The organism is Victivallis sp. Marseille-Q1083, assembly GCF_903645315.1.
Lineage (GTDB): Bacteria > Verrucomicrobiota > Lentisphaeria > Victivallales > Victivallaceae > UMGS1518.
Genome location: NZ_CAHJXL010000002.1, coordinates 634,387 through 692,057 on the forward strand (window position 1 = coordinate 634,387; position 57,671 = coordinate 692,057).

A 57,671-nucleotide genomic window follows, 5' to 3' on the forward strand; every position below is an offset into this window, starting at 1 on the left:
CAGCCCGAAGGACAGCGCCAGCAAACTGGGGCGGATTTTCCATTGATGCATGAATGATCACTCCAAATTTTTTTTTCGTTAAACTGATACGGCGAATTCTTCGAATTTCTCCCGCAGCGCCGCATTGATGCTGAAAGTCAGATGCAGAAAGCCGTCGTCGTCATATTTGGCCTCCATGACATTGCCTTTGGCATAGGCCAGCGCGGAAAGGTCGTGGCGGCTGGGCGGCAGCTTGACGTTGAGCAAACGGGTTTGACGGTTGCTGTAATCGATCAGGCGGCGGCGCAACTCATCGAAACCGGCGCCGGTTTTCGTCGAGACGAAAACGCCGGACGGGAAGAGTCCTCTGGCCCGGGCCAGCCGCAATGTATCCGGTTGCAAGTCGAGTTTGTTGAAGACGACCAGAATGTCCTTCCGGTCGGCGCCCAGCTCCTTCAGCACCTGCATGGTGGTTTCCCAGTGTTCTTCCAACTGCGGACTGGAAACATCCAGCACCAGAACCAGAAAATCGGCATAAACCGCCTCTTCCAGCGTGGATTTGAACGCTTCGACCAGCGAGTGCGGCAGTTTGCGGATGAAGCCGACCGTGTCGGTCAACAGCAGCAACTGGTTATTGTCGAGCGTCAATTTGCGGGTGGTCGGATCCAGCGTGGCGAAAAGTTTGTCCTCGGTTAGGACCTGCGCCTGAGTCAAGCGGTTGAGCAGCGATGATTTACCGGCATTGGTATAGCCGACGATGGCGGCATGCGGAACCGCGTTGCGCCTCCGGCTTTTGCGCTGGGTGACCCGTTGCTTGCCGATGGTCAACAGTTCTTTTTTCAAAAAGGCAATCCGGTTCTGAATCAGACGCCGGTCGGCTTCGATTTGCTTCTCCCCTTCGCCGCGGGTTCCTTTGGCGCCGCCGCGCTGGCGGGAAAGGTGCGTCCAGGCCCGGGTCAGGCGCGGCAAATAATACTGCAGCCTGGCCAGCTCCACCTGGAGTACCGCTTCGCGGGTGGAAGCTCGTTCGGCGAAAATATCCAGAATGATCTCCTGCCGGTCGATCACACAGCCTTTGATCAACCGTTCCCAGTTGCGCTGCTGGGACGGGGTCAATTCGACGTCGAAGATCAATGAATCGGCTTCCAGCTCCTGAAAACGCCGGCAGATTTCCTCCGCCTTGCCATTGCCGATAAAATATTGCGCCATCGGCGCCGCGTGCAATTTGACGACAATCCGCTCAATGACTTCCACCCCGAGCGTCCGGGCCAGCTCCTGCAATTCATCGAGATGCTCGTGAACGATGCCGGGCTCCTCGCCGGGAGCCTGCACGCCGACGATGATCGCGTATTCGATTTTTTTGCGGGCCTCTTTTTCGTTATCAATCATAGAATGGCTACTTTCCGAATATTCTGTCATCCATGCTTAATTTAAAGCAAAGTTACTGTTCCGCAAGGCAGGAAGCCGGCAAAAGTCGGACAACTTTGCTTTTTTTGAACATCTCGGCTTGGCAAGCGGCCGAAAACGGGCTATAGTTCGACGCTTTCCTATCCGCGCGAGTGGCGAAATTGGCAGACGCGCCAGACTTAGGATCTGGTCTCGAAAGAGGTGTGGGTTCGACTCCCATCTTGCGCACCACCTGATAATTAGATTGTGTTCCCACTATCCGGGCCATCGCTGGTGTTTCCAGCGGAGAGTGAGAATGAAACCGCCGCACGGTCAGAGGCGGTGACCATATGAAGTTTTGTGGTGAGACCTCCTCATGAGTAGCCGATTCCTTGCTTGCCACTTTTTTTAAAGCTCCGGTTCCATTTGGATGCACTTTGATGCTTGTCTGTCAAGCATACCGCTTCCATTTTTATACGGATAACATTTTCTTGTTGAAGCGCTTCAACAAGATGTTGCCAAACACCATACTTCATCGCAAACCGGATTTATCCGAAAATCGGATTTACCGGCCTACCGGAAGGAAAGGTGGCGAAAAAATCTCTCAAGCTATTAATCGTGACTGGTTTATATAAGACACCCTGAAATTCCGCTGCAGACGCGCCAATCACCTGCGCGTCAGCGGTTACGGCGATGACCGGCAACTTGGCCAGTTCCGGAGACTGGTGAATTTCTTTGGCCAACTTCGCGCCATCAATTTCCGGCATCCAGAGGTCGGTCAGAACCAGTTTGAAATCCGAGTTTTTCCGTAAAATGGCCAACGCTTCCTTTCCGGACAAAGCGCAGACGCTTTCAATGTCGAGCTTCCGGAGCATGGCGGAAAGCACTTTCAGATTCATCGGCACATCATCCACCAACAGAACGCGTGGCTTTTGCACTTCCGCCGGAGATGGTGCGGCCGGTTCCACTTCCCCGGCGAGGATTTTGCGCCAGCTCTCCTGGTAGTCCGGATAGTCCTCCGGTGAAATCCACTGATCTTCCGGGAGTGGTTTGCCGGCGGCGTCCTTTCCCCAGATTTCCCCATTGTATTCGATCCGGCTGAGAACGATCCGCTCCTTGTCGCAACTGCAGCAGAAGTAAACGATTTTGATGGTCGTGGAAGCATTTTCCAGCAACTCTTTCTGACGATAAATCCAGTCGCGAGTCGCATTTTCACAAGTCATATCGCGAATGATCATCACCGCTCCGGTGATATCGCCTTGCCGATCGCGGATCGGCGCCGCGCTGTTGGCGATATACCGGCGCGTGCCGTCAGCCGCGATCAGGCCGGTGTGGTTGGCCGGTTGAACCGGTTCGCCGCTCTCGATGGCCTGGACCAGTGGAGAAACGACCGGCGCATCATCCGGGTATCGAATCAACCTGAGCCGATCGGCGAGCTTCCGGCCTACCATGTCGGTGGAGGAATAGCCGGTCAGGTTGGCGGCCACCGGATTGACCAGGGTGACATTTTCGGCGGCATCGGTTACGATTACGCCGTCGCCGATGGAGTTCAAGGTCAACTCAAAGCGTTCGGCGATGGCTTCCGCCTTCGACCTGGCGGTGTACAGTTCGTCGATATCGGTTGATATGCACAATACGGCGTCCCGGCGGAAAATCCGTTTCGGCAGTTTGACAAACTGCGCCCGCCGTCGTTTGCCAGCCAGGGTGTATTCGCAGTTCTGCGGCTTTTCGGTTTGGAATGTGATGTCGAGCGCCTTTTGAAATTCTGTTACGGCGTCCGGAATGATCAGGAGATCCGAATAATGTTGTGGCTTTTCGCGATTTTGGAGGTCCGGCGCCTGCCAGTAGAGCAGATTACCCTGCCGATCCAGCACCATTGTCCGGGTGGGCGTGTAGCGGAAGATCGTTCGCGCGAGATAATTCCGCCGATTCCGCATCCACAGGATAAACAGCAATACCGTCAGGAACGCGGCCAACTGGGCGCCTCCCACGCAGAAAACTTCCAGGTGATGCTCCGGCAGCGGAAACCAGTGAGGTGCAGCGTTCGGCATTGCCACCGCAACGGGGAAACCGCCGGAGAGCCACGGAAAGAAGGTGAGGATTTTATTTTGACGGAAACAACCGCCAAACAGCGGAACCCGGATAATTTGCATGAAAGCTTCCTTGACTGGAGTTGATAAAAAATGAAATACGGTTCCTAGCCGGCATGGAGACAGGCCGGAAAAAGAAAAGACGTGGACGGAGAATGGCTTTTGGGTGAAAAATAAGAAAAAATCAATAAAAAATGCAGGTCCCGGCAGAAAATGGCACATGTGCGGAGAGGTTGCTGTCTGTGGAATTCTGTGAGCGTTATGTTGCTTACGCAACGATTTCCCATAAACAGATTCCTTTTTTGTCAACAACAATCCGACCTTTTACTATAATCCTTTCGCTGCTGGAATGGCAAATCGTTTGATCTTTTTTCGTTATTCCAGCCGCCTTGGGTTGATTTTGTTCAATGGACTGCTAATATAGCTCTTTATTCGTTATATAATTTCGAGGAAATTCGTGAATATCAGAGAATTTGCAGCTTTGTGCAACGTAGCGCCTTCTACGGCTTCCCGTATTTTGAGGCATCCCTTAGCAACCTCTCAGGCAAGACGGGAGGTTTATGACCGGGTCCATGCCAAAGCCCGCGAGGTAGGTTTTCACGTGAACTGCCACGCCAAAGCGTTATTTTCCGCTAAATCGAATATGATCGCCTGCGTCGCCGGCGGACAGGCTAATATGCTTTGCGGGCACATCGCCGAAGGAATTACTCCGGTGTTGGTTCGACACGGAAAGTTTTTTCCCTCTATCCCTGCGGCGGAGATTGGAAACTGGAGGCCAAAGCCTTCGAGTCGATGTTGTACAACAAGGCGGATGCGATCATTCATATTCCCGCCCCGCAATATGCCGATCCTTACAGTTATGAACATATTTTGGAGGTACTCCGGCAATATCCGAAGTTGCCGCCGATCCTTTCCGTTTACGGCGGAACGAATTATGCAGGATTCCATCAGATCCGGTTCCGGGAGTGGGAAACCGGCAGGAAAGCCGCACTGCGGCATTTGGAATGCGGATGCCGTAAGTTTGGCTTGATTACCACCCGCCCGGCCAATATCTTTGCTCTGGAATTGGCGAGGGGGTACCGGGAAACTCTGCTGGAGAACGGCATTGCCCCGCAAAATCTGGTTGAAGTGGGGCTGGGAAGCCCGATTCTGCCGGATGCCTATGCGCCTTTGCGCGATGTGGAGGGACTCTGGTGCAGTTATTATGTCATCTTCATTCTGACCAGCAAATTCCTGCTGCAGGTCTGCGATTTGAGCAGAATGCACGTCGGTACCGTTTTTTCCGATGAATCGACGCAGAGCTATCTGAATCTACTGCCCTGTACCGCGACGAGCGATTCGCCGCGTTCGTTTTCCGGCTGGTTCGGCAGTTGTGTCGTGCATAAGTTCAATTTGCACGATCTTGGTGTCCGCGCCGCCGAAACCGCGGTCAGGTTGTCCGATGCTCCCGACACGCCGCCGGGAATCGACTATATCGATTTCAAAACTGAAACGTACCATTACGGGGATTGAGTGCCGCCGCAGTTCTGATTGTGATTGTCACTCGCTTCTTCCCCTGTCATTTGATCGTCAGAGTGACGGATTAAATTAGTTTTCATTATTCTGAAAAATAATAAATTCAGACTAACGCATAAAAAAAGAAACTGGAAATAATATCAAAAACTACGGAAGAAAAGTAAATTCAGGAGACAAATTATAAATTTTCGTCTTGCTTTTTCAGGATGGGGGAGTTATATTCACGGTTCAGACAGTATTTGCTGAGGTTGGATACTGTATGTTGATTGCTTAAATTTCAAGGATGGTCTGTGAGGAATCGTTGCATATGCAGCAAGAACAAAAAAACACCGATTCCTCCCTCAGAAAAACCTCATGGCACATGTACCGAAACTTTCTCTTCTGATATTCACCCAGCCGGATGTCAGGGGATCGACCTTTCATTTTTTTACATAAAATCCGGATATTTTCTGCCCGGAAATCTTGAACTTTTCATATTTTTCTCACTGGCGATGAAATTCCTGGTCGGATTTTCTTCGTTTTTTTATTTTTCCCGTATACATGGTAGAAATATAGAGAACACTTCTTCGGTCCGGCGACTTGGGCCGGTGGAGTGTTCTCTATTTTTTCTCAAAATATAACAACTTTATTTCAGTCACAAGGAGCGTAAGATGAAAATTTGCAGGACGCTGGTCGGTGTGGGGGCTGCCGGGATGGTGCTTCTGGCCGGCTGCAAATCTTTCGATGAGTATCAGGATGATCGTATCGCCTACGCGGTCAAACACTTCGAACGGGCCCAGTACAGCAACATCGATTCGGAGAAGGTGTTGACTTTGAACAAGTGCGTCGCCCTTGCGGTCCAAAATAACCTCGACCTGAAGGTGTTCGGGCTCGAAGAAAATGTGGCGAAAGAAATGCGGACCAGCGAGATGCTCGGGATGCTGCCGGAGCTCAACGTCTCCAACAACCTCACCGGCCGCACCAACACGCCGGCCTCAAGCAGCCAGCAACTGCACGGCGAAGGCTCCGGCACGTACAGTTATTCGCAGAGCCAGGCCCGCAACGTCAACTATCTCAATGTGGATCTGGCGCTCAGTGTGCTGGATTTCGGGCTGGCGTTTTTCAACACCCAGCAGGCGAATGACCGGATGCTGCTGCGGCAGCAGATTCCCCGCCGCGCCGAACAGAATCTGGTGCTCGATACCGTGCGTGTCTATTTTCAGGTTGCCGCCGCCCAGCGGGCGATCGACATAACCACTAGGCTGCTTGAGGATTGCAAAGATCGCTACGAACTGATCGAGCAGATGGGTGAATCGGGGCAGATCTCGCCGTTCCGCGCCTTTGACGAGGTACGTCAATTCATCGATATGGAAAAACGGCTTACGAATTACATCCGCAGTTACGACAATTCCTGCGTCGAGCTGCGTTCGTTGCTCGGGCTCTATCCGAACACCCGGATCAAGGTCGATGATTCAATTCTCGACCAGGTGCCGGAATTCACTTTACCGGAAATGGAATTGATGGAGCAGATCGCGCTGATGAAGCGGCCGGAGCTGTATGAAATCGACATGCAGAAGCATATCAACGTTCTTGAATGCCGCAAGACCATTGCGATGATGTTCCCGAATGTGCGGATGTTCGTGGATTTCACCAATTCGGACAACAGTTTTCTGTATCATTCCGCCTGGTGGGAACTCGGTATCCGCGCCGCTTATAATCTGTTGAGGCTGCCGCAGCAGATTTCCCGTTACCAGGCTTACAGTGCGCAGGTCGACGCGGAAGAGGCGAGGAGCTATGCGCAGGCGATAGGAGTGATCGCGCAGGTGCGTATCGCCCACGCGGATCTGGTTTCGGTCAAGGAGCGTTACAACATCGACGTGCGGGTCAATGCGGCCTATCGGAAGAATCTGGCGAAGGCCGAGGCCAGCGATGAAATTTCCGGCGAACTCTCGCAGTTGGAACTTGCGCACATGCGTCTGGCCACCACCGAAACCGAGATCGAAAAATATCTGTCGCTCGGCAACTATTACGTCTCTTATTTCCGGTTGTTGAATACGCTCGGAATAGAGGATCTGCATGCGGCGACGGTGGAAGGGCTGAAAAATCAGTTGGACGAAGAACGTATCCGCGCCGAAGCCGAGTTGGAAGAGGCCAGGGCGGAATATGAGTCCGAACAGGCCAATGTGGAAGCCGATTCCGAACAGGCGGAAATAACCGAAGCGGAAGAGCAGCTCGACGTTGCGGTTTCTCCTCCGACTGAGCCTGCCAGATAACGAGGTGTTTCATGAAAAGTGAATTTGATCTGTTTCGGTTGGAAGACCGGGTATTGTTCGAAGCGGCGGCGGCGGTGGAAATCGTCGAAGCGGCGGAAGCAGCGCACGACGATCCGAACGCCAATGTGAACCAGGGTGAAAAACAGGCGCAGGACGACCGGGACGCGTTGAAGAACGCGCCGCCGGAGAATCCGGCGGATCAGGCGCTTCACCATGACGCCGGCGACGCGCCGGACGATCCGGCGCACAACGCCGATGTGGATGCGCTGGTCGATAAAATCATCAACGGCGACCTGCCGGTGATCGACGATGCGGCGCTCGATCACGGCGTTGACCACGGCGTCGGCCCGGTTATCGACCATGGTGTCGGCCCGGCGCTCGACGATCTGCTGCATCCCGCCCCGGTCGATGGCGACCATCTGGTGCTGAACGACCACGGCGAATCCGTCTCGACCGGCAAGGAACTGGTGGTCATCAACTCTTCGGTCATGGACGCCGATGCGATTCTCGGCGAACTTGCGCCGAACCAGGAGGTGCTGCACCTCGATTCCGGCTCCGACGCGATGGACCAGATTCTCGACTATCTGAACTCCTCCGATACGCATTACGACGCGATTCACATCGTTTCGCACGGCAATGACGGCTACTTCGTGCTGAATGGCGAGGTGGTTGACGGCGATCACTTCGATGCCGCCGAATGGGCCGCGGTCGGCGAACACCTGACCGACCACGGCGATATTATGATTTACGGCTGCGACCTGGCGAAGAGTGACGCCGGGCAGCACCTCGTCGACATGATCGCCGACGCCACCGGCGCGGACGTGGCGGCGAGCACCGACGCCACCGGACTGGGCGGCGACTGGGACCTCGAATTCCATCATGGCGTGATTGAAACCGCCAGCATTAGCGTATCCGGTTACGAATACCAACTGCACAACATTCAGGTGACCAGCGGCCTGAACGACGGCGTCGGCTCCCTGCGCGACGCGATCGGTCAATCCCATTCCGGCGATGAAATCACCTTTGCCGACTCCGTTGGCAAGGTTACCCTGACTTCGGACATCTCGATCGACAAAGACCTGACCATCAGCGGGGACCGATTGAGTTACACCGTATTGGAGGGCAACGGCACCGACGATATTTTACGGATCGACGGTTGCACCACTACGGTGACGCTGGAGAATTTGGCGTTTCACAACGGCGGCGACGGCGCGATTTGGAATAACGCAACGCTGAACATCACGCATTGCCTCTTCAGCGGCGATTCCGGCGACACCGGCGGCGCGATTCACAATCAGGTTGTGGTGAACATCAAAGATTCCGTTTTTACCGACAACTCCGCCACCTCTGGCGGCGCCATCGGCAATTCCGGAATATTGAATATCACAGGGACCACCTTCAGCGGCAATTCCGCCTCGGAATGCGGCGGCGCGATTTACAATACGGCGGGGAACAATGGCGGAACCGTCAGCAATTTCGGGACTCTCATACTGGTGAATTCCACGGTTTACGGCAACCGGGCGGAGGGTAACGGCGGCGGTATCTATTCCGGCTCCAATAGCGGAAAGGTGGCCGTGGTGAACTCCACGCTGGCGGGAAATTCGGCCCAGAAAGCGGACAGCGGAGGCGGCATCTATATGGATCCGGGTTATAATAATGCCAATCTCGAAGTGATCAACAGCATCGTCGTCGGCAATTATACCGGGGACGATCCCACCGCCGCGAACGATATCGGGGGGGAAGCCGCCAAGTTCTCCCGCTCTTTCCTCGTATACGGCGTCATTACCATGACGTCCAGCATCTCGGACGGCGAAAGCAATATCGCGTCCGACGTCGATAAAACCTTTCATGCCAAATGGGACAAGGACAACACCTCCGGAAAGTGGGAGCTGGTCGACCGGAATGACGAAATGCCGATCTTCCAGGACGGAATGGTAAAAATTTATGCCGACAGCGTTGGCGCGATCGAGGGCACGCTGGTCGGCTGGAAGAAAAATTCGGGCCCGGCGGATTTCAACAAACTCTGGGAAGGCAATTTTTACTACCGCTCGAGTTGGAGCATCGACTCCGGTAGCTGGGTCTCTATGGACGGCGGCGGCAACATCGACTTCATTACGACGGTGGGAGCGGTCAATTTCGGGCTCGGCGACAACGCCGTGGCGCTGATGTTCGCTGCCGGGCAGAACGGTATCTCCCGGACTGACGTTTCCAGCTACAACATCGGCGCTTACGCCTTGCAGGCCCATAAGCCCGATATCGTGGTGAACACCAACCTGGACTCCGCCTCCGATCATACCAATCCGTTCGACGACGTGACCACCCTGCGGGACGCGATTCAATACGCCGGGCGCGCCTCGTGGTTTGTTCTCGATAAAGACAACCAGATAACGGAAGTGTTTATGCCGGGCAATGAGGTCAGGTTCGACAAGGCTTTCTTCACGACTGATCCAAACCACAAGAAAACCATCGTTCTGGACCGCAAAATCCAGATTCTCCGGGAAGACCACATCCGGATCGCCGGAGTGGATCAGGACGGCAACGACCTGGTCGACGCGAACGGTGAGTCGTACATCGTCATCGACGGCGGCGGCATAAACCGGATCTTCGAGATCGGCAACGGGAACCGCGCGACGGATGTGGCCATGTACAATCTGATCCTGCAGAACGGCCATGCCAATGGCGTCGGCATGACCAAGGGCGGAGCAGTCTTCAACTGGTTCAACAGCAAGGTGGACATCGACCGGGTAATCTCCCGGGACAACGAAGCCCAGACTGGCGGCGCGATTTACAATGCCGGAACGCTGAGCGTTACGAATTCCATCTTCAGCGGCAATAGCGGCGACAACGGTGGCGCGATTTACAATGCCGGAACGCTGACTGCGGAAAACATCAACTTCAATACCAACCTGGCAGCCCGTGACGGCGGCGCGATTTACAATACGTCGGCAGGTACGTTGACTATCAATAGCGCCACCTTTTCCAAAAACACAGTCATGGGAAGCGGCGGCGCGATTTTTAACGACGCCGGCCGGGTGACCGTGGCGAATTCGACATTTTACGATCAGAAGAGCGCCGGCGACGGCGGCGCGATTTACAACAACAAAGGCCGGCTTACGGTGGTGGGTTCCACCTTTTACCACAATACCGCCGGCATAGGCGTCCGGAGCGAAGGCGGCGCGATTTTCAGTAACGGCGCCGCCAGCAGGCTGGTGCTGGTCAATTCCATCCTCGTCGGCAACATCGCCGACGTGGCCGCCGCCAACGACCTGTCGACGCAGAATGCCGAACTCGACCTCTACTATTCCTTTTACGGGCAGCTGTCGGGAAATATCGGCAAGGGCGTCGCTTCCTGGGGGAAGATCAAAGTGAAGGATGTGTTCGGCGATTCTCCTAGTCCGGCCGAGAAAGAAATCAACGGCGTGAAGCAGATTTATTTCGAGCTGAAAGACGGGGTGGATGCCGTCACGATGGGTACGAAAGTACAGGTGGACGGCGGCGGTTTTCTGCAGTATTACTACATGGATGGCCCGTTCAAATGGGAAACCCTCGGCGCGATGCGCTGACCACGGCGCAGCTCCAGCACGACCAGATCGGCAGATCGCGGCAGCTCCATGATTCGTCCGAAGAGTACAGCGTCGGCGCGATTTCCATGATCCGGGAAGACGCGTCGCTCACCGTCGATACCGTCCTGGATGTGTTGGACCCCTACGACGGCGTAATCAGCCTCCGCGAAGCGCTGGCTTATGCCGCGGCGGGAATCACGGAGACGGACGGCACTTTCACGGTCACTTTCGCAAATTCGCTCGGTTCGAACATCGTCATCACGCTCGACCCCGCGCTCAAAGCCCTGACCGTCGATTCGGCGTTGTTTACGAAAGATGCCCCGCTGACCATTGACGGTGAAGGGCGGGTCACCCTTGATGGCGGTCATACGGACAGTTCCGGCGGTAGCCAGCTCCTGAATATCGCCGCCGGCAATTTTGTTTTCCTCAACAATATGACCTTTCGGAACGGTTATGCCGGCGGTGACGGCGGCGCCATCACCAATACCGGGACGCTGAATATTAAAAATGTCAACTTCAACCATAACACGGCAGTTGGCAACGGCGGCGCGATTTACAGTGAGGCGAGAAGCAGTCTGACCATAAATACCGCCACTTTCCGCGAGAACAGTGGGGGCTCCGGCGGCGCGATTTACAATGCCGGGACGCTGACTGTGGCGAATTCGACATTTTTCGGGAATGAGGCTGTTGTCAATGGTGGGGCGATTTACAGCGGCAATGCCTCGCTGCTGGTGGTGGGAACCACCATTTACGATAATACCGCCAACAAGGGCGGAGGGGTTTACAGCCCCGGCATCGTAATAGCGGTGAATTCCATTTTCGTCGGCAACCGCGACAGCGTTAAGGGCGATTTCTATGTGGGTCAGGCTGACCTTTACTATTCCTTTTATGGCGGGCTGTCAGGGAAAACCGGTACGGCCACCGGTTCCCGGGGAAATATCAAAGCGTCGGATGTTTTCGGCGACTCTCCAACTCCGGCCGGGAAAGTAATCAACGGCGTAACGCAGAACTATTTCGAGTTGAAGGATGAGGCGGTGATCGGCATGGCGGGTACGAAAGTACAGGTGGACGGCAACGGTTTTCTGCAGTATTACGACATGACGGATCCGGGCAACCGCCGGTGGTACACCATCGGCGCGGTCGCGCTGACCACGGTGCAGCTTCAGGGCGACCAGATTGGGCGGTACCGTTTGACGGCGGATTCGTTTTTCAAGTACAGCCCCGGCGCGGTCCAGCAGCAGCTGTCGCTCACCGTCACCACCGATCTGGATGTGGTGAACCCCAATGACGGCCTGATCAGCTTGCGCGAAGCGCTGGCCCATGCCGCGATGGGATTCACGGCGGCGGACGGCAGTTACACGATCACTTTCGCGGATTCGCTCGGCTCGGAGATCACCATTACGCTCGACGGCACGCTCGGAGCATTGAGCATCGATTCGCCGCAGTTTAAGACGGCTCCCTTGACCATTGAGGGCGGCGGGCGGGTCGCTCTCGACGGTGGCGGAGCTACCCATATTCTGGAAATCGCCGCCGACAATCGCGTTTCCCTCAACGGCATGACCTTTCAAAACGGTCGTAGCGGCGGCGATGGCGGCGCGATTTATAACGCCGGTACTCTGAGCGTGACCGGCGCCGCGTTCACCGGGAATATGGCGGACGGCGGTGGCGGCGGGGCGGTTTACAACACCGGGTCGCTGGTGATCGCGAACGCCTCCTTTACCGGAAATTTGGCCGGCGTCGGCGGGGCGATTTACAGCAACGGGCTGCTGACGGTGGTGAATTCCACCTTTTACGGAAATGGGGCGAACGACGACGGCGGCGCGATCTACTTCAACGGCGACACGAAGTTCGAGCTGACGGTGGCCGGTTCCACCCTGACCGGGAACATCGCTAATGGCGGCGGCGGCGGAATCTTCGTCCGGAGCGGGGCGATAACCCTGGTCAATGACATCATTGTCGACAATCTTTCCCCGGCTGACGGGAAAGATATCCATAGCAATGGCGACATCACCGCCATCGGTTTAGTTTACGGCACCGCGGTCGGTTCCTTCGTGACCGAATGGCACTCTTATTCCAATGTTCAGGCCAGCCAGATTTTCACCACCAAAACACCTTCGATCCGGGTGGTCGACGGGATCACCCAGAGCTATTTCGAGGTCAAGAATACGCCGGATGTCAAGGTCACCAGCGCGGGAACGAAATTGCAGGTGGACGAAAACAGCGGCAATTTGCAGTATTACGATATCGAAAATTCGAGCTGGGTGAACCTCGGCGCGGTCACGCTGACCACGGAGCTGGTGCAGCACGACCAGATCGGCCGGGCGCGGATGATGTACGATTCCTCCTCGGAGTATGGCATCGGCGCGATCTCCATGCACCGGGAAACGCCGTCGCTCACGGTCAACACCGATCTGGACCTCGTGGACCCCTACGACGGCCGGATCAGCCTGCGCGAAGCGCTGGCCTACGCCGCGGCGGGGACCCGGGCGTTCGACGGCAGTTATACGGTTGACTTCGCGAATTTGTTCAGCGGAACCATCATTATGCTCGATCCCGCGCTCGGAGCATTGACGGTGAAAGCCGGGAGCTTTGCGGCGGATGACCCGCTGATCATCAACGGCAACGGCGAAGTCACCATCGTTGGCAGCGGGTTGACGCAGCTCTTCGTCATCGGGCGGGACAATGAGGTCCGGATGAACGTCTTTACTTTGTCGGAGGGGTTCGCCGAGGACGGCGGCGCGATCTACAACGCGGGCAGCCTGACGATGAACCGTGTGACGTTCAACTCCAATTCCGCTGATAACGGTGGCGCGATTTACAATGCCGGGACGCTGACGATCACCAATTCCACCTTCAGCAATAACGCGGCCGGCATCGCCGGCGGCGCGGTTTACAATGCCGGGACGCTGACGGTGGAAAACGCCGATTTCAACGCCAATACGACCCAACAGAACGGCGGGGGGATTTTCAACGCGGCGGAATGCTCGCTGACGGTAAACGGCGCCACCTTCCGACATAATATCGCTGAAAATTTCGGCGGCGCGATCTACAACGCCGGAACTCTGACGGTGGCGAATGCGACATTGTTCGAGAATTCAGCCGACCGCGACGGAGGCGCGATTTACAATACCGGAACGTTGACCGTTGTCGGAGCGACCTTTTTCAAAAATGAGGCCGGCGGCAACGGCGGCGCAGTTTACAGCATCGGGAAGCTGCGGCTGGCGAATTCGATCCTGGCCGGCAACACCGGCGGCGAGGATTTATACGCGGACGGCGTGGCCGAAGGCTACTACTCCTTCATCGGGAGCATGCAGGGAGCCTTCACTAGGAATGTGGCAAATCACTTCAACGTGACGCCGGAGGAAATTTTCGGCGACCGGCCGGCGGTTTCCACCACTAAAATCAACGGGGTAACGCAGAGCTATTTCGAGCTGAAAGACAGTGCGCCGGCCGTTACGGCGGGCACGAAACTGCGGGTGGTCGGCGGAAATCTACAGTATTATGACATGACCGCGATTTACCGCTGGGCGGACATCGGCGCGGTCGCGCTGTCCACGGCTCAACTCCAGTATGATCAGATCGGTCGGGCGCGGCTGACGCGGGATTTGCTCGCGGCGTACAGCATCGGGGCGATTTCCATGCTCAAGGAAAATCCGTCGCTCATCGTCACCACCGATCAGGATGTGGTGAATCCTTACGATGACGTGATCAGCCTGCGCGAAGCGCTGGCCTTTGCCGCGGCGGGAATCCGCGCGGCGGATCATACCTACACGATCACCTTCGCGGATTCGCTGGCGGGCAGCGCCATTGAGATCGACGGCAAGCTCGCAAGCCTGACCGTCGCAGCGGGGGCGTTCACGATTTTGAACCCGCTGACCATCGACGGCGGGGGCAGAATCACCATTGACGGCGGCCGATCCAGTACGCGCGTTTGCCCCCTGGAAATCGGCGCCGACAATTATGTATTCCTCAACGGCCTGATTTTTGAGGACGGGGGGAATGCGAAAGGGCTCGGCGGCGCGATTATCAACGCGGGGAATCTGACCGTGACCAACACCACGTTTACCGGGAATGGGATCAGCGGCCAACGTGGCGGTGGAGCGATTTACAATACCGGAAATCTGGTGATCGACAATGCCGCCTTCATCGGCAATCAATCTTCCGAAGGCGGCGGTGGGGCGATTTACAACACGGGCAGCCTGGTGGTCAACAACGCAACGTTTTCCAGGAATCTGGCCGATACCAACCGTGGCAACTCCGGCGGCGGCGCTATCTGGAACAGCAATGGCCAGGTGGTGGTGGCGAACACCACGTTTACCGGAAACCGGACCAACGGAAAGGGCGGGGCGATTTATGCTGAAAACGGCACCCTGGTCGTCCTGAACTCCACCATTACCCAGAATAACGGCAAGAAGGACGGCAGCGGGATTTACTGCGACTCCGCCGAACTGGCGATCGCCAATTCGATCATTCTCGGCAATACCGGTTCCACGAACATAAAGGTCGACGGAAATAACGGCTTCTCCGCCGTTTATCTGGTTACCAGTGAAACTCCCCAGAAAACGCCCGATTACAGTGATCACAATTTCTTCGATTGCCAGGATGATCCGTTCACGGATGGGAATCCTCGGAAGAGGACGGTCAACGGCGTGGAGCAGCTTTATTTCGAGGTGAAAGACGTTTCGGTTGTGGAGACTACCACGGATGGTACGAAGCTGCGGTCGTACTACGGCAAGAACGGTTGCGACATCGAGTATTACAGCAAGGATTCGAGTAACTGGCAGACCTTGATCAACTATTTGAAGTCGGTGCCGACTGATGAACAGTTCTCGTATGACCAGATCGGCCGGGACCGCCTGATGTATGACCGGAGTCAGACCTACAGCATCGGGGCCGTCAACATGCTCCGGGAACAGCCGTCGCTCACCGTCACCACCGACCTGGATTTGGTGGATCCCTGCGACGGCCGGATCAGCCTCCGCGAGGCCGCGCTTTATTACGCGCACTCCGGCGACACCGTCACCTTCGCCGGCAAAATCGCCGCCGTTCTGGATCATGATCTCGAGCTCAAGTTCGATCTGAACCTCAATTTCGGCGATACCGGAGCCTCGGTCTCCAGCGGTAGGGACGGGATTGCCCTGAAATCCGAATTCGCGCTTATCGTGCAGGGAGCCGCCGCGTTTAACCATCTCCTTTTGAGCGGCAAAGGCGACCTCTCCTTCACCGGTTCTACCGACGGTTCGGCAACGGTCGATCGGACCGGCGGCGGCGTGATCTACAGTTCTGCGGATTCGCAGGTCGTCTATGGCGGAACGTATTTCGATTTGTTGCTCACCGGCACTGGCGCCGATGGCGCCGAGGTGAAAGAGTTCGGCGGCGATATCGCGGTTGCGAACAGTTTTGACGCAAGCGGGACGGCCAACGGCCAATACCTGCAAATCAACGGCAACCATTACCAATTGACGCTCCCGAAAATCGGAATCGTGATCCGCTACACCGATATTCACGACCTGACGGCGGCGGAAAGCCTGGTGCTCGACGACACCAATACCATTGCCGGAACAACGAATATCGCGGTTTATCTGAACACGCTTTTCGACTCCGGGAAGAGTATAACCTACGGCCAGACGCTGAGCGATGCCGGTTCCTTTCAGCTTTCCGCTTATGCGCGCGGTATTTTACTTGGCGGCGACTGGAGTTTCCTCAATGGGACTACTCGGCCGCAGGTGAAGGATTCCGATGTGACCTCTTATGAAATCATATTGGGAGGATACTACTCGAAAGCGACTTTGACGATCACGCCGAAGCAGATCACGGTCAGCGGCATCGCGGCCGACAATCGCGTCTACGACGGCACCACCGATGCGACGCTCGATTACACCAACGCGGTGCTGACCGGCAAGCTGGCCGGCGATACCCTGAGCGTCAGCACAACCGGCACTTTCGCCGATAAGAATGTTGGAGTTAATAAGGTTGTTACCTTAGGTACGCTCACCCTTGGCGGCACTGATGCCAGGAACTATGTGCTCGCCGGCGCTGGCCAGCAGACCACGACGATCGCGACGATTACGGCGCGTGCAATTACGGTCAGCGGCATCGCGGCAGACGACCGTACTTACGACGGCACCACCGCCGCCACACTCGATTACACCAACGCGGTGCTGACCGGTAAGCTGGCCGGCGATACCCTGAGCGCCAGCACGACCGGCATTTTCGCCGATAAGAATGTTGGGGTCGACAAGGTAGTCACCTTAGGTACGCTCACTCTGAATGGCACCGATGCCAGGAACTACGTTCTCGCCGGCACTGGTCAGCAGACCACGACGACCGCGACGATTACGGCGCGTGCGATTACGGTCAGCGGCATCGCAGCAGACGACCGCGTCTACGACGGAACCACCGCTGCCACACTCGACTACACGAATGCGATGCTGACCGGCAAAGTCGCCGGCGATACCCTGAGCGTCAGCACCACCGGCACTTTCGCCGACAAAAACGTTGGAGCCGACAAGGTTGTCACGTTGGGCACTCTCACTCTGAATGGCACCGATGCCAGGAACTATGTGCTGGCCGGCGCTGGCCAACAGACGACGACAACCGCGACGATTACGGCGCGTGCAATTACGGTCAGCGGCATCGCGGCCGACGACCGCGTCTACGACGGCACCACTGATGCGACGCTCGATTACACCAATGCGGTGCTGACCGGCAAAGTTGCCGGCGATACCCTGAGCGTCAGCACCACCGGTAGTTTCGCCGATAAGAATGTTGGAGTCGACAAGGTAGTCACGCTGGGCACGCTCACCCTTAGCGGCACCGATGCCAATAACTACGTGTTTGCCGGTACCGGTCAACAGACCACGACGACCGCAACAATCACAGCGTGTGCGATTACGGTCAGCGGCATCGCGGCAGACGACCGCGTCTACGACGGCACCACCGCCGCAACACTCGATTACACCAACGCGATGTTGTCCGGCAAGTTGGCCGGCGATACCTTGAGCGTCAGCACAACCGGCACTTTCGCCGATAAGAATGTTGGGGTCGACAAGGTTGTCACGTTGGGCACTCTCACTCTGAATGGCACCGATGCCAGGAACTACGTTCTCGCCGTCACCGGTCAGCAGACCACGACCACCGCAACGATTACGGCGCGTGCGATTACGGTCAGCGGCATCGCGGCAGACGACCGCGTCTACGATGGCACGACCGCCGCGACGCTCGATTACACCAATGCGGTGTTGGCCGGTAAGGTCATCGGCGATACCCTGAGCGTCAGCGCCACCGGCGTTTTCGCCGATAAAAACGCCGGAGTTGGAAAAACCGTCAATTTAGGTGCTTTGACCCTTAGCGGCGCCGACGTGGGCAACTACATTCTTGCCGGTACCGGTCAGCAGACCTCAACGACCGCAACGATCACGCCGCGGGACATTACGGTGACGGCGGATGAGCAAAAAAAAATTGGGGGAACCGCCGATCCGGAATTGACTTACCAGCTCACCGAAGGCAGTCTGGTCGATGGCGACGGTTTTCCGGCGAACTGACGCGCGACGCCGGTGAAAAGGCCGGCGATTACGCGATCCGGCAGGGAACGCTGACGGCCGGCGGCAACTACAACTTAACCTATGTTGGGGCCAACCTGACCATTGTGGCGAAGCCGGTTTTTGACTCGGGTATCTATTCTTCCGGGTTGAATCCGAATTTTGCCTCCGCGCTGATCACCGACAGCGTCCGGGCGGAGCTGAAGAACTTGCTGACCTCGTTCGCGGGCGACAATTTCAAGCTGCTGGGAATCAACAGCCTCCCCGCCGCGCTTTCATTTTACGATTACTTGAGTGATATCGGTGACGGCATCGAATGGAACAACATTAATTTTACCGATTTTGCCCACGATGCGACGATCCAGCGGCTCTTTGGACAGGTGACGGACTACCTCGGGCTGGATCGCAATCAAGCGACTTGGTCACCGAGGCTGATCTACGCGTTGAATCATTTGAAAGCGGACGTTGAAGACCTGCTGGGAATCAACAGCTCTGCGGAATTGTACGAGAACGGCAATATTTCCTACGGGCCGGACTATTCGTTCAGAAGCCCGGTGGTCCATACGATGGGCTTCGGGACCTTCATCGGTGTGAGAAACTTCAGTCCTTACCGCACTCCTATCGATGATGTTCCGGGAATTGCAAACTCGGATACTCTGCTTCCGAACATGGCGCTGAACGGTGCGTCCGGACCGGCGGAAGATGTGATCAGCATCCCGGGCGCAGAGAACACCGGCTTCCGGTATCTCGCGCCGGAGATGCCGCCGATCAAGCCGGGGCGGAACGCCCAGTTAGCGGATGCGGAGCTTCAAAAACTGTTACGTGATTTCGGTCCGGTTCGTGGCGATGCGCTGTTGGAAAAGAGCCGCGCCTTCAAGAGCGAATTTGAACTCCTGTTGGACGAGCTGGTGACCGCATGAAGAAACTCGGCGTTATAGGCGGATTGTTCGCTGTGCTGTTGCTCGGAGCAGCAGAGCATCCGGTGGTGAAAGCGGTGCTGTTCCCGTTCCGCGAGGCGGTGATCGCCGCGCGGGTCGATTCGGCGTTGGAGCCGTACCGGTTCAAGCTCGGCGAACCGTTCAAGGCGGGCGACACGCTGGTGACGCTCGACACTTCACGATATGCGATCGAGGAAAAACGAGCGCATGATCAGTTCGATTTCGCCAAAGCGAACTACGAGGACAAGAAACTGCTGCGGGCGAAAAACTTCACCAGCGATTTCGAACTGAAAAAGTCCGAGTACGATTTTCGTCAGGCGGAGAACGCGCTCGCCGATGCGCAGTTGAACGTTTCGTTTTGCACGGTAAAAGCGCCGTTTGCCGGCAAAATCGTCGAGTTTCTGACCCGCGAATACGAGACCATCCGCCCGGGGCAGCCGCTGTTCCGGATCATCGACGACAACCAGTTGCTGGCGGTGATGAATGTGCCGATGGACGACAAGGCGCTCTGTACGGTCGGGAATTCCGTCACCATCGCCATAACAGGGGAAAACCTGACCGCGTCCGGACGGATTTATGAGGTAACGCCGCAGGCTGATCATCGCACCGGGACGGTGCGCATCCGGGTGTTGATCGACAATGCCGCCGGTCAGTTCAAGGCCGGCATGACCGGAGAGTTGATTTATGGCCAATGAGGAGTTTGCCGCCCGGCTGAAGGCCTTCGCGTTGATGCTGAAATATGGTCATGACCTGTTCGGCGCGAAAAATTTCAGCGACGCGGCGGCGATGGCGGTCAGCAACAGCCGTTCGCTGTTGAATTTTCGTACCGCGACACTGCTGGAACTCTCCGGCGGTAAATCGCGGGTGATCGCGCAGTACGGCCAAGTGGAAGTCAATCCGCACTCCCGGCTGGCGGTTTTGCAGAACAAATTGGCGGAAACGTTGAAATTCGGGAACGAACCGCTGACCGTGAGCAGGGATAACGGCCTTTCCACTGAGCTGGCCGAACATGACGCGGTTTATTTATGCCTCAAACTAACGCCGCCGCCGAATGCGGCCGAAATTGATTTCGTTTTCATCTGGCTGCTGGAATATGAAAAAGAGGTTCCGGGTTTTGCCGCTAACACGGCGAAATTGCTGGGCAGCTCCATTTCCGAGGCGCTCTACTATCAGCGCCTTTGCAAAAGCCGTCTGACCGGGGTGAGACGGCAGGTAAAAAAACGATGGATGTGGGCGGCGGCGCTGATGATTCTCGCCGGGGCGATGTTCATCCGGGTGCCGGAAAACGCCACCGCGGAATTTACGCTGAAAGCGCCGGAAATCACCAGCTCTTATGCCTGGTTCGACGGCCCGATCGCCAGATGCCTGGTTCAGGACGGCGATACGGTGACCAAAGGCGAGCTCATCGCCGAATACGACACCGCGCAGTTGAGCTACCGCCTCTCCAGCGCCCGCAGCGCGCTGCGGGAGATCGAAACTGAGCTTGCCCTGGAACAGCAGAACGCGTTTACCGATCAGGACCGCCTCGGCAAAGTAAAGCTCCTCGAGGCCCGGCGCGACACGGTGAAAGTATCGGTTGAAGAGGCCGAATGGTATCTGGAGCATTCGCAACTTCCGGCGCCGGCGGACGGTATTCTGGCTTTGACCGACGGGCGTGCCGAATTGCTGGCCGGCAAAGCGGTCCGTACCGGCGACAAGCTCTTTGAGGTATTCGGTGGCTCCGGCATGGTTGCCGAGATTCCGGTCAACGAACGCGACGCCTCGATTTTGCGCCGGCAATTTGACGCGACTTTGTTTTTACATACGGCACCTGAGACGGCGATTCCGGTGGAAATTCTGGAGGTTTCGCACTATCCGGAGCTGACCGAACAGAAGACCTACTGCTATCGGGTCCGGGCGAAACTGCCGGACGGCCTGACCGGCCTGCGCTATGGTATGCGCGGCATCGCCAAGCTCTCCGGCGGCAAGGTTTCGCTCGGTTACCGGTTGTTCAAGAGTGTCGTTCTTTACTTCCGGGGATTGTGACATGGCCGCAACCGAACCCGAACTGCTGACCGGTATTTTGCGGACGGACGTCGAGGTGATCCGCGGCGACCCTCCACTGCTTTTCGACCGCCAGGCGGACACTTATTACAAGATCTCTCCCACGCTGCTCGATGTTCTGGCTTTCCTGAACGAATCGGAGCCGGTTTCGGTGTTTCTGGAAAAACTCAACCGCAACGGCATTCCGGTAACGCGGGAAGAGCTGATGCGGCTGCTGGCTTTTCTGCAGCAGAACAATCTGTTGGCTCCGGAATACGGACACATCGGCGTCAAACGCGAAAGACAGGCAGAAATGCGGGAAAAAACGGCGTTTCTGCGCTTCTCCGCCGCATATCTCTTTTTCAAATTCCCGCCTTGGCGGCCGGAACGGTTCTTTGACAAAATCAGCCCGTATGTCAGTTGGCTCGCTTCCCGGCCGGTCATCCTGCTGCTGCTGGTTCCCGCGCTGCTCGGCTATCTGCTGCTGATTCGTGATTTCGGCGCGGTACGGGCCACCTTTTTAGATTCGCTCTCGTGGGCCGGGTTGGCCAAATATTTTGTCGCGATTCTGTTCCTGAAATTCATCCATGAGGCGGCGCATTCGCTGGCCGCGATCCACTTTCACTGCCGGGTGCGCGGCATCGGGCTTGGCTTCATGGTCTTTTATCCGCGGCTCTACACCGATACTACCGACAGTTGGCGGCTGCCGCGCCGGCAGCGGCTGCTGATCGATTCGGCGGGCATCATCATCGAGCTGCTGCTCGGCGGTTGTGCGGCGCTGCTCTGGACCTACCTGCCACCCGGCGCGTGGAAGTCGACGATGTTCTACGTTTTCGCCGTGAGTTTGATCTCGACGCTGTTCGTCAACGGCAACCCCTGCATTCGTTACGACGGCTATTATATCCTCTGCGACCTGGTCAACATTGAAAATCTGATGACCCGGTCGGGTGAATATGTCAAACAGTTCTGGCGCTGGTATTTTCTGCGCCTGGGCTCCAAGCCCGACCACCCGCGCGGTGCATTTCTGCTTTGTTTCGGCGTCTGTTCGTTCATCTACCGCATTTTTCTTTATACCTCGATCATTCTGGTGATCTATCACAAATTCGTCAAGGCGGTGGCCATCGTAATGATGATTCTTGAACTGTACAGCATTCTGATCTATCCGTGCTGGCGGGAGATTCAGACGGTGAGGGCGCTGTCAAAACGCTCAGCCAACCGGGCGCGCCGATTTCTCGGCGGCGGGCTGCTGGTGGTTCTGGCGGCGATCCTGTTTTTGCCGCTGTCGTGGAACATCACCTTGCCGGGAGAGACCGTTCCGGCGGAACGGCTGCTGGTAACGGTGCCGGAGGGTGGCTATCTGACTGGCGATCTGCCGCGCCGAGCGCGTCCGGTACGTGAGGAAGAGATGCTGTTCCGGCTCGAATCGCCGCAGTTGGACAGCGCAATCCGACGCCTGGTCGGAACCTTAAAATACGATGAAACGCTCTATGCGCTTCAGCAGCTCGATGAGAATAAGTTTTCCGAAAGCCGGGTGACGGCCGAAAAGATCGCTTCCGATCGTCTGAGTCTGGCCGAATTGCTCCGGCGCCGACACAGCCTAACCGCCCGCGCCGGCACGGCCGGTATCTTCGTGTCGGAATTACCGGATTTGTCGGCCGGAGCGTTTCTGGCGAAGGGCAGGAAAATCGGTGAAATCGTTTCGCAGGAGCCGTTGCTTTACGTCTACGCCCAAGACCGGGATCTCGGCAAATTGAAAGTCGGAGACGTCGCTGTCGTGACGTTCCGGGATACCCTGGCCTCCTGGCCAGCGGAAGTCACGGCAGTTGATCAGATATCGACCCGGTTGGAAAATTCGCCGCTGCTTCAGCATTTCGGCGGCCCCATTCCGGTCTATTTTGAAGCGGAAAAAAGCAATTCGTATACGTCGGTACTCGCCTTGTACCGCGTGACGCTGCGATTTACCGGCCAACCGGATATCGACTGCGGCCGGGTGGCGACTGTCAAGATTTCACATCGGGAACGACTATGGAGCCGTCTGAAGCAAACTGCACTTTCGATTGTTCATCGGGAGTTTTGAAGCGGAGCGACGGATGAATTTTCTTCCGCTTCATTAGGGTTTCTGAAGGCCAATAGTCACCTCAGCTTCCGGCAGACCTTCGATTGAAAACTTCTCCGAATTTGACCGGCTGCGAGGCTTCCAGCAGAAATTCCTGCCGCCATCCATGACCGGCGGTCAGAGTATCATCGGCAGCGGTTTTACCGTAATCAACAGCACCAAGTTGCCGCGCAAAGTGATCGTTTTGGGCCCGGCCGGAGCGTTGCTCTGAATGAACAGCGCCTTGGCGAACGGCCCGGCAATTGATTTCGGCACGATTGATGCGGCCAGTTTCGCGGATTCTCCCTGCTGCAACTCCGTGGCGACGGCTATGTAATGCGTTATTCGGCCGAAGACGGCCAGGTGATATCCCTGACAACACGCCGTTCGGCCGGACGAGATCAAGCCGGACTCGCCGAGCGTCGGCCTGGAAATTATTTACGACGAACCCGGTAACATCAGGCAGGTGTGGAGCAGCGCCGAAGGACTGGCCGACGTCGTCGTCACCGACCCCGGCAACAGCTACGAGATCCGCATCTATCCGCCGGCCAACGCCGGAACCAAGACCAACGGCGCTTATGTGCCGACCGGCGATCCGCATACCGTCTGGAAGATTGAGAACCCGAATCCCAGCCAGGCCACCCAGGTCCAAGTCTCCAAGCCGGTAGTTCATTGAGGGGGGGAACCTTTACCGCCGGAACCGGAACCGCAGTCAAAATGACAATGACTTACGGCACCACCGCATCAATGGAAATTTAGGTTGTGTCGTCAATAGATGTGTGCTATATTATGCAAACGTCAAACTATAGGTGATGAAAAATGGCGAATGCATACGAACGGCACGACATATCGGATGAGTCTTGGGCAAAAATAGAGTTGTCGTTACCGGGGCGCAAGGGAACCTGGGGAGGCAATGCGCGAGACAATCGGCAATTTGTGAATGCGGTATTTTGGATATTGCGAACGGGCGCCCCTTGGCGTGATTTGCCGTCGAGCTACGGAGATTGGAAGAATACTCATAAGCGTTTTTGCCGTTGGCGCGACAAAGGGGTCTGGGAACGTCTGCTGGAACAGCTGATTGACAATCCTGAATTTGAACTGCTGATGATTGACGCAAGTCATGTAAAAGTTCATCCACATAGAAGCGGCGCTCGCGGCGGCAATCAGGACATGGGCAAGACAAAAGGGGGCTCAACACCAAGATACATCTGGCCGTGGATGCGCATGGTATGCCGGTCAGAATCCTTATTACAAAAGGTACCGCAGCGGATTGTGGGCAGGCTGAAAAATTGATTGATGGAATTGAAGCTGGAGCTCTTTTGGCGGACCGCGGATACGATTCCGACGCGATAGTTGAGAAAGCGGAAAAGTCCGGAATGAAAGCGGTCATTCCGCCAAGAAAAAACCGCAAGGTTCAGCGTGAATACGATAAGGAACTGTATAAGTTGCGCCACTGGGGCGAAAACGCATTTCTGGTGCTGAAACGGTGGCGCGGAATTGCGACGCGATATGCCAAAAACACGGCATCGTTTCTGGCCGCAGTTCAAATCAGGTGCATTGCTGCTTTGATATGAAACTATTGGCGACACTGTCTAGCTATTATTTACTGACATCACGAATGTACAAATCAAATACCTCCGACCACTTGCCGACTTCGTCCCCGCTCTCCGTACGAATCCGCCAATAATAATCACCGGGAGATAATTCCAAGCGAAACTGACGTTCCTGTCCTCGATATTCGTGTAATATTGTACCGGCAACTAACTAACTTGCATATAAAACAGTCTTGGAATGGAATAATTTCTTGATTCGTTCCGGTTGTTCAGCTATCATTTCCATATGTTGCTTGGCATGTTCGGTTATTTTTCCTTTGGCGCGTCCCAAGGGCTTGTTGTTCAGATTTGATTTCAAGTCGCGGTTGAGATATTCATCCGGGTTCAGGTCGGGACTGTAGCTCGGCAAGAAAAATAACTTGATGAAAGCCGCGTTTTCCTGCAGAAAGCCAGTCAACGTTTTGCTGTGGTGAACCCGCAGGTTATCCAGAATCAAATACACTTTCCGCTCATTTTGACGAATCAGACGTTCCATGAATTGGATCAGGAGTTGAGCCGTCATCGTTTCGCTGTAAAACATGAAATGAGTTTTCCCCTGGTTGGTAATCGCGCTGATCATATTAACTTTTTCGCGTACCGGATTGACTGCTTGCACCGGAGTGTTGCCTTTCGGCGCATAACTGCGGCCCTTGGCCTCGTCATTGCGAATTCCTGTTTCATCCCCCCAAAAGATATCCGCGTCTTCTGATTTTGCCAGCTTTTTGATTCGGGGATACTCCTCAATCAGCCATTTTTGAACGTGCGCCTCATTGCGCTGATAAGCTTTCTTAACTGGTTTTTGCGGCGTAAATCCCCAGCGTTTCAAGTACTCCCCCATGGTTCGGACTGGTATTTCGATTCCAAACGAAATCTTGATGTGCAACCGTACCGCCTGACGAGTCCAGAGCGCAAATGGCAATTTTAACTGATCCGGACAATGGTCGACCAAATCTTTCCGTATCTTACTCTCTTCATGCGGAAGCAGACGGCGTCCAAAGCCGACTGGACGACCGCATTTCTTTACTTTCAAAGCAGACAAGCCGCTTTTTTTCCACTTGCTTATCCACTTGCCCACCGTGTTGCGGTGCGCTCCGACGATTTTTCCGATTTCTGTACAATTATTACATTTGCCGCTTTGATACAATCTCACGGCCTGCTTGCGCCGCTCTTCAAGAGCGACCTTATCGAGTTTTCGGGCATCTTGAGTTTCCATGATGATAATATACACCATCAAGCAAATATTGCACGTATGTTAATTGCCGAATCTATAACTCATGAAAATCCGCACTAGAAGAAATTTGAACATAGTAATTGCCATCTTCTGTTATATGACCATCCCAGTTGAACAAGGCAAAAAATTTGCTCTCTTTTTGCCAATTCAAAAAAATTCGAACTTCCTTCATTAACTCCCGTAACCGCGGAACAACCAATGGATTCTCCCGCCCCAATGAAGTTTCCTCCGGCAGATAGACAAACCAAGATAAAAGCGGCTGGGAAAGTGAACGAAAATCATGATCATACTTCAATTTTCGATTTAGAATAATACCAATACTTCTACCGGGTACATTTCCATCAGAAAATATTGTTTGAACTAAATGTTTCTGACGAAGAAAATTCTGTTTTGCCTCTTTCAGCTTATTGCTTGCAACAGCTTCTCTTATTGTACCGGCAACTAACTAACTTGCATATAAAACAGTCTTGGAATGGAATAATTTCTTGATTCGTTCCGGTTGTTCAGCTATCATTTCCATATGTTGCTTGGCATGTTCGGTTATTTTTCCTTTGGCGCGTCCCAAGGGCTTGTTGTTCAGATTTGATTTCAAGTCGCGGTTGAGATATTCATCCGGGTTCAGGTCGGGACTGTAGCTCGGCAAGAAAAATAACTTGATGAAAGCCGCGTTTTCCTGCAGAAAGCCAGTCAACGTTTTGCTGTGGTGAACCCGCAGGTTATCCAGAATCAAATACACTTTCCGCTCATTTTGACGAATCAGACGTTCCATGAATTGGATCAGGAGTTGAGCCGTCATCGTTTCGCTGTAAAACATGAAATGAGTTTTCCCCTGGTTGGTAATCGCGCTGATCATATTAACTTTTTCGCGTACCGGATTGACTGCTTGCACCGGGGGGTTGCCTTTCGGCGCATAACTGCGGCCCTTAGCCTCGTCATTGCGAATTCCTGTTTCATCCCCCCAAAAGATATCCGCATCTTCTGATTTTGCCAGCTTTTTGATTCGGGGATACTCCTCAATCAGCCATTTTTGAACGTGCGCCTCATTGCGCTGATAAGCTTTCTTAACTGGTTTTTGCGGCGTAAATCCCCAGCGTTTCAAGTACTCCCCCATGGTTCGGACTGGTATTTCGATTCCAAACGAAATCTTGATGTGCAACCGTACCGCCTGACGAGTCCAGAGCGCAAATGGCAATTTTAACTGATCCGGACAATGGTCGACCAAATCTTTCCGTATCTTACTCTCTTCATGCGGAAGCAGACGGCGTCCAAAGCCGACTGGACGACCGCATTTCTTTACTTTCAAAGCAGACAAGCCGCTTTTTTTCCACTTGCTTATCCACTTGCCCACCGTGTTGCGGTGCGCTCCGACGATTTTTCCGATTTCTGTACAATTATTACATTTGCCGCTTTGATACAATCTCACGGCCTGCTTGCGCCGCTCTTCAAGAGCGACCTTATCGAGTTTTCGGGCATCTTGAGTTTCCATGATGATAATATACACCATCAAGCAAATATTGCACGTATGTTAATTGCCGAATCTATATCATTACATCATCTTCGAATATTCCATTCTCCAAAGCCTGATGTTTGCTTACTGAAATAACTTTATCCATTAAATATGCACGATGCCCCCACTGAATATAATCTTCCAGATATTCACCCATACGGTCCCGACTGGAATACAACGCACATTCTTCCAGACAGTCATCTTGAAATGCTTCCGCAGCCCAGGGGGCGTCACACACCAGAACCTTACCTGTACTTTCCGGAGACAAAATATTTTGTTCGAGCTCTCCAAATACAACGACAGCTGTTTCTCCCGGCAACAATACGGTTTCCGGAGGAAATTCGTAACAATGCTCCTCACTATCCCACAACGTCCAGCCGCTGATATCGACCTCACTTTTGGCGGTATTCTGCAGCTCAACCATCATCGGACCGGCATCGAGAGTCGGCTTCAACGTAATCTCACTCAAACGCACACCTTCTCCCAATAAACAGCATGCGCAACAAAGGACAGTCAACAATCCAATCGTTATCTTCATTTTTCCACCTCATAGCCCATATAATCAGGATGATCCGTCAAATATACGGAAGTATTCCAGTAATCAGCTTTCGACCACTCGCTTACGCCGGACGCATTTTCATATCGCACCCGCCAGTAGAAGCAAACCGGAGCAGTTTTAAAAATATATTCGGGAATATTAACTTTTTCCTCTTTCATTATTTTTTTAAATAATGGATCCTCTGCCACTTGTAAACGGAAGAAACCATCATCTTTCAATTTAAATGCACCATATTTCCACCTCAGAAGAATCGTAATTCTCACATGATCTAATTCTGATGGTGAAACTAAAACACTTTGTCCTTTAAAAGAATTAACCTGAATATTGCGTAAATTTTCAAAAACAAAGAGGCAGATTCTCGACTAACGTATTATATTGTAATATCTTACATCACAATATAACGCCGAGGTCTGCCAATGACAAAATGTAATGTTTCGATTCCGGTCTTTCAAGGTCCGAAAAGCAGAAAAATTGAATTCAATTTCGCCGGTGGAGATATCAGCAGTGACGGCGGGTTGCTTTTTGTGAAAGAATTCGACCGCAAACTCGGTTTGACCCGGCGCGCCGGTAACCTGCTGGATTCTTTTGATCTTCGACAGCCCGGAAAAGTTGAGCATTCCTATCTGAGCATGCTTCGTCAACGAGTTTTTGGTTTGGTTGCCGGCCATGAAGATCTCAATGACCATCATGAATTGCGAACTGATCCGCTGATTCAAACTGTTGTCGGTCGTGATCGTCAACTCGCCACTCCAAGCACTTTATGTCGATTCGAAAATGGAATCGATCGTCGTGCTTGCGTAGATTTGAGCCGATTGTTTGTCGAATTCTTTATCGAAAGTTTTTCCACGCCGCCTCGAGAATTGATTCTTGATTTCGATGCTACCGATGACCTCACTTACGGGATGCAGGAAAATCGCTTTTTTCATGGCTATTATGACCACTATTGCTTTTTGCCGTTGTATGTTTTCTGCGGGGATCAATTGCTTGTGGCTTATTTGCGTCCATCAAAAATTGATGCGGCCAAGCATGCTTGGGCGATTCTCTCGCTACTGGTAAAGCGCTTTCGGCAGAAATGGCCGAAGGTTAAGATTATTTTCCGGGGAGACAGTGGCTTTTGTCGGCAGAAAATGCTGAACTGGTGTGATAAAAATGAGGTCAAATATATTGTCGGATTGGCGAAAAATCCACGTTTGCTGGAATTATCAAAAGATCTTCAAGTGAAAGCGGAAGCACTTTACAACGAAACACATGAAAAAGCAAAACTGTTTACTCAGTTCGAATATGCGGCAGGAACTTGGAAATACCCGCGCCGGGTGATTGCCAAAGCGGAATTCAACTCCCCCGGACCGAATAATCGTTTTATCGTCACCAATCTTGATGATGATGGACAATATCTTTATGAAAAAGTCTATTGCGCCCGAGGTGAGATGGAAAACAGGATCAAGGAACAGCAGCTGGATCTTTTCGCTGATCGGACGAGCTGCCATGACTTTGCGGCAAATCAATTCCGGCTTCTGCTTTCAAGTTTGGCTTATATTCTCATGGAACGGTTTCGGGCATTGTTGTTGACAGGAACTCAATTTGCCGAGGCTACCTGCGGCAGCATTCGCTTATACCTGGTGAAAATCGGTGCCATTATTCGGCGGAATACCAGAAAAATTTATGTTGCTCTTTCAAGTGCTTGTCCAAATCAGGAACTCCTCCGCTTGATCGCTGCGAAAATCATCGCTTGGGAATAAAACCTTGGAGAGCTGTCCCCGGCTCGCCGAACAACAACGGGGGAAAGGGGGAATATGCTCAATTTGCAAAAAAACGACAATATCCGACTCTGAAAATAAAAACTTCCGAATCTTCTGAACATTTCTCGACGATTCGAAAGTTTCATGCAACATTCAGGTTAACAGATAGAGGACGGGGAATTGGATTAGTCTCCCCGATACTCTGATCTTCTTCCGAAGTCATATACCAATTTGAATATTCCCCAGTTTTCCGGTTACGATAACGCGCCAGATTACCGCCGACAAAGTATCCATGAAAGAGCATATTGAAACAATAAGGCTCTGGGGTATCGCTATTTTTGGCAATCCAACAGACCTGATCGATCAACTCCCCCGGCTGCCGGTCGGTACTCGAAGGCGAATATAACCGACAACTTTGTTCCGTCCAATTTCGAAACGCCTTCTCATAACCGTCCTGGGTACAATAAAGCCACAAGACCGTATCATTACCTTTCTCTTCTTCCGGAAAGCCGAAAACCACTACTGCCAGCCCGTTCCCGGTTATCACCGACGATGCCGGAAATTCGTAGGTGAAGTCGTTTTGATCTACCAGAAGGTAACCGGCCAGATCAACAGGGGCGGAAGAAGTATTTTCCAATTCAATTATCACCGGACGTTCTCCTCGCGGAAAGAAGACAACTTCGCTCAGATGAATATCACCCGCTGAGGCATAAAAAATCGTCGGCAACCAAATAGCGGTCAGCAATTTTACGAAGAACGGCTGTCTTATTATCATATTTCTCCCTTTCCCGGCATGATCTGCCGCCCGGGAATTCCCCGAACGGCTAAGACAATGAATTATCGATTGTTTTTTATATATTATATTTCACAGAAGTCTGGTTTTTTAGTATTTGAAAGGCTGAAAATTATTCCGGGACGGCTTTTTAAAGGAACAGGCAGATTGACCCTGAAGAGTTGCGGATCGCTCCAGCGGCCTTCTCGGCCGGGTGAAATTTCACGCACCCGGTAATAGTATTTCCCATTCGGCACCTCGGGATACCAAAGCCTCTTTTGAGTAATTTTTTCTGCCTCCCAAGCAGAAAAATCCCGAGCTTTACTGAGCTGATATTGAAATTCGCCGGCCGGCTTCAATAAACCAAAGACAAGGATAGAGACTCGCCAGGCGCCTGCAGATTCGTCAAACTGACGCAGAACAATCAGATTCTTATTCAGAGTCCGTTTGCGCCCTTTCTGATAAATGCGATGTCCCCACTGGACATAAGCCTCCAATGTTGCCGACGAACGCCCGGCGGCGGAATACAGGGCGCACTCCTCCAGAAAACGATCGGACAGCATCCCGGACGGCAACTCCAGGGGCAGCACTTCGCCGCCCGCCAGCATAACCCCGTCCGGAATGACCAGGGAGTGACCGCGGCCATCCCAAAGACTCCAGCCGGAAAGAGCCTGCTCCGTTTGGCCGAGGTTCTGAAATTCTACTTTTGCGGTTTCTCCTTTGACAAACGGAGCGATCGACAGTTCTCTGAAACGGATTTCCGCAGCAGGCAACCAGCAAACGGCAAACATCAATAAAATACCATAAGTCCACTTCATGACTTCACTCTTTCTTTGATAAGTCTTCTACTGTCCAGTCAAATTTGAAAAGATAAAATTATGTGTTATCTTAATCTCCAATGGATTTAACAATGGAGGTTGGATATGGCAGATGCAAAATATCGGTTTTGTTTAACGAACGATGAAAAGCAGGAACTGAATCAGATGGTGTCGAGCGGAAAGCGCAATGCCCGGCAGGTATTGGATGCCTTGATATTGCTGAATTGTGATGAATCCGAGGGCAAGAAACAATCCGATGAAATTGTCGGAGGTTTCTTGAAGGTCGGTAAATTGCGTGTTCATCGAGTTCGTAAGCGTTTCTTTGAAAACGGAATGGGAGGAGTGTTCAATCTGCCGCATGGCGGAGGACGTACCAAGCATACAGACGGTGATTTTGAAGCACATTTGATAGCCTTGAGTTGCGGAGAACCGCCAGCGGGACACTCGCAGTGGAGCTTGCGCTTGCTTGCTGATAAAATGGTGGAGCTGGAATATGTTGAATCTGTATCGCATGAAACAGTGCGGCAGGTTCTTAAAAAAACGAACTCAAGCCTTGGCAAAAAGAGCAATGGGTAATTCCGCCGCAGAAAAATGCGGCATTTGTTGCAGATATGGAACGAGTGCTTGATATTTACAAGCGGCCTTATGACGAAAAATTCCCAGTCGTTTGTTATGATGAGATGCCTCGCCAGTTGCTTGAGGAAGTGCGAGAAATACAGCCTATGCGTCCAGGGCAGTCTAAACGAGTGGACTATGAGTATCGCCGCATGGGAACATGTAATGTCTTGTTGGCAAGCGAACCGTTGCGCGGGTGGAGAATGGCAGATGTGACACAGACAAAAACAGCAAAGGATTGGGCGATATTTACTGAGAAAATAGCTTTGGCCTATCCGAATGCAGAGAAGATTATTTTAATTGAAGATAACCTCAACACACATAAACCGGCATCATGGTACGAAACGTTTCCACCAGAAAAAGCCAAGGCTTTAATGGATAAATTCGAGCTTGTTTACACGCCAAAACATGGTTCGTGGCTCAATATGGCGGAAATTGAACTCAATGTAGTATCGGCACAATGTCTGAAAAAGAGAATCGCCTCCATAGAAGAAATGAGAAGCATGGTGAATACATGGGAGAAAGAGCGAAACCAGAAAACAAAAACCATCAATTGGCAGTTTTCAACAACGGATGCACGAGTAAAGTTGCATCGACTATATCCATCTTTTCAAATTTGACTGGACACTACTTCATAATCAACATAATATACTAACCTGAATGTTGCATGAAACTTTCGAATCGTCGAGAAATGTTCAGAAGATTCGGAAGTTTTTATTTTCAGAGTCGGATATTGTCGTTTTTTTGCAAATTGAGCATATTCCCCCTTTCCCCCGTTGTTGTTCGGCGAGCCGGGGACAGCTCTCCAAGGTTTTATTCCCAAGCGATGATTTTCGCAGCGATCAAGCGGAGGAGTTCCTGATTTGGACAAGCACTTGAAAGAGCAACATAAATTTTTCTGGTATTCCGCCGAATAATGGCACCGATTTTCACCAGGTATAAGCGAATGCTGCCGCAGGTAGCCTCGGCAAATTGAGTTCCTGTCAACAACAATGCCCGAAACCGTTCCATGAGAATATAAGCCAAACTTGAAAGCAGAAGCCGGAATTGATTTGCCGCAAAGTCATGGCAGCTCGTCCGATCAGCGAAAAGATCCAGCTGCTGTTCCTTGATCCTGTTTTCCATCTCACCTCGGGCGCAATAGACTTTTTCATAAAGATATTGTCCATCATCATCAAGATTGGTGACGATAAAACGATTATTCGGTCCGGGGGAGTTGAATTCCGCTTTGGCAATCACCCGGCGCGGGTATTTCCAAGTTCCTGCCGCATATTCGAACTGAGTAAACAGTTTTGCTTTTTCATGTGTTTCGTTGTAAAGTGCTTCCGCTTTCACTTGAAGATCTTTTGATAATTCCAGCAAACGTGGATTTTTCGCCAATCCGACAATATATTTGACCTCATTTTTATCACACCAGTTCAGCATTTTCTGCCGGCAAAAGCCACTGTCTCCCCGGAAAATAATCTTAACCTTCGGCCATTTCTGCCGAAAGCGCTTTACCAGTAGCGAGAGAATCGCCCAAGCATGCTTGGCCGCATCAATTTTTGATGGACGCAAATAAGCCACAAGCAATTGATCCCCGCAGAAAACATACAACGGCAAAAAGCAATAGTGGTCATAATAGCCATGAAAAAAGCGATTTTCCTGCATCCCGTAAGTGAGGTCATCGGTAGCATCGAAATCAAGAATCAATTCTCGAGGCGGCGTGGAGAAACTTTCGATAAAGAATTCGACAAACAATCGGCTCAAATCTACGCAAGCACGACGATCGATTCCATTTTCGAATCGACATAAAGTGCTTGGAGTGGCGAGTTGACGATCACGACCGGCAACAGTTTGAATCAGCGGATCAGTTCGCAATTCATGATGGTCATTGAGATCTTCATGGCCGGCAACCAAACCAAAAACTCGTTGACGAAGCATGCTCAGATAGGAATGTTCAACTTTTCCGGGCTGTCGAATATCAAAAGAATCCAGCAGTTTACCGGCGCGCCGGGTCAAACCGAGTTTGCGGTCGAATTCTTTCACGAAAAGCAACCCGCCGTCACTGCTGATATCTCCACCGGCGAAATTGAATTCAATTTTTCTGCTTTTCGGACCTTGAAAGAACGGAATCGAAACGTTACATTTTGTCATTGGCAGACCTCGGCGTTATATTGTCACGTAAAATATTACAATATAATATATTAGTCGAGAATCTGCCTCTTTGTTTTTGAAAATTTACGCAATATTCAGGCTAAAGCAGAAGATTGATTTTGTACTGCCCATTTCCCCACTTGCGTTCCATGCTCCCAGCGTACCCGGACATAGAAAAAACCATTCCCAACTTCCACACTCCCTTGAGGCTCCTCAGTCACACATTTGGCCGGCTATCGTCTGGAACTTCAGATCCTGACTGACCTGTAGACGGTAACAACCATCTTGCCCCAGCCATCCCGTCCAACGAAAACTCAAACGATAACGTTCTTTGCGGATTTCTTCTTCATCACTTGTTTGATACTGACCATTCCCCATACCTCTTAAAAGACTCGGAGTCGGCCGTGGACATTTCCCCATTGCAGAAAATCAATCAGTGAATCAGGCATCTTAGCTGTCGAACGAAACAACGCACACTCTTCCCAACCACACTTCTGCAGAAAGTCATCCCGCCACGGTTCAGTGCAGAAAAGCCAAATGGCTTCCTCATTCATTGGGAAATCGACTTCTTCCGACTCCCCCATCACCACCACGACGAGGCCGCCGGGCGAAACTTTCGTCTCATCCGGAAAGGTATAAGTCAAACCCTCTGAATCGGTCAGACAATAGCCGCCGATATTCAATTCTACTGGCGCACAATTTTCCAGTTCCACCATGATCGGCTGATCCTGAGAATATTGATTACAATTCAACTCACTCAATTGCAGATCCGGAATCTCAACATGCCTTCCAAACACCCAACCGCAAAAAAAAAATAGAATTAACAAACAATAGTTATGTTTCTTCATTTGTTTCTCATTTCCTATCGCTCAGCCTTTTTCGCCCAATATTCAAAAGACACATTAAAATTTCATGAGCTATCCGCGACGGCACCATACCCGAAGACCATAAACTTATTGTTGCATATTAATCAACCGTTCCGCTTTTTGCAAGTGTATTTACAAAAAAACCTTTGGTGTCAGTCCAGGCGCCTTCCTTATCCGAAGAAATCTTTCGAACGCGTAAATAGTATTTCCCATCGACTAAATTTAATTGCCAGCCATGTTGGTCCGAACGGATTTCTTTAATTAGATCAGAAAATTCTTCATTTCTGCTAATTTGGATATGATATATTCCTTGCGTATTCAAAAGACCATACACCTTAATCAGCACTTCAGGAACTCCAGAAGCTCCATTATAGTAACAGCTTACTTCCAATTGCGGAAGCGGCAAGTCATTTTTTCGCCCCAAACTGGTTTCATCGGGCTGGCAAAGAAACCATTGGTTAAAATCTTCCACAACTATATCACCAGCCGTTACACGGTCTCGATTGCCATCCCATAAAACTTCAATACTTCGTCCCTTCTTTTCCTCATAGGTAAAAACTGTAAATACCAACAATCGTTCCTGCCAGATTCCTTTGTCCACAGCTAACTTTTTATTCAGACTCTGCTGCCGGCCCTTTTGATAAATACGATGACCCCATTGTACATAATCTTCCAACGTTGTCAAGGAGCGCTCCGTACCTGAATACAACGCACATTCCGCCAAAAGGCGATCCGATAACGCTCCAACCGGCATTTCAAAAGCCAATACTTCTCCGCTTTCCAATACGATTCCGTCTGGAATCGTTAAATAATGTCCTTCACCATCCCAGATACTCCAGCCGGAAAGGTCCTGTGCTGTTTCTCCAATATTCTGTAACTCAACTTCAGCCGTCTCCCCTTCGGCGAAGGGACCTATGGTAATTTCACTGAAACGAACGTCTGCGCCATTCAGCCAATAAGTAACAAATATCAAGAAAATATTATAAAGACATTTCATAATTTCATTCTTTCTCCGATAAATCTTCCACAAAACGACTGGAATAATATCCCAATACCATATATTCGTGCTCAACAGCCCATTTGCCAATTTGTTCACCGTTTTCCCAGCGCACCCTGGCATAGAAAATACCATTCCCGACTTCCACTTCACAATGAGGCTCTTTTACCACAGTTTCAGCCTCTATCATCTGGAATTTAGGGTCCTGACTGATTTGCAAACGATACTGACCGTTTTTTCCCAACCACCCACGCCAACAATAACTCAAACGATAGCGTTCCCGTTCAATCTCATCTTCCCTCGCCGTTTGATACTGCCCCCCGACACCGCTCAATAAAACTGGAGTCGGCCAGGAATTTTTAACTCCCAAACTGCAATCTTCCGGAGACAAACCAAACCACCTTGCGTAATTTCCTTCAAACTCTTCCCCGGGTAAGGTTGCCAAGGTATCTTCGTATGAAATCCCTTGATCACCATCCAAAATGCAAAATGTACATAAAAAATATCCATCATGATGTGCATCTTTCCATGCTTTTGCCGCAGCAGAAATTGTCACAGGTGCAAATAAGCGATGTCCCCATTGAACAAAATCAACTAAATCTGCGGCAGTTTTTGTTGTGGAACGATAAAGGGCACATTCTTCCCAACCACGATTTTTTAAGAAATTTCCCCGCCACGGCTCATCACAGAAAAGCCAAACAGCATTCTCATTCATTGGACAATCGACATCATCCGGATCACCCATCACCACCACTATGATGCCATCGGCCGAAACTTTAGTCTGCTCCGGAAAGGTATAAGTCAAGCCTCGGGAATCGACTAGGCAGTAGCCGCTGATATCCAACGCGCCGGACGCACAATTTTCCAACTCAATCATTACCACATCGTCCGAATTTTCCCGATGGCATCTCAATTCACTCAACTGAAGATCCCCGTTCGCTATGACTTTTAAAGAAAAAAACATAAAGGAAACAACTATAATAATATAAAACCTACTCCAAAAATCACGTTGCATCATACCTTCCTTTGATAGAAAATAATCTTTATTCGAAATTAGCCTGAATATTGCATAAATTATTCCAGAACAAAGAAGCAGAATATCAATTAATATATTATATTTCAATAACTTAAATTACATTATAACGTTAAGGTTTGCCTGTAACAAAATGTAGTGTTCCAAGTTGTAACTTTCAAGGACCGCAAAGCAGAAAAGTAGAATTCAATTTCGATGGCGATCCGCTTTTTATAAAAGAATTTGATCGCAAGCTCGGTTTGACCCGTCACGCCGGTAAATTGTTGAATTCTTTTGATGTTCGACAATCCGGAAAAGTCAAGTACTGTTTTAACATGTTGCGTCAAAGAGTGTTTGCGCTGGTTGCGGGCAATGAAGATCTCAATGACCATCATGAATTACGAAGCGATCCGTTGATTCAGACCGTTGTCGGTCGTGACCGGTTACTCGCCACCCCGTGCACTTTGTGTCGATTCGAAAACGGAATGGAACGTCAGGCCTGCATCGAATTGAGCCGGTTATTTGTCGAATTCTTCCTTGAGAGCTTTCTTGTGCCGCCTCGTGACAGGAAGATAAGCCTTTAAAAAAGTGAAACGATGTTTGTGAATCGTACCTCGTCACCCACACCTGTCCTAACAATTTTCAAAATGGCGTAATTTTCTGATTACGCCCCCTCATTTTCATCTATTTCACACCAATTCTCAAAAGTAGCCCCCCTTTGTTGTAAATCTGCTGTCCTAAAAAGCGAACTCTGGTTGAAATGATTCCGGCTCCGGTGGTTTGGTAAATGGTTGATCCAGCCATTGGCGCAAGTCGCGGTAAACAAATAGATTCCATTTCAGGAAAGTGACCAGGGTTGAAAAATGCCATTGCGCTTTCGACAAAAACTTCAGGTACTTGGTCAGCAAAATAGCGATAAGCGCTGTCCAAACTTGAATCCGAACCGCATTTTCGCTGGTGCCGATAAACGTTTTGATCTTGAAGTTCTGCTTGAGCATCTTGAAAAAGCTTTCGATTTGCCAGCGAGCCTTATAGATGTCGCCGATCGTTTGTGCGTCCAGCTCAAAATTGTTGGTTAGCAAGGTCAATGTCCGATGGTTTTCCACATCGCAGACGACCACTTTGCGGAGACGTTCCGGATATTTGTCTTGCGAACCACGCAGAAAAATGACTTCATCGCTCAAAACGGTTCCGGGATATTGCTTGACATCGTATTCCGGGATGTCGTAGGTCGTATTGGTCTTGAGGCGCGTGACAAAATCCACACCGGAGAGATTCCATTTATACAGCATGGAAAAATCAACGTATCCGCGATCACAAACCACCATGCTGTCACGCGGGAGTTCCATTCGTCTGGCGCTGTTTACCTCATGAACATCTCCATTGGTGAAATCAACGAACACGGGAAGATGACCATCGTGATCCAACAGCATATTGAGCTTGATTGCCCCTTTGGTTTGCCGATAGGTTGCCCATGGAAAAACTTTAACGCAAAGCTCAATCAGCGTTGCGTCGAGACTGTAAAGTTTCTTGGGAAACGAAAACTCATGCCGTGGCGCAATTGCATGGCAGTGTCCCAGAAGCATATGGAAAATATCGCCGAACATTTTCGGAGAGCGATGGGCATTGGCGTACGACAAGTTGGATTTGGTTGGAGCGGATTCCACTCCAAGATGATTCAATTTGCCTCCACAGGTTTTCAAACCTCCGCAAATCTCTCGCAGACTATTGGCCTGCGCCAACTGGCAGAAGATCATCGACACAAAATGTGCCCAACTGTCAAAGGACTGTTTTCGCTTGTCTCCATTGTGTTTCATGACTATTTCTTCAAATTCTCGCTTCGGTATCAAATCCAACACTTGACGAAAAAGACTGACTGATGTATTCTTCATTACGGAGCCTCCTTGTGGTTTAGGCAACCGTAATATACTATTACGGACAAGTTGGCTCCACTTTTTTCACCCTTTCAAAAGTTTGTTAGGACAGGCGTGCTTTATGCTGTTGAATTTCTGGTCGGCACGATCGCGGGCGACGTCGGCAGAGATGGCAAAGAGAATAATGTGCATCAATAATTTGAAACAGCTTGGCCTGGCGTTGGCCATGTATGCAGAGGATTATGACGGTTATTTGGTACCGGGTGCCGATGCCGATGAAACTCAGTTGTGGTGCGGCCGCCGGGAGAACGATGCTTTTCAATTGCAGGGCGGGCTCACCGAATACTTCGGGGGAAACGAAATCCCGGATTGCCGGCTGGCCGATTTTGTGAATGAAAACAATAATATCCACAATGGCGGTTATGGCTACAATGCCCGGTACCTCGGCACTTCGGACGATTCCGTGGAGCCGCCGGAGCCGGTGAAAATGTCCCGGGTGTCCCGGCCGGAGGCGACGGCGGCTTTCGCCGACGCGGCCGGTCTTGCCGCGTCGGGCGTCTTGATGCCGAGTTGGAAAATCAGCGGTCCGCAGGCTCCGGACGGATCGCCGGACATCCATTTCCGGCACCAGCGAAGGGCGAGTGTCGGCTGGGTGGATGGCCATGTCTTGTTGGAGAGACTCAAGTTCGCCAAGCCGCACCATGCCGGTTTTACCGCGTTGCAGTGCCGGGAGGAGTATCAGCTCGGCTGGTGGGGCGACGATACTGATGATTTATTCGATTTGGATTGACTTTCCCCGGCCGGGAAAGTCAATCCGTTGGTCCGGGCCGGCAAGCCTTTTCATTCCAGAACTTTGAAGGGCAGCCGGTGCTGGATGTCCGCCGCGGACTTGCCGACTCTTAATTCGAATTCGCCGGGTTCCACCACCCGGTTGCCGGCGTCGTCGACGATCGAACAACTGCTTACCGCAATCGGAATGGTGACCTGCCGGCTTTCTCCGGCCGGAACGGCGACGCGGGCGAAGCCCTTCAACTCCTGTTCCGCCCAGGTGGTGCCGGTAACCAGATCGCTGACATAGGCTTGTATGACTTCCACGCCGTCCGATTTGCCGGTGTTGCGCACGGTGACTGTCAGTTGAATTGTATCGTCGTGCCAGTAACTGTCGCGGTCCAGGCTGGCCTGGCCGTATTCGATCGGACTGTAGGAGAGGCCTTCGCCGAAGACATAGCGGGGGCCGTCCGTCAGGTCGGCGTAATGGCCGTGGCTGCCGCGCACCTGCTGGTACCAGACCGGCAGTTGGCCGGGATGGCGCGGCACCGAGATGGTCAACCGGCCGGAGGGATTGAGTTTGCCGAACAGCGCTTCGGCCAACGCCCGGCCGCCGAGCATGCCGGGGGAAAACTGCTGGAATACGCCGGAGGCCCGCGCCAGCACCTCTTCGGGCAGCAGCAGCGGCTTGCTGCTCATGACATCGACGATGAACGGCTTGCCGCTGTCCAGCACCGCTTGCAGCAGCTCCGGCTGGGACCCCATCGGTTCCAGCGTCGCCGTGCTGTGCCATTCGCCCCAGTAGTCGGGGGAATCGCCGATGACGACCACCACCAGATCCGCCGCAGCCATCGCCGTTTTGGCCTGGTCCAGTGCGGCGGCGGCCTGGGCTTCCAGTTCCTTGTGCCGCCGTTCCGCTTCCGCCGGCGTCGACGATTCCGGTGCTTTCAGGCTGAACAGTGCGCCGGGGGCGTGAAGAATCCGGCCGTTGAACTGTTGCGGCAAGGCATCCTTGACCGTGACGAAACAGCGGCGCGGATGGAAGCCGTTCGGCGTTTCTCCCGACCAGTCGCCGCTCAGGGCCAGCGGACTGTCCGCCGCCGGACCGACCAGTGCGATCGTTTTGACGGCTTCCGGCTGCAAGGGCAGCAGGCCGTCATTTTTCAGCAGGACCAGCGCTTCGCGGGCGGTATCCAGGGCCAGGTCCCGATGGGCGGCGCAGCCGATCGTTTCCTGCGCCGCGGCCAGGTCCGGCCGGCGGGGATTTTCAAACAATCCAAGCTCGAATTTGAGCTTCAGAACCCGCCGCGCCGCTTCGTCGACATCCGCTTCCGCCAGGCGCCCGGACCGGACGGCCTCCAGGCAGCTCTGATAAAATTCCGGCGTTGCCATGCTCATGTCGTTGCCGGCGGCGATAGTGATGGCGGCGGCATCGGTCAGATTGTCGCAGATCCGCTGCAGTGAAATCAGGGTGCCGACGTTGTTCCAATCGGTGACGACGACGCCGGGAAATTGCCAATCGCCTTTGAGCACCTCGCGCAGTAGCCGGCGGTTGGCGGTCATCGGTACGCCGTCGATCGCCTGATAGGCAGTCATGAAGGTTGCCGCTCCGGCTTTGGCCGCCGCTTCGAAGGGCGGCAGAAAATAGGATTGCAGTTTCCGGTAGGACAAATCCGCTTCGGCGGCGTCGCGGCCGCCCTGGGTTTCGCCGTAACCGACGTAATGCTTGGCGCAGGCGATCACTTTGGCCGGGTCGTCCAGCCGTTCCCCCTGCAGCCCTTCGATCATCGCGGTGCCGAGAACGCTGAGCAGGTAGGGGTCCTCGCCGAACGTTTCACCCAGCCGTCCCCAGCGCGGGTCGCGGCCGAGACAGAAGACCGGCGCAAACGTCCAGACCACGCCAGTGTGGCACATCTCCGCCGCGGTGACTTCGCCCATCTCTTTGGCCCGCTGCGGGTTCCAACTGCAGGACAGCGCCAGCTGGGAGGGAAAGATGGTGGCGCCCGGCCAGAAGGAATAGCCGTGTACCGAATCGATTGCCAGCAGTACCGGAATGCCGAGCCGGGTTCGGTCCGCTTCCCGGATGGTTCGGTCCGCCTCTTCGCCTTTGATGTTCAGGAAGGTGCCGACGTGCATATCGCGAATCGCCTCCTCCATGCAGTCGATGCCGTTGAGCATCATCAACTGACCGACTTTTTCTTCCAGCGTCATCCGGGCCAGCAGATCGTCGACCCGTTCGTCAACCGGCCGGCCGGCGTCCCGGTACGGCAATTGGCCGGCCGGTTCGGCGCCGGCGGCGGGCGGGAGGCAACAGAAGCCCAGCAGCAAACCGCCGAACACCGGCAGCTGCCGCCATTGTTTCCAATTTTTCATCGTGAAATTATCCTGAATTTTCAATATTTGAAGTAGCTTCCCGCCATATTTCGCGGCGGGAAGCGCGGCGGCGGATCATTTGCCGGATGGCCCGCCGTTTATTCCGCCCAGTCGTAGACGGTCAACGCGCCGTCGGCGCCGAAGCAGAACGGCATCCAGTAACGGTACTGGATCGCCGCCACAGTGCCCGGCAGCGATTCGGCATGGGTGTCGAACATCAGTACATTGGTACGGCTGCCGTGCCGCATGTGCAGCGGCCAGTACCAGCCGTGGCGCAGGCCCGGTTCGACTCCGGCGTCGCAGTGGACCAGATTGCCGTCGCCGCCGTATTTGTTGGATTCGTCGGCGTCGCCTTCATTGGAAATTGAGTCGCCGACGAAAATCAGCCGGGAATTGCGGCCGAAAGAGTCGAATTCGGACGCTTTGCGCTGCCGGTAGTCGTTCCAGCCCCACTCTTCCGCCCGCGGCTGAATGCCGAAACTGGAGGCATTGACGCCGTAATCGGTTTTCAAATTATAGGCGACATCGTCGTAATTCCTGGCCGTCGACCGGCCGGTGGGGCAGAGGAAACTCTGCCAGGTGCAGTAACCGGCTTCCATGAATGCGCGGGAATAGGGAACCCAGCCGCTCATGTAGGTGGACGGCACCCAGTCGCCGAAATCGGACATATACAACGTCGATGCGATGCCCAGTTGTTTCAGGTTGCTGATACATTTGATCGACTGCGCCTGGGCTTTGGCTTTGCCGAGTGCCGGCAGCAGCATGCTGGCTAGAATGGCTATGATAGCGATCACTACCAGCAATTCAATTAGTGTAAAATTCTTTCTCATGACAATTTCCCTTTCCGTTGTTCAATGGTATTGTTATGGTTTGTTTCCGGGTTGCGACCTCTCCGCCTGACGGTATCAACATCTCTTATGATATGTTTAAACTTTGTTATCATTATAGGAATAATATCAAAAAATCTTTGAAAAGTCAATCCCCGGCGGTTTTTTTTCAGAAAAATATTGTTTGGCCGGTCGGCCGGGGACTACGCCCGGATCCTCCGCGGCCGGTTCAACTGTCGTTGGCGATCTTCTGAAACTGTTGCGGTTCCGCCAGCAGTTTCACGCTGTCGCGCCGCAGAATCCGGCCGCGGCCGGAAACCATCTCGCCGCTGCTGCCGGGATTGGCGATGGCCTTCAGCATCAGCTCCAGCGCCAGTTCTCCGGCGTACGCGCCGGAAAATTCAAAGGTGGTCAAGGGCACCGGCGCCGTTTCGGCTTCGGCGATATTGTCGCAGCCCATCAAATTGACGTCGCCGGGGATATTCACGCCATTTTCCAGCAGGAACTGCATGACGCCGAGAGCCTGGAGGTCGGTGGAGCAGAAGATGGTGTCGAATGCTTCGAGTTTCCCGACATCGCCGGCGCAGTAATCGGCGATCGCCCGGCAGGCGCGCGGTTTGTCCGGATTTTCGACCCCCAGCAGGGCATATTGGTAACCGAACAATCGGGCGCCGCGCTTCAGGGCCGAAAGCCGCGGATTTTGTTCCCATTCCAGCGGACCGACATAGAGCAGCCGTCTGGCGCCGTTTTCGGCCAGGAACTGAAAGGCCCGGAAAAATTCCAGCTCCACGTTGTCCGCCAGCCACCATCTGGCACTGAATTCGAAGTAGTAATCGGAGATGACGACAAAGGGAATCCGCCGGGCGTTCAATTGCCGGGCAATCGTATTGAACGGTTCCGGATTGTACAGGTCCCCCCAGCGGATGATGATCAGGCCGTCGTAGTCGTCCCAGCGGCAGTGTTCGCCGAGATCGTGCAGCAATACGGTGACATTGTGCGCCGCCGCCGCTGCGAAAATGCCTTTCAGCCGCCGCAGATACAGTTGCCAGTGCTGGTGGTCGCCTTCCGGCAGCATCGCCCGGATGTCCGGGACGACGACGGCGATCCGGCAGCTCCGTTCCGGCGGCGTGCCGGGGAAGGCGCGGGGCTGGGAATCGCGCACGCAGCCGATGACGAAAGTGCCGAGCGGCCGGCGTTTGCACAGCAACCCTTCGTCGCAGAGCAGTTGGACGGCCCGGCGGACCGTTGAAGTGGAAGCCTTGTAATGACGGGTCAATTCATTTTCCGGCGGAATCCGGCTGCCGATCGGCAGTTCGCCGCTGCGGATCCGCTGGCGCAAATCGTCATAGACGACTTTGTACAACATGGTTTGGGATTTGACCATCAACATCATGATTCTTTCATTATTTGATTATCATTACATTATTATTATATCAAAAATTTTTTGAAAAGTCAATCCCCCGACGGATAAATTTCCGTTTTTTTGTCAGGAATCGTTGCGGCGAAGCAGGATAACGAAGGTCCATACGGGATCGGAGGCCGGCAAGGCTCCGGTCAATTCGGGCGGGAAATGATTGGCGACAGCATAACGAAGTATGACCGGTCGGACGCGGGAAGGGGCCGGCGGCGGGATTGCGGCTTATCCAGCTTTTTTCGAAGACGGCTTGAAGGCGGTCCGGTGTATCCATTGCGCTGGGCGGGATGGAAAAGCCGGCCGGCGCTGGAAGGGCGAGGATGCCGGAAAGACCGGCGCTTGAGAAAAATGAACTCCGCACCGCGGTGCGGAGTCTGCGATCCGGCGGTTGAAGAATACCGCCGGGCCGTCTCCGGTGACGGTCGGTCTAGTTTTCGTCCGCCCAGAGCAGCATCAGGCTGCCGTAGGGCGGCAGTTTCACTGTCAGCTTGCCCTGTTCGTCGGTCTGAAACGAATTTTCTTCGCCCGGCAGCGTCAGGGGTGCTTGCAGCCGTCCGGAGCGCGGCAGCGGTATGGTTGCTTCGGCCGGATGCCGGCGGTCGCTGTTGAGGATGACCGCGCCGTTGTCGAACAGCCGGTAATTGACGGCGCCGGCCACCCGGCGGTCGCCCAGCGGCTTGAGGAATTCGATGCCGTAAAATTTCTTCGACCACGGGTAGAGGTCTTCGCGTGCGAGAAGGGTTCCGCCGTCCGACCACAGCAGGTCGAACAACCGGCAATAGGCGTAGGCGAAACGGGCCGTCCTGACCACCTGTTCCGGCGTGCCGTCGCCGCCGACGTATTCGCGGGCCGCCGGATCGTAGAAATAATTCAGATAACTCAATGTCACCGGCACCTTGCCGCGCCGGGCCGCTTCAGCCGCCCAGACGCCTTTGTATTCCAGCGTATCCCAGTCGACGTATTCGACCGTTTCCTCGGCCATGCCGGAATCGGTGAAACTCCACTGGGCGGGCGAATTGCCGTTGTTCTGCATGACCAGGTAGTCGTCGCCGTAGCTTTTGACGGTGTTGTACACCGCCTGCAGCAGTTCCATGTACAGTTCGTTGTCGTTCTTGCCGGGCACATGCCGGTGGCCGAACTTATCGCCCTGGCAGAAGGTCAGGTTGAAGGCGTTGTCGATAAAGACGCCGTCGGCCTGTTTTTGCTCGATCAGCTCCCGCATCTGGCGGACGGCGGTGTGCAGCAGGGAACGCTGGTGCACGCAGGTGGCGAACAGATTCGACAGGTTGTTGCTGACGCCCCAGCCGGAGATGACCGGCCGGCCTTCCTGGTCCAGCGCCTTCCACTCCGGATGGTGATCCATGCCGTAATAGCGGTGAATATTGTCGGGGGTGGTGTCGTAAATTTCCATCCAGTTGTAATAGATGATGCCGCGCAGCCCGCCGGCCCGCAGCCGGCTGCGCTGATCGAGGTCTTCGGGAACATGCGAAAGCAGCCGGTTGGTACCCCAGACGTCCCGGACCTCCGGCGGGGTGATTTGCGTCAGGTTCGGCAGCCAGGGGTGCTGGGCCGGCAGAAACGAGTATTTGTCGCTCTGCCGCAGCCATTCCGGCGCCGGAACGCCGTATTCGATGCCGTCGAACGACAACGGCGGCGCGGTTTTGGTTACGGCCGGACTGCCCTGGGCGGCCGCCGCGGCATACCAGTCCGCCGCCGTCCCGGCGTCAGCCGGCGAGGAGAGCGCGAAGTTGACCCGGACGGCTTCCCCCGGCAAAAGCACCTGTTCCCGGGGAGAGGCGGTCAGCATGGCGTTGTGGGGCAGGTAGGAAGCCGGTTTTTCGGCCAGCGCCACATTGTCGGTCGCCAGCAGCCCGAAACCGGCGGCATCCGGCGTCTGCGGATTCTGAAACAGCACCCAGCCGTCCACGTCGAAGTCGCCGACGACCGCCGGCAGATAGAGGTCCGCCTTGGCGGCGGTCCCGCTCCAGATGCCCGTCTGCGCATCCCGGGTCTGATAGTTCCGGTTCGGCTCCGTCCAGTCCCAGAAGAGCAGGTCACGCCTCGGATGGCGGCCGCGGTTGTACAACGCGCTGTCGATTTCGATGCCGTTCACTCCCCGGCGGGCGCGCGCCGTGAGGACGAATTCCCGGTCGAATTCCACATCGTAACGGACGGTGATTGTGTTTTCCGTTTCGGTAGCGGTTAATTCCGGTTCGCCGATCATCGGGCCCGGTTGCGGCCAGTGATAGCCCCAGTCCAGGAAGTTGGAGGCGTGGGCCTGCAATATTCTGGTGCCGCTTTCGCCCTGGTAGGTGATTTCCGCCTTGTCCAGGTTCAGTTTCACCCGGTCCGGGCCGTGCACCAATTCGACCGACTTGGTCGTCGTTTCTTCGGCGCCCAGATTGCATAACAGCAGTCCGGACAATACTGTCGCCATCATCCCATGTTTCCGCATACGATCATTCCCGAGGTTGTTTGTTTTTGTACTGGCAACGCCGCCGGTGTCTTGAAAAAGACAACTCCGTGAATTCAAGGTAGCATCGCTTGTTGAAAATGCAAATTCGAATTAGCAGGCTGTCCCGATCTCGTTCCGCCGCCGGCCGGCCGATTGAAAAATGGATGTCCGGCGTGGAGCAGGTTTCCTTGATTCCGGGAGGATTAGGAAGGGGAAAATGGTGAAAAAAAGATCGGAATTGCGATTTTTGCGCAACAAGTTCCACAAATTAAAATTTATAACTTGTTTGTTTTCAATATAATTTTAAAAATATTAAAAATAAATTCGATTACCTATTGACTTTTGTTGCTCTTTTTGCTATACTTATTAACGGAATTAAAATTTACGGAGACAGCAAGCGGATTATGGATATTCGGGAATTTGCCAGAGAGATCGGGATTTCTTATTCGACGGTATCGCGGGCGTTCAGCGGCCGCGGCCGGGTCAAAGAGGAAACCCGGCAGCGGATCTTCAACCGCGCCGCCGAGCTGGGTTATCGCCCCAACGGCCGTTTGGCGGAGAACAACATCCCGTTTGTCGGGGATCTGATTGCGGTGGTTTATACCTTGCCGGTCAATGAATTGTACAGCGATTACCTGTTTTCCGAAGTGTTCCGCGGCATTCAGGACGTGTTGACGCCGCTGGGAATCAACGCTTCGCCGCACATCATCTTTGAGTCGGTACCGCTGCTGGACAGTTTTTATTTCGACGTGTTCAAGGCGGCCAATGTCAAAGGGGTCATCTGGTTCACCGGAACCAAATTCTATCCGCAGCTCAAGGAGAAGATTGATTATTGGGGCAAGCCGAATCTGGCGATTGGCAACCTTGACCGGCATGACGGCAGCAACATCGGTTTTGATGTCTATGCCGGAGCTAAACAGGTGGGCGAATATTTCCGGCGGACCGGTCGTGTCCGCCCGGCCATCGTGCTCGGCGAATACAATTCGCAATATATGGAAAAGTGGCGGGACGCTTTCATCACCTCCAAGGAGCAGGGATTTCTCGACGGTATGCAGTGTAGTGTCGAGGAGGTGGAATGGGTTGTCGGCGGCTATCAGTTTTCCGACGGATACAATGCTTTCCGTAAATTACGCAATACCGGCAAACCGATCGACTGTGTTTTTTGTGAAAACGATACCCTCGGCGCCGGTTTTCTTTGTGCCGCCGGTGAGGCCGGGATCAACATTCCCGATGAGTTGGCGGTTTTCGGTTTCGATAATGTCGCTTTCAGTCAGTTCACCAATCCGCCGTTGAGCACCGTCGATTTCACGAAATTCGAAATCGGCCGGGCTGCCGCTTCCGGATTGCTTGATCTGATCAACGGCAAAGAGAAAAAAATCAATTTGATGTTTAAAAGTAATCTGGTTTTAAGACGTTCCAGTTAATCAACAACCCAAGTCAAGGAGATAAGAAAATGAAAAAAAGTTTTACATTGATTGAATTGCTGGTCGTGATTGCGATTATTGCAATTTTAGCCAGCATGCTGCTGCCGGCGCTCGCCAAAGCCAAGGCGAAGGCCCAGGCGATCAGTTGCGTCAACAATCTCAAGCAGATGGGAACCGGCCTGGTGATGTATGCCAATGACAATAACGATTACCTGCTCGGCCTGGATACCGAGAAGCCCTATGGGTTCAGTGGTTACGGCCGGCTGGCCTGGACGATGGAACTGATGCCGTACATCGGCGGCAGTTCGGATTCGCCGACGACCGACGATTGCTGGAATTTCTGGTTTAACAACAAAACGATCAAATGTCCGGGCGACAGCGGCAGCAATGCGGCGCTGGATTCGTTGAAAGGGGTGTCTTACGCCTGGAACATCGAACTGGGCGGCTGGCGGAGCGGCACCAATCCGCCGGAAGGCTTCGACAAGCCGCGCCGCAAGACCACCGAAGTGGAACAGCCGACCAACACCGTTGCGATCGGCGACTGCTCGGACAGCGTCGCCGGCGAATGGGACCGCCTGTGGCTGGCGTTGCCGACCTGGGGCGTGGCGGACGGCGAATCGCGCCGGCACAACAGCGGCGCCAATTTCGTTTTCGTCGACGGTCATGCCGGCTGGATGCATATCAATGAATATTACCAGACCTATTCGCATGATTGTTACGATTACTATTACAAAGCCAAGAAGTAATACGATTTCGCCCGCCGGTACCCCACCGGCGCCCCGCCGTCGTCGAGGTCTTGCGCCGGGCGGAAGCGCAACTGCCGGACGGCGACGCGGGGTTGCGGGAACGCATCCGTATTTTGAAGGATGACGCCGAATATCTCCGGTTGATCTTCCATTTTGCGACGCGTTGTCCCATGCGCTGCTCATCGTCGATTGGGACCGGCACGGCTATGCGGCCGCCGGCGATACCTTCAGGCGGATTCGGGAGGGGGTGCAATAATTGTTTCTATTTCCATTCGACGGCCTTGAAATGAGTTGAATTTGTTATTTATTAGTTAGGTGCCGGAAATCTCCGGAGAAAATGATCAATTGCAGGGAATGAACCGGAATGAACAAACGTGAAGTCGTAACCTTGGCCATGCGCCACCGGCCTGTGCCGTATGTGCCGTGGCAGATCAATTTGACGCTGGAAGCGCAGCGGCTGCTGGCCGGACATTTCCGGACCGATGACGTCGACCGGGCGCTGGACAACCATCTGCTGCAACTGGGCGGATTTGACGATTATTTCCGGCCGGTCGGCGGCGATTGCGTCGAAGATTATTTCGGGGTGGTCTGGGACCGGAGCCAGGACAGGGATATCGGCATTGTCAGAAATCAGTTGCTGCCGGAGCCGACGCTGCGCGGCTATGAATTTCCCGATCCGCTGGACGGGCGTTTCTTCGCCGGTCTGGAAAGCCGGATTGCGGCGGACGGAGACCGCTTCCGGGGATTCAATTTGGGATTTTCACTGGTCGAACGGGCCTGGACGCTGCGGGGCGGCATGGAAGATCTGCTGATGGATCTTTATCTGCACCCGGAGTTCGTCAGGGATTTGCTGCGGGCGGTGGCCGACTACAACATCGCCCACATGCGTCAGGCGGTGAAATACGACATCGACTGCATTCATTTCGGTGACGATTGGGGACAGCAGCACGGGTTGATTATGGGATATCCCTTGTGGAAGGAGTTCTTCTATCCCGAGCTGAAGCGGATGTACGCGGTCGGCGTGGAGGCGGGCAAATTCGTCAGCATCCACTCCTGCGGCGATGTCGATGAACTTTTCGACGATCTGCTGGAAATCGGTCTGAACTCTTTCAATCCGTTCCAGCCGGAAGTGATGGAAGTGCACGGTTTATTGCAGCGCTACCACGGCCGGCTCTGCTTTTACGGCGGGGTTTCCACCCAGCGAACTTTACCGTATGGCAAAAAGGCGGATGTGGCGGCGGAAGTCGAGGCGCTGCTGCAGGCCGGCGCCGACGGCGGGCTGATCGTTTCACCCGCCCATGCGGTGGAAAGCGACGTACCGCTGGCGAATTTGTTGACGCTGATCGAGGTGCTGCAGGCGCAGCCGGGGTACGGCGGCGGGACGAAGTAGCGTTTCAGACTCATTAAAAATATACAGCTAACCAAGCAAGGAACAATCGGGTTATGAAGTTGAGCAGGTTTTTGATGGCCGGACTGGTGGTGGTTTGCAGTTGGACGGCCCGGGCGGCGGAAGCGGTGTTGGAATTGAACCGCAACACCAAGGTGCATTGTGCCGACGGCGTCGTCGAATTGACGCGGAACCGGCAGAGCATCAAGTTTCAACCCAACATCAAGCATAACAACGAATGGGTGCCGCTCGGCATGCCGCGCAGCGAGCCGCAATTCCAGAATCCCGGCAGCTACAACGAGTTGATCCTCGAATACGATGTGCCGGCCAACCGGACTTTCCGGCTCAGCGTGAAGACCTTTCCGAATTTCAGCGGCGCGCTGATCGATGGCCGGTTGGTCAACGACAGCGAATCGAATGTTGTCGAATATTATTTCTGGAGCTGGCACCTGGATACCACCAGCTATGTGGTGCCGGAAGGGGATTTGCTGCGGCGTCAACAGTTCGACCAGACGAAGGACAGCACGCTCGATCACGCGCCGTTCGTCTACCTGCCGTTCGACCGTTCGATCGGCGGCCTGGCGATGGTGCCGAACGGCGTCATCGGCTATCAGTACGAACCCGGCGGTAACAGTTTCCTCTACGAACGGGCGATTGAACACGACCAGGAACTGCCGCCCGGCGGTTACTATCAGAACGCTTTCGGCGCCGCTCTGGTCGCCGACACCGAAGAGGCGGCGGCTTTTTACCGGCAGGTTTCGCCCTATGCGTCGTTCGGAGCCGCCTCGTCGTCGGTGGCCGACTACGGTAAGCCGGCGCCGGAATGGCTGGCCGATTGCCGGACCTTGGCCGGTTACTACCGGCCGTGGAGCGTCGAGGACGGCAAATTCTGGAGCGATGAGGTATTGGATACCCGGCTGAAGGATTTTTCGGTGATCATCGGTTCCCAGCCGAATGCGGAGATTCTGGAGCGGGTCCACCAGCGCGGCAAGAAACTGCTGTTCTACGTCATCTACACCTGTTTCCTGGACACGAAGGAACAGGTGGCCACCGGCGGGCGGGTTTACGAAGAGTGGACCGAATCGTATCTCAACGAGGAACGCGACCTGGCCGATCATCCGGACTGGGTGTGTATCGATGAAAAAGGCGAACGTTTCCATGACCTGTGGGGAACGATGCACAACCATATGGGGTTGTTCTACACCTGTCTGCACCAGGACGGCGTGCAGGAGGCCGCTTTGCGCCAGGTGGCCAAACTGATGGAACTGGGGTATGACGGCATTTTCATCGATCTGGCCGGCCCGACCGTCGAGTGCTACGGCGACAAATTCGGCATCCATAAGCACGCCGAGCCGCAGAAAACCAATACCGACAAATATTACGAATTGCTGGATAAAATTTACGCGCTGGTGAAATCCTATGGCGATGATCGGGCGGTCATCCTCAACGGACCGATCGCCTCGAACTGGCCGCGCGGCGATGCGCTGATGTGGGAAGCGGCGGTGTTTGCCGGCGGCGACGGCAAGTTGAACCAGACGCCGTCGGAGCTGGTGTTGCTTGGCAAGCGTTATTCGGAAGCGCGCAAACACGGCAAAATGTTGCTGCCGCTGGTCAGTCTGCCGGAGAAAAACGTGCTTGACAATGCGATGTTCTCCTATGCGTATGCGATGGTTTTCGATTTGTGCTGGACCGATTATACCGCGCTGTGGGATCTGGACCGGGAAGGGGCGGAAGTGCTGTATGCGTTGCAGGCCGGTGAACCGGAGGGTGACGGCAGCGAAGTGCATCCCGGCGTCTGGCGGCGCGATTTCAGCAACGGCACGTTCTTCTGGAGCGTGGCGCGCCAGCCGGTGACGCTGGAACTGCCGGTGCAGGAATTGACGCCGGAAGTGGTCGGCAACGGTCATCTGGCGTCGATGGCGGACGGTGGTTTGAAGATCACCATCCCGGCGATGAGCGGTTGTTTCGTTCAGAAGAAAACGCTGGAAAGCGTGCCGGAACCGGCGGGCGAAGCGGGGGGGCCGCCCGCCGGCCTGCCGCCGCCCGCTGCCGCGCCGGTGGCGGAGGATGCGGCGGCAGAGGTTATCATGATCGACTGACGCCTTGCCGGCGGACTGATTCGGGTCCGTCGGCAAGTGCTGATTTCCCATTTTTTTTACTTCCCAAGGCTGTCTTTTGACCGCCTTCCTGTCGTTTGCTTTCTTTGGACGGATAAAACAATATGGATGCATACAAATGAGATGGTGTCAAACGATTTTACTGTTGATTGCCGCCTTGTACGGCAGCTCCGCCGCGGCTGCGGACGGTGAATTTCTGCAATTGAATGCCCGGGCGCGGATTCATTGTAACGGGGCCGGGGTTGCGCTGACGAACGGCGCCCGGACGATCGAATTCCAACCGAATATCGGCTATAACAACAATTGGATTTCCCTCGGTTCGCCGCGCCGGGAACCGCAGTTCCACAATCCCGGCAATTATAATGAATGGGTGTTGGAATACGACGTGCCGGGCGGCCGTATTTTCCGGTTGGCGGTGAAGACTTTTCAGGAGCTGGACGGCATCGTCGTCGACGGCCGGCTGATCAACGGCAATGAATCGAATATCGTCGAGTATTTCTTCTGGAGCTGGCATATGGACGCTACCGACTATGTGGTTCCGGATGGCGAGGCGATGCGCCGCCAGCCGTTCGACCGCACTGTTGACAACAAGCTGGACCATGTGCCGTTCGTTTTTCTGCCGTTCGATCGGTCCGCCGGCGGTTTGGCGGTCGCCGCCAACGGCATTGTCGGCTATCAGTATGAACCGGACGGCGACAGTTTTCTCTATGAACGGGCGATTGAGCACGACCAGGAACTGCCGCCGGGCGGCTGTTATCACAATGCCTTCGGCGCCGGTTTGGTCGCCGATGCCGGAGAGGCGGCGGCATTTTATCGGCAGGGGTCTTCCTATGTGTCGTTCGGAGTCGCCTCGTCGTCAGTGGTTGACTACGGCAGGCCGGGACCGGAGTGGCTGACCGGCTGCCGGTCGCTGGCCGGTTATTACCGGCCGTGGAGCGTCGAAGATGGCAAATTCTGGAACGATGAGGTGCTGGATACCCGGCTGAAGGATTTTTCGGTGATCATCGGTTCGCAGCCGAATCCCGACATTCTGGCGCGGGTCCACCGGCGCGGCAAAAAATTGCTGTATTACGTCGGCAACACCTGTTATCTGGACGCCGAAGCGCAGTTGGCCGGCGGCCGGGAGGTGTTCGACGAATGGCGGGAGTCGGTGCTCAGTGACGAGCGGCTGCTCGACAATCATCCCGATTGGGTCTGCATCGACGAAAACGGTGAGCGGTTCCACGATTTGTGGGGGACGATGCACGGTCATATGGGGTTGTTTTACAACTGTCTGCACCAGGATGGTGTGCAGGAGGCCGCGTTGCGCCAGGTGGCCGGATTGATGGAGCTGGGCTATGACGGTATTTTTGTCGACCTGGCCGGTCCGACCGTCGAGTGTTACGGCGACAAATTCGGCATCCACAGTCACGCCGAACCGGAGAAGAGCAATACCGACAAATATTTCGAACTGCTGGATAAAATGTATGCGCTGGTGAAATCTTACGGCGACGACCGGGCGGTGATCCTCAATGGGCCGATCGCTTCGCATTGGCCGCGGGCGGATGCGCTGATGTGGGAATCGGCGGTCTGGGTGGGGGGCACCAGCCGGGAGTTGAATCAGACGCCGGCTGAACTGGTATTGCTGGGAAAACGTTATGCGGAAGCGCGCAAACACGGCAAGCTGCTGCTGCCGCTGGTCTATCTGCCTGAAAATGATCCGGACGTCTTCAATAAAGCGATGTTTTCCTACGCCTATGCGATGATATTCGATTTGTGCTGGACCGACTATACCGCGCTGTGGGACCGCGATGCCGCGAAAGCGGCCGGGCTTTACGGCCTGCAGCTTGGCGAACCGGAGAATGACGGCGCGGAAGCGCAGCCCGGCGTCTGGCGGCGCGATTTCAGCCGCGGGACGATTTTCTGGAATGTTTCGCGCCGGCCGGCTGAATTCAGTTGGCCGGCGGCGGAACGTAAACCGGACGTGATTGGAGCGGGCACGATTGCCCCGGCGGGGGAGGGCGGTTGGCGGCTGATCGTTCCGTCGCTCGGCGGCTGCTTCCTGAAAAAGTGAGTGCGGCCGCCGGAATGGAGCAATGCTCTTCGGACGGCGGACCGGCGTTGCCCGGTTATTTTTCGACATTCCATTGATTGGTCCGGTTGCCTTCCGGTATTTTTTCGTTATATTTCAACAAATGGGCCGGAAACGGCGAAAATTTTCCGACGACTTGAAGCAATGCAAGGGAGCACGGGGTTATGAGGTACGGTTTTTCTCTGCGGCGGTTGGCGGCGGCGGGCGGAATATTTTGGAGTGGAGGTCTGTCGGCTCTGGAGATTGCCGATCGCGGCCGCAGCGATTATGCGATCGTCGTCGCCGCCGATGCGATTCCGGCGGAAAAGACGGCGGCGGCCGAGTTGCAGCGTTATGTCAAAGCGTTGTCCGGCGTGGAGTTGCCGATCGTCGGCGAACCGCGGCAGGACGGCAAACATATTTTAATCGGCCGCTCGCCGGCCGCGCTGGAATTGCTCGGGGATACGCCGGAAACGGCCGCCTGGTTGAAAAGAGATGATGCGATCATCATCGAAACGGTGGACGGTAACCTGATTTTGAGCGGCGCCCGGCCGCGCGGCACTTTGTATGCGGTTTATACGCTGCTGGAACGGTTCTGGCAGGTGCGTTTCTGGACTTCGACCGAAGAGTCGGTTCCGGCGGTGGAGCAACTCGGCCTGCCGGACCGGCTTTCAGTGCGTTATGCGCCGCAATTCCTCGGTCGGGAGGTGCATTACTGGGAACCGAACCATGCGCCGCAGTTCGCGGTGAAGCTGAAGAGTAACGGTCATTTTCAGGAAATTCCGGTGGAGTGGGGCGGTCATTTGACGCTGCTCGGGTTCGTTCATACGATGGGGAACCTGCTGCCGGCTTCGCAATATTTCGAGGATCATCCCGACTGGTATGCGCTCGACGAATCCGGCGCCCGCAATGGCGAACAGCCCTGCTGGAGCAATCCGGCCATGCTGGACGCGTTGAAAACGGCGGTGCTGAAAGAGCTGCGCGAACATCCCGATACGAAGATCATCTCGGTCAGTCAGAACGACGGCTGGTTGCGCTGCCATTGCGACGCCTGCGCGCAGATCGAAGCGGAAGAAGGTTCGCCGGCCGGTCCGATCATCCGGGCGGTCAATGCGGTTGCTGCCGCCATTGAGCCGGAATTTCCGGAGGTGCTGGTCGAAACGCTGGCTTACGTTTACTCCCAGACGCCGCCGGCCAAAGTCAAGCCGCGCCGGAACGTGCTGATCCGTCTCTGCTGCTATCAGAATGATTTTTGCCGGCCTTACGATTCGGCCGCCAACGAGACGTTCCGGCAGGATTTCCTGAAGTGGAAGGCGATTTCATCGCAGTTGGCGATCTGGAACTACGTGACCAACTTTTCCAACTATCTGATTCCGCACCCGAACACGCGTCATCTGGGCGACGATTTGCGCTTTTTCGCCGACAACAAGGTGGCGACTGTTTTCGAACAGGGCGATATCGGCTCGGGAATTTGCGGTGACTTCGTGCAGATGCGGGCCTGGGTGGTCGCCCAACTGCTGTGGGACCCGTACCAGGACCAGCGGCAGTTGATGCAAGAGTTTCTGAACGGTTACTATTCGCCGGCCGCCGGCGAAAAATTGCTCGCGGTCATCGACTTGATGACGGAAGAGTTCGCCGGGCGGAACAAGCCGCTCGGCTGCTATCGCGGCGATGTCAACGACTGGCTGTCGTTTGAGACGCTGCAGACGGCGTTGCGGCTGTTCGACGAGGCGGCCGCGGCCTTGGCCGACCGGCCGGCGGAGCAGCGGGAGGTGCTGGCGAAACGGCTGCGCCGGGCCCGGCTGCCGTATGACCTGGCGCTGGTCTGCCACCCGTTGTCGTCGGCCTGGAACGGCAGCTTGAGCGAAACGGAGTACGCCGCGCGCCTGGCGCTCTGGGAGGATATCAAAGCGACCTACCAGGCTTACCAGGTGACCAATCTCGGTGAGATTCCCCGGATCGACGAATTGTACCGGCAGGTGCCGGCGCTGTTGGCCGGGCCGAAACGGTTGAAGCGTTCCGGCGAGGTGCCGGAGTTTTGTAAAGGTTTGCCGGAGCGGGAATGGTTTGAATTTTCCGCCGACAATTTCGCGCTGGCGAAAGAGGGACTCTGGACTTTTCCGGCCGCGGATGAACGTTCGCCGTACGGCAAGACGGTCCGGATGCCGAACAACCATATCCAGTGGGCGGTCAACCTGCCGCTGCCGGAGTTGCTGGCCGCCGGCCTGACGGCGGCGGAAAATCGTTGGCGGGTCTGGATCAGCGTGCGGGCCGAGGGGAGCAACCCGGAAGGAGTGGCGATTCTGGCCGGCGTTTACGATGCCGCCAACCGTAAGGATCAGCCGCAGACGCGCAAGCTGGGCGAATTGGACGGTTATCACTGGATCGATCTTGGCGAAATCAGCCTTGGTCCGAGCATGTCGGTCTATGCGGCTCCGGTCATCAGTGAAGGTGTCGACAATATCTACATCGACCGGATCATTCTGGCGCGTCAGCCGAAGCAATAGTAAGTCTTTCCCGAAATCGGTGAAGGGTTAGATTCTGCAAATGGAGGGCTTTTCGCAGGATTCATTTTGTTTGCAATGGCAATTGATTTAATAGAGAGAACAAAATCTAGGTACTTCAATTTTCAGAGATTCCCAGTTTGCCGTAGAAAAGAGGTTCATTTGAGAACAGGGAATGCCAATGATCTCAAAATTAACGGTGAATCGCTTTGTCTTTGTCCAAGTCAACTGACTCGCCGACGATTTCCACGATTACTTCCACATTCGATAATTTCGGCTGTGGACCACGGCTTCTCAAGTTTTTTTTCGATCTTTTTCAACATGTCCGTCTTCCAAATATACTTCGGTGATACACTCTTTAGTGAGTATGTTTGGAATTCTTTTAAATTTGTTTGTAGTTAACCAAATTTAAATCAAAACACGCTCTCGCTCAATTGTCATTCAAAAAAACTTATACGCGGCGTTATTTTTATGAGAAAATGTGTATTTTTTTTTAGTGATTTGTTT

41 protein-coding genes and 1 tRNA gene (1 of these 42 running past the window's edge) are annotated in these 57,671 nt (G+C 54.1%); 21 read left to right on the forward strand and 21 right to left on the reverse strand.

Features of this window, described 5'->3' with window-relative positions:
* Together HWX74_RS18645 and hflX are read right to left on the reverse strand one after the other, a co-directional pair.
* On the reverse strand, window positions 1-51 hold the start of the coding sequence (locus HWX74_RS18645; RefSeq protein WP_176015064.1) for a tetratricopeptide repeat protein. Its footprint begins 2,895 nt before the window's first position; only the first 51 of its 2,946 coding nucleotides appear in the window; it begins with the start codon at window positions 49-51; the stop codon falls past the left edge of the window.
* A gap of 27 nt (window positions 52-78) precedes the next feature.
* Window positions 79-1,368 carry a GTPase HflX gene (gene hflX, locus HWX74_RS18650; protein WP_176015065.1) on the reverse strand — a complete coding sequence of 430 codons (1,290 nt, stop codon included), beginning with the start codon at window positions 1,366-1,368 and terminating at the stop codon, window positions 79-81.
* 164 nt (window positions 1,369-1,532) lie between these two features.
* Between hflX and HWX74_RS18655 the strand changes: the two genes are divergently transcribed.
* A tRNA-Leu gene (locus HWX74_RS18655) sits at window positions 1,533-1,617 on the forward strand.
* Window positions 1,618-1,739: 122 nt separating this feature from the next.
* On the opposite strand, the gene HWX74_RS18660 is transcribed toward HWX74_RS18655, so the two are convergent.
* Window positions 1,740-1,901 (reverse strand): hypothetical protein, encoded by a 162-nt coding sequence (locus HWX74_RS18660; protein ID WP_176015066.1) that lies wholly within the window; start codon window positions 1,899-1,901, stop codon window positions 1,740-1,742.
* Window positions 1,902-1,913: 12 nt separating this feature from the next.
* On the reverse strand, window positions 1,914-3,518 hold the full coding sequence (locus HWX74_RS18665) for a PAS domain-containing protein (RefSeq protein ID WP_176015067.1): 1,605 nt from the start codon (window positions 3,516-3,518) through the stop codon (window positions 1,914-1,916).
* A 618-nt stretch (window positions 3,519-4,136) separates the two neighbouring features.
* Between HWX74_RS18665 and HWX74_RS20370 the strand changes: the two genes are divergently transcribed.
* The 8 genes from HWX74_RS20370 (at window position 4,137) to HWX74_RS18710 (ending at window position 23,363) form a co-directional block, all read left to right on the forward strand.
* Window positions 4,137-4,967 carry a hypothetical protein gene (locus tag HWX74_RS20370; protein WP_254872363.1) on the forward strand — a complete coding sequence of 277 codons (831 nt, stop codon included), beginning with the start codon at window positions 4,137-4,139 and terminating at the stop codon, window positions 4,965-4,967.
* 653 nt (window positions 4,968-5,620) lie between these two features.
* A complete protein-coding gene (locus HWX74_RS18680; protein ID WP_176015070.1) occupies window positions 5,621-7,222 on the forward strand; it encodes a TolC family protein in 1,602 nt (533 codons plus the stop codon).
* An 11-nt stretch (window positions 7,223-7,233) separates the two neighbouring features.
* Window positions 7,234-10,785, forward strand: a complete 3,552-nt coding sequence (locus tag HWX74_RS18685; RefSeq protein WP_176015071.1) for a DUF4347 domain-containing protein — start codon at window positions 7,234-7,236, stop codon at window positions 10,783-10,785.
* Window positions 10,758-18,329 (forward strand): S-layer family protein, encoded by a 7,572-nt coding sequence (locus HWX74_RS18690; protein WP_176015072.1) that lies wholly within the window; start codon window positions 10,758-10,760, stop codon window positions 18,327-18,329. The genes HWX74_RS18685 and HWX74_RS18690 overlap by 28 nt, the downstream gene beginning before the upstream one ends.
* 104 nt (window positions 18,330-18,433) lie before the next feature.
* Window positions 18,434-19,246: a hypothetical protein gene (locus HWX74_RS18695; protein ID WP_254872364.1), complete on the forward strand. Its 813-nt coding sequence runs from the start codon at window positions 18,434-18,436 to the stop codon at window positions 19,244-19,246.
* Window positions 19,243-19,959, forward strand: coding sequence for an efflux RND transporter periplasmic adaptor subunit (locus HWX74_RS18700; protein ID WP_176015073.1), 717 nt, complete (start codon window positions 19,243-19,245; stop codon window positions 19,957-19,959). The genes HWX74_RS18695 and HWX74_RS18700 overlap by 4 nt, the downstream gene beginning before the upstream one ends.
* Entirely contained in the window at window positions 19,949-21,289 is a 1,341-nt protein-coding gene (locus HWX74_RS18705) for an efflux RND transporter periplasmic adaptor subunit (RefSeq protein ID WP_176015074.1), read from the forward strand. The genes HWX74_RS18700 and HWX74_RS18705 overlap by 11 nt, the downstream gene beginning before the upstream one ends.
* Window position 21,290: 1 nt before the next feature.
* Window positions 21,291-23,363: a site-2 protease family protein gene (locus tag HWX74_RS18710; protein ID WP_176015075.1), complete on the forward strand. Its 2,073-nt coding sequence runs from the start codon at window positions 21,291-21,293 to the stop codon at window positions 23,361-23,363.
* Between the two features lie 156 nt (window positions 23,364-23,519).
* Here the strand turns inward: HWX74_RS18710 and HWX74_RS18715 are convergent, their stop codons facing one another.
* Entirely contained in the window at window positions 23,520-23,786 is a 267-nt protein-coding gene (locus HWX74_RS18715) for a hypothetical protein (RefSeq protein WP_176015076.1), read from the reverse strand.
* Between the two features lie 61 nt (window positions 23,787-23,847).
* Between HWX74_RS18715 and HWX74_RS18720 the strand changes: the two genes are divergently transcribed.
* Window positions 23,848-24,057 (forward strand): hypothetical protein, encoded by a 210-nt coding sequence (locus HWX74_RS18720; protein ID WP_176015077.1) that lies wholly within the window; start codon window positions 23,848-23,850, stop codon window positions 24,055-24,057.
* Between the two features lie 143 nt (window positions 24,058-24,200).
* Window positions 24,201-24,955, forward strand: a protein-coding gene (locus HWX74_RS18725; RefSeq protein WP_368506835.1) for an IS5 family transposase whose coding sequence is annotated in 2 segments (ribosomal slippage) — window positions 24,201-24,543 and window positions 24,543-24,955 — 756 coding nt in all. Because the reading frame shifts where the segments join, the coding sequence is not laid out codon by codon here.
* Window positions 24,956-25,145: 190 nt separating this feature from the next.
* Here the strand turns inward: HWX74_RS18725 and HWX74_RS18730 are convergent.
* The 4 genes from HWX74_RS18730 to HWX74_RS18745 form a co-directional block, all read right to left on the reverse strand.
* Window positions 25,146-26,186, reverse strand: coding sequence for an IS630 family transposase (locus HWX74_RS18730; protein ID WP_176011602.1), 1,041 nt, complete (start codon window positions 26,184-26,186; stop codon window positions 25,146-25,148).
* 463 nt (window positions 26,187-26,649) lie between these two features.
* Window positions 26,650-27,690, reverse strand: coding sequence for an IS630 family transposase (locus HWX74_RS18735; protein ID WP_176012804.1), 1,041 nt, complete (start codon window positions 27,688-27,690; stop codon window positions 26,650-26,652).
* 52 nt (window positions 27,691-27,742) lie between these two features.
* The gene (locus HWX74_RS18740) at window positions 27,743-28,249 is read right to left on the reverse strand and encodes a lamin tail domain-containing protein (RefSeq protein WP_176015079.1); all 507 of its coding nucleotides are present in this window, start codon (window positions 28,247-28,249) and stop codon (window positions 27,743-27,745) included.
* Entirely contained in the window at window positions 28,246-28,533 is a 288-nt protein-coding gene (locus tag HWX74_RS18745; protein ID WP_176015080.1) for a hypothetical protein, read from the reverse strand. The genes HWX74_RS18740 and HWX74_RS18745 overlap by 4 nt, the downstream gene beginning before the upstream one ends.
* Window positions 28,534-28,686: 153 nt before the next feature.
* On the opposite strand from HWX74_RS18745, the gene HWX74_RS18750 reads away from it, so the two are divergent.
* Window positions 28,687-30,009, forward strand: coding sequence for an IS1380 family transposase (locus HWX74_RS18750; protein ID WP_176011736.1), 1,323 nt, complete (start codon window positions 28,687-28,689; stop codon window positions 30,007-30,009).
* A gap of 142 nt (window positions 30,010-30,151) precedes the next feature.
* On the opposite strand, the gene HWX74_RS18755 is transcribed toward HWX74_RS18750, so the two are convergent.
* Entirely contained in the window at window positions 30,152-30,784 is a 633-nt protein-coding gene (locus tag HWX74_RS18755) for a lamin tail domain-containing protein (protein ID WP_176015081.1), read from the reverse strand.
* Between the two features lie 83 nt (window positions 30,785-30,867).
* Window positions 30,868-31,599, reverse strand: a complete 732-nt coding sequence (locus HWX74_RS18760) for a lamin tail domain-containing protein (RefSeq protein WP_176015082.1) — start codon at window positions 31,597-31,599, stop codon at window positions 30,868-30,870.
* Window positions 31,600-31,704: 105 nt separating this feature from the next.
* On the opposite strand from HWX74_RS18760, the gene HWX74_RS18765 reads away from it, so the two are divergent.
* Window positions 31,705-32,834 (forward strand): IS630 family transposase gene (locus HWX74_RS18765; protein ID WP_176012156.1). Its coding sequence is split into 2 segments (ribosomal slippage): window positions 31,705-32,143 and window positions 32,143-32,834, totalling 1,131 coding nucleotides; the frame shifts between segments, so codons are not numbered across the junction.
* 193 nt (window positions 32,835-33,027) lie between these two features.
* Here the strand turns inward: HWX74_RS18765 and HWX74_RS18770 are convergent.
* The 4 genes from HWX74_RS18770 to HWX74_RS18785 form a co-directional block, all read right to left on the reverse strand.
* Complete coding sequence (locus tag HWX74_RS18770) at window positions 33,028-34,350, reverse strand: IS1380 family transposase (protein WP_176015083.1); 1,323 nt, start codon at window positions 34,348-34,350, stop codon at window positions 33,028-33,030.
* A 383-nt stretch (window positions 34,351-34,733) separates the two neighbouring features.
* Window positions 34,734-35,198 carry a hypothetical protein gene (locus HWX74_RS18775; protein ID WP_176015084.1) on the reverse strand — a complete coding sequence of 155 codons (465 nt, stop codon included), beginning with the start codon at window positions 35,196-35,198 and terminating at the stop codon, window positions 34,734-34,736.
* A gap of 118 nt (window positions 35,199-35,316) precedes the next feature.
* A complete protein-coding gene (locus HWX74_RS18780; RefSeq protein WP_176015085.1) occupies window positions 35,317-36,213 on the reverse strand; it encodes a lamin tail domain-containing protein in 897 nt (298 codons plus the stop codon).
* 4 nt (window positions 36,214-36,217) lie between these two features.
* A complete protein-coding gene (locus tag HWX74_RS18785; RefSeq protein WP_217705030.1) occupies window positions 36,218-37,228 on the reverse strand; it encodes a lamin tail domain-containing protein in 1,011 nt (336 codons plus the stop codon).
* A gap of 137 nt (window positions 37,229-37,365) precedes the next feature.
* Between HWX74_RS18785 and HWX74_RS18790 the strand changes: the two genes are divergently transcribed.
* On the forward strand, window positions 37,366-37,809 hold the full coding sequence (locus HWX74_RS18790) for a transposase (RefSeq protein WP_176015087.1): 444 nt from the start codon (window positions 37,366-37,368) through the stop codon (window positions 37,807-37,809).
* 153 nt (window positions 37,810-37,962) lie between these two features.
* Here HWX74_RS18790 and HWX74_RS18795 read toward each other — a convergent pair whose 3' ends face one another.
* Window positions 37,963-39,117 carry an IS4 family transposase gene (locus tag HWX74_RS18795; RefSeq protein ID WP_176014186.1) on the reverse strand — a complete coding sequence of 385 codons (1,155 nt, stop codon included), beginning with the start codon at window positions 39,115-39,117 and terminating at the stop codon, window positions 37,963-37,965.
* A gap of 151 nt (window positions 39,118-39,268) precedes the next feature.
* Here HWX74_RS18795 and HWX74_RS18800 point away from each other — a divergent pair, with 151 nt between their 5' ends.
* On the forward strand, window positions 39,269-39,889 hold the full coding sequence (locus tag HWX74_RS18800) for a DUF1559 domain-containing protein (protein ID WP_176015088.1): 621 nt from the start codon (window positions 39,269-39,271) through the stop codon (window positions 39,887-39,889).
* Window positions 39,890-39,939: 50 nt separating this feature from the next.
* Here the strand turns inward: HWX74_RS18800 and HWX74_RS18805 are convergent, their stop codons facing one another.
* The 4 genes from HWX74_RS18805 to HWX74_RS18820 form a co-directional block, all read right to left on the reverse strand.
* Window positions 39,940-42,240 carry a glycoside hydrolase family 3 N-terminal domain-containing protein gene (locus tag HWX74_RS18805; protein ID WP_176015089.1) on the reverse strand — a complete coding sequence of 767 codons (2,301 nt, stop codon included), beginning with the start codon at window positions 42,238-42,240 and terminating at the stop codon, window positions 39,940-39,942.
* Between the two features lie 98 nt (window positions 42,241-42,338).
* Entirely contained in the window at window positions 42,339-43,070 is a 732-nt protein-coding gene (locus HWX74_RS18810) for a type II secretion system protein (protein WP_176015090.1), read from the reverse strand.
* A gap of 226 nt (window positions 43,071-43,296) precedes the next feature.
* Window positions 43,297-44,460 (reverse strand): substrate-binding domain-containing protein, encoded by a 1,164-nt coding sequence (locus HWX74_RS18815; RefSeq protein ID WP_176015091.1) that lies wholly within the window; start codon window positions 44,458-44,460, stop codon window positions 43,297-43,299.
* A 448-nt stretch (window positions 44,461-44,908) separates the two neighbouring features.
* Window positions 44,909-46,921 (reverse strand): hypothetical protein, encoded by a 2,013-nt coding sequence (locus HWX74_RS18820; RefSeq protein ID WP_176015092.1) that lies wholly within the window; start codon window positions 46,919-46,921, stop codon window positions 44,909-44,911.
* Between the two features lie 419 nt (window positions 46,922-47,340).
* On the opposite strand from HWX74_RS18820, the gene HWX74_RS18825 reads away from it, so the two are divergent.
* Entirely contained in the window at window positions 47,341-48,360 is a 1,020-nt protein-coding gene (locus tag HWX74_RS18825; protein ID WP_176015093.1) for a LacI family DNA-binding transcriptional regulator, read from the forward strand.
* 29 nt (window positions 48,361-48,389) lie between these two features.
* On the forward strand, window positions 48,390-49,106 hold the full coding sequence (locus HWX74_RS18830; protein ID WP_176015094.1) for a prepilin-type N-terminal cleavage/methylation domain-containing protein: 717 nt from the start codon (window positions 48,390-48,392) through the stop codon (window positions 49,104-49,106).
* Here the strand turns inward: HWX74_RS18830 and HWX74_RS18835 are convergent.
* Window positions 49,088-49,258, reverse strand: coding sequence for a hypothetical protein (locus HWX74_RS18835; protein ID WP_176015095.1), 171 nt, complete (start codon window positions 49,256-49,258; stop codon window positions 49,088-49,090). The genes HWX74_RS18830 and HWX74_RS18835 overlap by 19 nt on opposite strands.
* Window positions 49,259-49,470: 212 nt before the next feature.
* On the opposite strand from HWX74_RS18835, the gene HWX74_RS18840 reads away from it, so the two are divergent.
* The 4 genes from HWX74_RS18840 to HWX74_RS18855 all read left to right on the forward strand — a co-directional run bounded on the left by HWX74_RS18840 (window position 49,471) and on the right by HWX74_RS18855 (window position 57,167).
* Window positions 49,471-50,496, forward strand: coding sequence for a uroporphyrinogen decarboxylase family protein (locus HWX74_RS18840; RefSeq protein WP_176015096.1), 1,026 nt, complete (start codon window positions 49,471-49,473; stop codon window positions 50,494-50,496).
* 53 nt (window positions 50,497-50,549) lie between these two features.
* Window positions 50,550-52,592, forward strand: coding sequence for a putative glycoside hydrolase (locus HWX74_RS18845; protein ID WP_176015097.1), 2,043 nt, complete (start codon window positions 50,550-50,552; stop codon window positions 52,590-52,592).
* A gap of 136 nt (window positions 52,593-52,728) precedes the next feature.
* Window positions 52,729-54,663, forward strand: a complete 1,935-nt coding sequence (locus HWX74_RS18850; RefSeq protein ID WP_176015098.1) for a putative glycoside hydrolase — start codon at window positions 52,729-52,731, stop codon at window positions 54,661-54,663.
* Between the two features lie 182 nt (window positions 54,664-54,845).
* Window positions 54,846-57,167, forward strand: a complete 2,322-nt coding sequence (locus HWX74_RS18855; RefSeq protein WP_176015099.1) for a DUF4838 domain-containing protein — start codon at window positions 54,846-54,848, stop codon at window positions 57,165-57,167.
* Window positions 57,168-57,671: the final 504 nt, after the last annotated feature.

Coding starts and splice junctions, on each gene's coding strand:
- hflX (WP_176015065.1), bottom strand. CDS start 1,368: ATGATTGATAACGAAAAAGAGGCCCGCAAAAAAATCGAATACGCGATC.
- HWX74_RS18660 (WP_176015066.1), bottom strand. CDS start 1,901: ATGAAGTATGGTGTTTGGCAACATCTTGTTGAAGCGCTTCAACAAGAA.
- HWX74_RS18665 (WP_176015067.1), bottom strand. CDS start 3,518: ATGCAAATTATCCGGGTTCCGCTGTTTGGCGGTTGTTTCCGTCAAAAT.
- HWX74_RS18680 (WP_176015070.1), top strand. CDS start 5,621: ATGAAAATTTGCAGGACGCTGGTCGGTGTGGGGGCTGCCGGGATGGTG.
- HWX74_RS18685 (WP_176015071.1), top strand. CDS start 7,234: ATGAAAAGTGAATTTGATCTGTTTCGGTTGGAAGACCGGGTATTGTTC.
- HWX74_RS18690 (WP_176015072.1), top strand. CDS start 10,758: ATGGGAAACCCTCGGCGCGATGCGCTGACCACGGCGCAGCTCCAGCAC.
- HWX74_RS18700 (WP_176015073.1), top strand. CDS start 19,243: ATGAAGAAACTCGGCGTTATAGGCGGATTGTTCGCTGTGCTGTTGCTC.
- HWX74_RS18705 (WP_176015074.1), top strand. CDS start 19,949: ATGGCCAATGAGGAGTTTGCCGCCCGGCTGAAGGCCTTCGCGTTGATG.
- HWX74_RS18710 (WP_176015075.1), top strand. CDS start 21,291: ATGGCCGCAACCGAACCCGAACTGCTGACCGGTATTTTGCGGACGGAC.
- HWX74_RS18730 (WP_176011602.1), bottom strand. CDS start 26,186: ATGGAAACTCAAGATGCCCGAAAACTCGATAAGGTCGCTCTTGAAGAG.
- HWX74_RS18735 (WP_176012804.1), bottom strand. CDS start 27,690: ATGGAAACTCAAGATGCCCGAAAACTCGATAAGGTCGCTCTTGAAGAG.
- HWX74_RS18740 (WP_176015079.1), bottom strand. CDS start 28,249: ATGAAGATAACGATTGGATTGTTGACTGTCCTTTGTTGCGCATGCTGT.
- HWX74_RS18750 (WP_176011736.1), top strand. CDS start 28,687: ATGACAAAATGTAATGTTTCGATTCCGGTCTTTCAAGGTCCGAAAAGC.
- HWX74_RS18755 (WP_176015081.1), bottom strand. CDS start 30,784: ATGATAATAAGACAGCCGTTCTTCGTAAAATTGCTGACCGCTATTTGG.
- HWX74_RS18760 (WP_176015082.1), bottom strand. CDS start 31,599: ATGAAGTGGACTTATGGTATTTTATTGATGTTTGCCGTTTGCTGGTTG.
- HWX74_RS18770 (WP_176015083.1), bottom strand. CDS start 34,350: ATGACAAAATGTAACGTTTCGATTCCGTTCTTTCAAGGTCCGAAAAGC.
- HWX74_RS18775 (WP_176015084.1), bottom strand. CDS start 35,198: ATGAAGAAACATAACTATTGTTTGTTAATTCTATTTTTTTTTTGCGGT.
- HWX74_RS18780 (WP_176015085.1), bottom strand. CDS start 36,213: ATGAAATGTCTTTATAATATTTTCTTGATATTTGTTACTTATTGGCTG.
- HWX74_RS18785 (WP_217705030.1), bottom strand. CDS start 37,228: ATGCAACGTGATTTTTGGAGTAGGTTTTATATTATTATAGTTGTTTCC.
- HWX74_RS18795 (WP_176014186.1), bottom strand. CDS start 39,117: ATGAAGAATACATCAGTCAGTCTTTTTCGTCAAGTGTTGGATTTGATA.
- HWX74_RS18800 (WP_176015088.1), top strand. CDS start 39,269: ATGGCAAAGAGAATAATGTGCATCAATAATTTGAAACAGCTTGGCCTG.
- HWX74_RS18805 (WP_176015089.1), bottom strand. CDS start 42,240: ATGAAAAATTGGAAACAATGGCGGCAGCTGCCGGTGTTCGGCGGTTTG.
- HWX74_RS18810 (WP_176015090.1), bottom strand. CDS start 43,070: ATGAGAAAGAATTTTACACTAATTGAATTGCTGGTAGTGATCGCTATC.
- HWX74_RS18815 (WP_176015091.1), bottom strand. CDS start 44,460: ATGATGTTGATGGTCAAATCCCAAACCATGTTGTACAAAGTCGTCTAT.
- HWX74_RS18820 (WP_176015092.1), bottom strand. CDS start 46,921: ATGATGGCGACAGTATTGTCCGGACTGCTGTTATGCAATCTGGGCGCC.
- HWX74_RS18825 (WP_176015093.1), top strand. CDS start 47,341: ATGGATATTCGGGAATTTGCCAGAGAGATCGGGATTTCTTATTCGACG.
- HWX74_RS18830 (WP_176015094.1), top strand. CDS start 48,390: ATGAAAAAAAGTTTTACATTGATTGAATTGCTGGTCGTGATTGCGATT.
- HWX74_RS18835 (WP_176015095.1), bottom strand. CDS start 49,258: ATGGAAGATCAACCGGAGATATTCGGCGTCATCCTTCAAAATACGGAT.
- HWX74_RS18840 (WP_176015096.1), top strand. CDS start 49,471: ATGAACAAACGTGAAGTCGTAACCTTGGCCATGCGCCACCGGCCTGTG.
- HWX74_RS18845 (WP_176015097.1), top strand. CDS start 50,550: ATGAAGTTGAGCAGGTTTTTGATGGCCGGACTGGTGGTGGTTTGCAGT.
- HWX74_RS18850 (WP_176015098.1), top strand. CDS start 52,729: ATGAGATGGTGTCAAACGATTTTACTGTTGATTGCCGCCTTGTACGGC.
- HWX74_RS18855 (WP_176015099.1), top strand. CDS start 54,846: ATGAGGTACGGTTTTTCTCTGCGGCGGTTGGCGGCGGCGGGCGGAATA.